General features: G+C 64.3%; 59 protein-coding genes (2 of these 59 cut by a window edge). 29 read left to right on the plus strand and 30 right to left on the minus strand.

The genetic code is table 11. The annotated features are described in order from the left end of the window. From radA to MAB_RS03025, 4 genes are all read right to left on the minus strand, one after another. A protein-coding gene (gene radA / locus MAB_RS03010) for a DNA repair protein RadA (RefSeq protein WP_005064995.1) crosses the window boundary here: on the minus strand, positions 1–503 show its 5' end (the start). Its footprint begins 919 nt before the window's first position; 503 of the gene's 1,422 nt are visible here — the first part of the coding sequence; its start codon is at positions 501–503; its stop codon lies beyond the left edge, outside the window. Positions 504–555: 52 nt separating this feature from the next. Next, complete coding sequence (locus MAB_RS03015) at positions 556–921, minus strand: MmpS family transport accessory protein (RefSeq protein ID WP_005085399.1); 366 nt, start codon at positions 919–921, stop codon at positions 556–558. An 82-nt stretch (positions 922–1,003) separates the two neighbouring features. Beyond that, complete coding sequence (locus MAB_RS03020; protein WP_005085401.1) at positions 1,004–1,459, minus strand: MmpS family transport accessory protein; 456 nt, start codon at positions 1,457–1,459, stop codon at positions 1,004–1,006. 76 nt (positions 1,460–1,535) lie between these two features. Then, positions 1,536–2,219, minus strand: coding sequence for a copper chaperone PCu(A)C domain-containing protein (locus MAB_RS03025; protein ID WP_005092184.1), 684 nt, complete (start codon positions 2,217–2,219; stop codon positions 1,536–1,538). Between the two features lie 379 nt (positions 2,220–2,598). Here MAB_RS03025 and MAB_RS03030 point away from each other — a divergent pair, with 379 nt between their 5' ends. From MAB_RS03030 to MAB_RS03055, 6 genes are all read left to right on the plus strand, one after another. Continuing rightward, positions 2,599–3,087: a CarD family transcriptional regulator gene (locus tag MAB_RS03030; protein ID WP_005064991.1), complete on the plus strand. Its 489-nt coding sequence runs from the start codon at positions 2,599–2,601 to the stop codon at positions 3,085–3,087. Then, on the plus strand, positions 3,077–3,754 hold the full coding sequence (gene ispD / locus MAB_RS03035; protein ID WP_074324290.1) for a 2-C-methyl-D-erythritol 4-phosphate cytidylyltransferase: 678 nt from the start codon (positions 3,077–3,079) through the stop codon (positions 3,752–3,754). Before MAB_RS03030 ends, ispD begins: the two co-directional genes overlap by 11 nt. Beyond that, entirely contained in the window at positions 3,751–4,227 is a 477-nt protein-coding gene (gene ispF, locus MAB_RS03040; protein WP_005064989.1) for a 2-C-methyl-D-erythritol 2,4-cyclodiphosphate synthase, read from the plus strand. Before ispD ends, ispF begins: the two co-directional genes overlap by 4 nt. A gap of 11 nt (positions 4,228–4,238) precedes the next feature. Then, positions 4,239–5,678 carry a cysteine--tRNA ligase gene (cysS, locus tag MAB_RS03045; RefSeq protein WP_005113149.1) on the plus strand — a complete coding sequence of 480 codons (1,440 nt, stop codon included), beginning with the start codon at positions 4,239–4,241 and terminating at the stop codon, positions 5,676–5,678. Further along, positions 5,668–6,615 (plus strand): 23S rRNA (guanosine(2251)-2'-O)-methyltransferase RlmB, encoded by a 948-nt coding sequence (gene rlmB, locus MAB_RS03050; protein ID WP_005065566.1) that lies wholly within the window; start codon positions 5,668–5,670, stop codon positions 6,613–6,615. The genes cysS and rlmB overlap by 11 nt, the downstream gene beginning before the upstream one ends. Before the next feature lie 84 nt (positions 6,616–6,699). Next, positions 6,700–7,698: a glycerophosphodiester phosphodiesterase family protein gene (locus MAB_RS03055; protein ID WP_005085410.1), complete on the plus strand. Its 999-nt coding sequence runs from the start codon at positions 6,700–6,702 to the stop codon at positions 7,696–7,698. Here the strand turns inward: MAB_RS03055 and MAB_RS03060 are convergent. The 6 genes from MAB_RS03060 to kstR all read right to left on the minus strand — a co-directional run bounded on the left by MAB_RS03060 (position 7,695) and on the right by kstR (position 14,337). Then, positions 7,695–8,411, minus strand: coding sequence for a LamB/YcsF family protein (locus MAB_RS03060; protein ID WP_005113150.1), 717 nt, complete (start codon positions 8,409–8,411; stop codon positions 7,695–7,697). The genes MAB_RS03055 and MAB_RS03060 overlap by 4 nt on opposite strands. Positions 8,412–8,429: 18 nt before the next feature. Beyond that, positions 8,430–9,260, minus strand: a complete 831-nt coding sequence (locus MAB_RS03065; RefSeq protein WP_005072717.1) for a metal ABC transporter permease — start codon at positions 9,258–9,260, stop codon at positions 8,430–8,432. Then, complete coding sequence (locus MAB_RS03070) at positions 9,253–10,038, minus strand: metal ABC transporter ATP-binding protein (RefSeq protein ID WP_005085416.1); 786 nt, start codon at positions 10,036–10,038, stop codon at positions 9,253–9,255. Before MAB_RS03070 ends, MAB_RS03065 begins: the two co-directional genes overlap by 8 nt. A 37-nt stretch (positions 10,039–10,075) precedes the next feature. Then, positions 10,076–10,954, minus strand: a complete 879-nt coding sequence (locus tag MAB_RS03075; protein ID WP_005114975.1) for a metal ABC transporter solute-binding protein, Zn/Mn family — start codon at positions 10,952–10,954, stop codon at positions 10,076–10,078. A 114-nt stretch (positions 10,955–11,068) separates the two neighbouring features. Next, complete coding sequence (gene otsB / locus MAB_RS03080; RefSeq protein WP_005085421.1) at positions 11,069–13,600, minus strand: trehalose-phosphatase; 2,532 nt, start codon at positions 13,598–13,600, stop codon at positions 11,069–11,071. A 59-nt stretch (positions 13,601–13,659) separates the two neighbouring features. Then, positions 13,660–14,337 (minus strand): cholesterol catabolism transcriptional regulator KstR, encoded by a 678-nt coding sequence (gene kstR, locus MAB_RS03085; RefSeq protein ID WP_005085423.1) that lies wholly within the window; start codon positions 14,335–14,337, stop codon positions 13,660–13,662. A gap of 207 nt (positions 14,338–14,544) precedes the next feature. Between kstR and MAB_RS03090 the strand changes: the two genes are divergently transcribed. After that, positions 14,545–16,692 (plus strand): acyl-CoA dehydrogenase family protein, encoded by a 2,148-nt coding sequence (locus MAB_RS03090; protein ID WP_005113153.1) that lies wholly within the window; start codon positions 14,545–14,547, stop codon positions 16,690–16,692. Here the strand turns inward: MAB_RS03090 and MAB_RS03095 are convergent. The 3 genes from MAB_RS03095 to MAB_RS03105 all read right to left on the minus strand — a co-directional run bounded on the left by MAB_RS03095 (position 16,672) and on the right by MAB_RS03105 (position 18,782). Continuing rightward, positions 16,672–16,971 carry a hypothetical protein gene (locus MAB_RS03095; RefSeq protein ID WP_005085429.1) on the minus strand — a complete coding sequence of 100 codons (300 nt, stop codon included), beginning with the start codon at positions 16,969–16,971 and terminating at the stop codon, positions 16,672–16,674. The genes MAB_RS03090 and MAB_RS03095 overlap by 21 nt on opposite strands. Positions 16,972–17,187: 216 nt before the next feature. Next, a complete protein-coding gene (locus MAB_RS03100; RefSeq protein ID WP_005092200.1) occupies positions 17,188–17,721 on the minus strand; it encodes a hypothetical protein in 534 nt (177 codons plus the stop codon). Positions 17,722–17,729: 8 nt separating this feature from the next. Continuing rightward, positions 17,730–18,782: a ferredoxin--NADP reductase gene (locus MAB_RS03105; RefSeq protein ID WP_005085433.1), complete on the minus strand. Its 1,053-nt coding sequence runs from the start codon at positions 18,780–18,782 to the stop codon at positions 17,730–17,732. Between the two features lie 277 nt (positions 18,783–19,059). On the opposite strand from MAB_RS03105, the gene hsaA reads away from it, so the two are divergent. From hsaA to fmdA, 4 genes are all read left to right on the plus strand, one after another. Beyond that, entirely contained in the window at positions 19,060–20,262 is a 1,203-nt protein-coding gene (hsaA, locus tag MAB_RS03110; RefSeq protein WP_005085436.1) for a 3-hydroxy-9,10-secoandrosta-1,3,5(10)-triene-9,17-dione monooxygenase oxygenase subunit, read from the plus strand. Positions 20,263–20,302: 40 nt separating this feature from the next. Then, on the plus strand, positions 20,303–21,205 hold the full coding sequence (gene hsaC, locus MAB_RS03115) for an iron-dependent extradiol dioxygenase HsaC (protein WP_005064791.1): 903 nt from the start codon (positions 20,303–20,305) through the stop codon (positions 21,203–21,205). Positions 21,206–21,219: 14 nt separating this feature from the next. After that, positions 21,220–21,801 (plus strand): 3-hydroxy-9,10-secoandrosta-1,3,5(10)-triene-9,17-dione monooxygenase reductase subunit, encoded by a 582-nt coding sequence (hsaB, locus tag MAB_RS03120; RefSeq protein WP_005085437.1) that lies wholly within the window; start codon positions 21,220–21,222, stop codon positions 21,799–21,801. 380 nt (positions 21,802–22,181) lie between these two features. Beyond that, positions 22,182–23,438 carry a formamidase gene (gene fmdA, locus MAB_RS03125; protein WP_005085441.1) on the plus strand — a complete coding sequence of 419 codons (1,257 nt, stop codon included), beginning with the start codon at positions 22,182–22,184 and terminating at the stop codon, positions 23,436–23,438. A 6-nt stretch (positions 23,439–23,444) separates the two neighbouring features. Here fmdA and MAB_RS03130 read toward each other — a convergent pair whose 3' ends face one another. Further along, positions 23,445–24,557 carry an agmatine deiminase family protein gene (locus MAB_RS03130; RefSeq protein WP_005091679.1) on the minus strand — a complete coding sequence of 371 codons (1,113 nt, stop codon included), beginning with the start codon at positions 24,555–24,557 and terminating at the stop codon, positions 23,445–23,447. Positions 24,558–24,700: 143 nt separating this feature from the next. On the opposite strand from MAB_RS03130, the gene aqpZ reads away from it, so the two are divergent. Then, entirely contained in the window at positions 24,701–25,459 is a 759-nt protein-coding gene (aqpZ, locus tag MAB_RS03135) for an aquaporin Z (protein WP_005091677.1), read from the plus strand. A gap of 16 nt (positions 25,460–25,475) precedes the next feature. Here the strand turns inward: aqpZ and MAB_RS03140 are convergent, their stop codons facing one another. After that, positions 25,476–26,747 carry a hypothetical protein gene (locus MAB_RS03140; RefSeq protein WP_005092207.1) on the minus strand — a complete coding sequence of 424 codons (1,272 nt, stop codon included), beginning with the start codon at positions 26,745–26,747 and terminating at the stop codon, positions 25,476–25,478. Positions 26,748–26,893: 146 nt separating this feature from the next. Here MAB_RS03140 and arr point away from each other — a divergent pair, with 146 nt between their 5' ends. After that, complete coding sequence (gene arr, locus MAB_RS03145) at positions 26,894–27,319, plus strand: NAD(+)--rifampin ADP-ribosyltransferase (RefSeq protein ID WP_005064798.1); 426 nt, start codon at positions 26,894–26,896, stop codon at positions 27,317–27,319. A gap of 14 nt (positions 27,320–27,333) precedes the next feature. Here arr and MAB_RS03150 read toward each other — a convergent pair whose 3' ends face one another. Genes MAB_RS03150 through MAB_RS03170 form a run of 5 tightly spaced genes read right to left on the minus strand, consistent with a single transcriptional unit; the run spans position 27,334 to position 32,395 of the window. Continuing rightward, the gene (locus tag MAB_RS03150; protein WP_005085450.1) at positions 27,334–27,708 is read right to left on the minus strand and encodes a DoxX family protein; all 375 of its coding nucleotides are present in this window, start codon (positions 27,706–27,708) and stop codon (positions 27,334–27,336) included. A 22-nt stretch (positions 27,709–27,730) separates the two neighbouring features. After that, on the minus strand, positions 27,731–28,684 hold the full coding sequence (ipdE2, locus tag MAB_RS03155) for an acyl-CoA dehydrogenase IpdE2 (protein ID WP_005113157.1): 954 nt from the start codon (positions 28,682–28,684) through the stop codon (positions 27,731–27,733). After that, positions 28,681–29,646, minus strand: coding sequence for an acyl-CoA dehydrogenase family protein (locus MAB_RS03160; RefSeq protein WP_005113158.1), 966 nt, complete (start codon positions 29,644–29,646; stop codon positions 28,681–28,683). Before MAB_RS03160 ends, ipdE2 begins: the two co-directional genes overlap by 4 nt. Further along, positions 29,643–30,803: an acyl-CoA dehydrogenase family protein gene (locus MAB_RS03165; RefSeq protein WP_005113160.1), complete on the minus strand. Its 1,161-nt coding sequence runs from the start codon at positions 30,801–30,803 to the stop codon at positions 29,643–29,645. Before MAB_RS03165 ends, MAB_RS03160 begins: the two co-directional genes overlap by 4 nt. Continuing rightward, a complete protein-coding gene (locus MAB_RS03170) occupies positions 30,803–32,395 on the minus strand; it encodes a FadD3 family acyl-CoA ligase (protein ID WP_005113161.1) in 1,593 nt (530 codons plus the stop codon). Before MAB_RS03170 ends, MAB_RS03165 begins: the two co-directional genes overlap by 1 nt. Before the next feature lie 108 nt (positions 32,396–32,503). Here MAB_RS03170 and ipdE1 point away from each other — a divergent pair, with 108 nt between their 5' ends. Genes ipdE1 through MAB_RS03195 form a run of 5 tightly spaced genes read left to right on the plus strand, consistent with a single transcriptional unit; the run spans position 32,504 to position 36,624 of the window. Beyond that, a complete protein-coding gene (gene ipdE1 / locus MAB_RS03175) occupies positions 32,504–33,646 on the plus strand; it encodes an acyl-CoA dehydrogenase IpdE1 (RefSeq protein WP_005113162.1) in 1,143 nt (380 codons plus the stop codon). Beyond that, positions 33,647–34,435 carry a (5R,7aS)-5-hydroxy-7a-methyl-1-oxo-2,3,5,6,7,7a-hexahydro-1H-indene-carboxyl-CoA reductase gene (gene ipdF / locus MAB_RS03180; RefSeq protein WP_005089068.1) on the plus strand — a complete coding sequence of 263 codons (789 nt, stop codon included), beginning with the start codon at positions 33,647–33,649 and terminating at the stop codon, positions 34,433–34,435. Between the two features lie 50 nt (positions 34,436–34,485). Continuing rightward, a complete protein-coding gene (locus tag MAB_RS03185) occupies positions 34,486–35,142 on the plus strand; it encodes a TetR/AcrR family transcriptional regulator (RefSeq protein WP_005064806.1) in 657 nt (218 codons plus the stop codon). Between the two features lie 11 nt (positions 35,143–35,153). Beyond that, positions 35,154–36,302, plus strand: a complete 1,149-nt coding sequence (gene fadA6 / locus MAB_RS03190; protein WP_005085465.1) for a steroid 3-ketoacyl-CoA thiolase FadA6 — start codon at positions 35,154–35,156, stop codon at positions 36,300–36,302. A 25-nt stretch (positions 36,303–36,327) separates the two neighbouring features. Continuing rightward, a complete protein-coding gene (locus MAB_RS03195; protein WP_005085467.1) occupies positions 36,328–36,624 on the plus strand; it encodes a hypothetical protein in 297 nt (98 codons plus the stop codon). Here MAB_RS03195 and MAB_RS03200 read toward each other — a convergent pair. The 5 genes from MAB_RS03200 to echA20 form a co-directional block, all read right to left on the minus strand. Next, a complete protein-coding gene (locus MAB_RS03200; RefSeq protein WP_005092222.1) occupies positions 36,621–36,953 on the minus strand; it encodes a hypothetical protein in 333 nt (110 codons plus the stop codon). The two genes, MAB_RS03195 and MAB_RS03200, sit on opposite strands and share 4 nt — an antisense overlap. A 119-nt stretch (positions 36,954–37,072) precedes the next feature. Continuing rightward, complete coding sequence (gene ipdC, locus MAB_RS03205; RefSeq protein ID WP_005113167.1) at positions 37,073–38,146, minus strand: (3aS,4S,5R,7aS)-5-hydroxy-7a-methyl-1-oxo-octahydro-1H-indene-4-carboxyl-CoA dehydrogenase; 1,074 nt, start codon at positions 38,144–38,146, stop codon at positions 37,073–37,075. Further along, the gene (locus tag MAB_RS03210; protein ID WP_005085471.1) at positions 38,143–38,892 is read right to left on the minus strand and encodes a CoA-transferase subunit beta; all 750 of its coding nucleotides are present in this window, start codon (positions 38,890–38,892) and stop codon (positions 38,143–38,145) included. The genes ipdC and MAB_RS03210 overlap by 4 nt, the downstream gene beginning before the upstream one ends. After that, a complete protein-coding gene (gene ipdA, locus MAB_RS03215; protein ID WP_005089071.1) occupies positions 38,889–39,770 on the minus strand; it encodes a cholesterol ring-cleaving hydrolase subunit IpdA in 882 nt (293 codons plus the stop codon). Before ipdA ends, MAB_RS03210 begins: the two co-directional genes overlap by 4 nt. A gap of 3 nt (positions 39,771–39,773) precedes the next feature. Continuing rightward, positions 39,774–40,532: a (7aS)-7a-methyl-1,5-dioxo-2,3,5,6,7,7a-hexahydro-1H-indene-carboxyl-CoA hydrolase gene (gene echA20 / locus MAB_RS03220; RefSeq protein WP_005085480.1), complete on the minus strand. Its 759-nt coding sequence runs from the start codon at positions 40,530–40,532 to the stop codon at positions 39,774–39,776. Positions 40,533–40,626: 94 nt separating this feature from the next. Between echA20 and MAB_RS03225 the strand changes: the two genes are divergently transcribed. After that, positions 40,627–41,409 carry an SDR family oxidoreductase gene (locus MAB_RS03225; protein ID WP_005072792.1) on the plus strand — a complete coding sequence of 261 codons (783 nt, stop codon included), beginning with the start codon at positions 40,627–40,629 and terminating at the stop codon, positions 41,407–41,409. 3 nt (positions 41,410–41,412) lie between these two features. Further along, on the plus strand, positions 41,413–42,324 hold the full coding sequence (locus MAB_RS03230; protein WP_005092227.1) for an SDR family oxidoreductase: 912 nt from the start codon (positions 41,413–41,415) through the stop codon (positions 42,322–42,324). 73 nt (positions 42,325–42,397) lie between these two features. On the opposite strand, the gene MAB_RS03235 is transcribed toward MAB_RS03230, so the two are convergent. Beyond that, the gene (locus tag MAB_RS03235) at positions 42,398–42,886 is read right to left on the minus strand and encodes a nitroreductase family deazaflavin-dependent oxidoreductase (protein WP_005065587.1); all 489 of its coding nucleotides are present in this window, start codon (positions 42,884–42,886) and stop codon (positions 42,398–42,400) included. Between the two features lie 17 nt (positions 42,887–42,903). Between MAB_RS03235 and MAB_RS03240 the strand changes: the two genes are divergently transcribed. Further along, positions 42,904–43,290, plus strand: coding sequence for a DUF8021 domain-containing protein (locus MAB_RS03240; protein ID WP_005113168.1), 387 nt, complete (start codon positions 42,904–42,906; stop codon positions 43,288–43,290). 115 nt (positions 43,291–43,405) lie between these two features. Then, on the plus strand, positions 43,406–44,659 hold the full coding sequence (locus MAB_RS03245; RefSeq protein ID WP_005113169.1) for a cytochrome P450: 1,254 nt from the start codon (positions 43,406–43,408) through the stop codon (positions 44,657–44,659). Between the two features lie 47 nt (positions 44,660–44,706). Here the strand turns inward: MAB_RS03245 and MAB_RS03250 are convergent, their stop codons facing one another. Continuing rightward, positions 44,707–45,867, minus strand: a complete 1,161-nt coding sequence (locus MAB_RS03250) for a steroid 3-ketoacyl-CoA thiolase (RefSeq protein WP_005085491.1) — start codon at positions 45,865–45,867, stop codon at positions 44,707–44,709. 217 nt (positions 45,868–46,084) lie between these two features. Here MAB_RS03250 and MAB_RS03255 point away from each other — a divergent pair, with 217 nt between their 5' ends. The 7 genes from MAB_RS03255 to MAB_RS03285 all read left to right on the plus strand — a co-directional run bounded on the left by MAB_RS03255 (position 46,085) and on the right by MAB_RS03285 (position 52,901). After that, complete coding sequence (locus MAB_RS03255) at positions 46,085–47,344, plus strand: cytochrome P450 (protein WP_005064821.1); 1,260 nt, start codon at positions 46,085–46,087, stop codon at positions 47,342–47,344. A 22-nt stretch (positions 47,345–47,366) separates the two neighbouring features. After that, entirely contained in the window at positions 47,367–48,428 is a 1,062-nt protein-coding gene (locus MAB_RS03260) for an acyl-CoA dehydrogenase family protein (protein WP_005085495.1), read from the plus strand. 9 nt (positions 48,429–48,437) lie between these two features. Then, positions 48,438–49,601, plus strand: coding sequence for an acyl-CoA dehydrogenase FadE29 (gene fadE29, locus MAB_RS03265; protein ID WP_005064823.1), 1,164 nt, complete (start codon positions 48,438–48,440; stop codon positions 49,599–49,601). Positions 49,602–49,603: 2 nt separating this feature from the next. Next, positions 49,604–50,548, plus strand: coding sequence for a bifunctional MaoC family dehydratase N-terminal/OB-fold nucleic acid binding domain-containing protein (locus MAB_RS03270; protein WP_005113170.1), 945 nt, complete (start codon positions 49,604–49,606; stop codon positions 50,546–50,548). Further along, positions 50,533–50,937 (plus strand): MaoC family dehydratase, encoded by a 405-nt coding sequence (locus tag MAB_RS03275; protein WP_005097738.1) that lies wholly within the window; start codon positions 50,533–50,535, stop codon positions 50,935–50,937. The genes MAB_RS03270 and MAB_RS03275 overlap by 16 nt, the downstream gene beginning before the upstream one ends. Then, entirely contained in the window at positions 50,934–52,097 is a 1,164-nt protein-coding gene (locus MAB_RS03280; RefSeq protein WP_005089076.1) for a lipid-transfer protein, read from the plus strand. Before MAB_RS03275 ends, MAB_RS03280 begins: the two co-directional genes overlap by 4 nt. 78 nt (positions 52,098–52,175) lie before the next feature. Next, positions 52,176–52,901 (plus strand): hypothetical protein, encoded by a 726-nt coding sequence (locus MAB_RS03285; protein WP_005113172.1) that lies wholly within the window; start codon positions 52,176–52,178, stop codon positions 52,899–52,901. A 59-nt stretch (positions 52,902–52,960) separates the two neighbouring features. Here MAB_RS03285 and MAB_RS03290 read toward each other — a convergent pair whose 3' ends face one another. The 3 genes from MAB_RS03290 to kstD all read right to left on the minus strand — a co-directional run. After that, positions 52,961–53,485 carry a hypothetical protein gene (locus tag MAB_RS03290; RefSeq protein WP_012296335.1) on the minus strand — a complete coding sequence of 175 codons (525 nt, stop codon included), beginning with the start codon at positions 53,483–53,485 and terminating at the stop codon, positions 52,961–52,963. Positions 53,486–53,593: 108 nt separating this feature from the next. Then, positions 53,594–54,451, minus strand: a complete 858-nt coding sequence (locus MAB_RS03295) for a MaoC/PaaZ C-terminal domain-containing protein (protein WP_005085500.1) — start codon at positions 54,449–54,451, stop codon at positions 53,594–53,596. Positions 54,452–54,460: 9 nt separating this feature from the next. After that, positions 54,461–56,040 carry the 3' portion of a 3-oxosteroid 1-dehydrogenase gene (gene kstD, locus MAB_RS03300; protein ID WP_005072821.1) on the minus strand. It continues 109 nt past the right edge of the window, so the window shows 1,580 of its 1,689 coding nt (coding positions 110–1,689); the start codon falls outside the window, past its right edge; the stop codon is at positions 54,461–54,463.

Raw genomic sequence — 56,040 nt, forward strand, 5'->3', positions numbered from 1 at the left:
AGTGTGGGTTTGACTGCCTCGATGTGTCCGAGCACGCTGTGCAGGTCCGATTCCGAAGCCAGGTAGACCTCGTCGTGCACGCAGCCGGTGCGTTCGGCCCGCAACCGGACCTGAGCCGCGGACTCCTCACCGCTGATGTACAGGGCTCGCCCGCCGGAGGCGGCCCATTGATGGACGACCTTCAACAGCAGGGTTGACTTCCCGACTCCCGGCTCGCCGGCGAGCAGATTGACCGAGCCGGGGATGAGGCCGCCACCGAGCACTCTGTCCAGCTCGGAGACGCCGGTGGGCTGATGCCGGGTGGTATCGGTCGCGATGCTGGTGATCGGCACCGCCGCCGAGGCTGGCGCTACCGCGCGAACCGCGCCCAGACCGCCGATGGAGGACAACACCGCGGTTTCGCTGACGCTGCCCCAGGTGCCGCAGTCGGGGCAGCGACCAACCCATTTGGCGGTGGTGTGCTGACATTCCGAACAGCGATATTGCGCGCGGGGTTTGGCCACACCGCGACGTTAGCCGTCGGGTGTGACAAGTCGAGTCAACCTACCGCCGTGTTCAGTCGGGAGGCAGCGGGACGATGCGGTCCTGGCAGTTCACGGTCTTCTCGCCGTCGTTGGACAGCACGGTTTGTCCGTCCACCAGAATCCGGCAGTAGATGTGTCCGGAACCCCAGATGGCCGTCACCTGCTTGACGGTGTCCTTGTATGGCCAGGCCACCGTCACCGACCACGGCAACTTAACGTCGTTGACGGCCTGGGGCGTCCCGGAGTAGTCGCCGTAACTGATGGTGCCGGCCTCGGGTGTCTTGCCTGCCGCCCACACCAGGTAGGTCACCTTGGGAGGTGCGGCCTGGGCGGTCGCGGGAAGGACCAGACTCATGACTGCGGTCGCCGCAGTTGCCGCCGCCAACGTTCGCTTCACGGTGTCCTCCCGGTTCTCGGCTTTGCGCCGGAAGTTATCACGCAGGGGTGGGCAAAGGGGCTGAATCGTCACACCGTGGGAGTCAGGGATTGCGGCTGCATGGGTCGCCGTCCACCTTGCTCAATATCCCGACCACCGAGCCGGAGTTGCCGCGCTGGCAATGTTCCCGGGGCACACCATCGGTGGCGTAGCTGCAGGTGGCCAGATCCACCCGGTCGTCCTCGTCGACCACCTGCCCGTCGATGAGAATCTGGCAGTAGATGCGCGGACCATCTCCGGTGTTGTACCCGGTGACGTTGATGAGTGGATGTTTGGTGTCATCGGTCCACGTGATGTCCTTGCCCCACGGCAACTGTGGGTTCATCGCGCCACGGCGGGCACCATCGGCATCGTTGTAGCCGATGGTTGCCGCGACCAACGGGCCGTATTCTGCCCAGACCCGGTACGTCACGGTGCGGGGCACCGCGTGGGCGACCGGGGCACTGAGCATCGCGCCGATCGTGGCCACCGCCACCACGCAGGTGAAGAGCCGTTTCATGGGCGCAAGCTAGCACGAAAAACGCGAGGGCCCGGGACGGCAGATCGCCGTTCCAGGCCCTCGCGATACGACTGTGCTAGTGCTCGCCACCCTCGTGGCCGCCGCCGTCGATGGTGTGCTGGCGGGGGGCGTTGGGCCCCGCGTCGATAGGCACCGCGACGGTGACCTCTCCGGCCTTCTCGAACGTGAACGTGAACCGGTAGGTCAGTCCGTCGGCCAGATCCTTGGTCAGTGTCAGCTGTGCCTTGCCGTGCTTGATCGCCGGATCAGAAGAGGCCTGCGGCTTGGCTTCTGGCGCCGGGGTCACGGCCGTGGTGATCTCCGTGCTGCCGGCTTCCGGAGCGGCGGTCTCAGGGGCCTTCGCCTCGGCGGGAGGCTCCTGGCCCTCGGCCGAGCCGACGAACAAACGCCCGGTGGCGGGGATGTCGCTGTCACCGCTCAGCGTGACCTTGCCGATCTCGTCGGGCGAGGTGATGGAGGTGAGCTTGTCGCTGATATCCGCGGATTCATTCGCGATGACCAGAACCAGCTCTGCCTTCTGTCCGGCACGCTGCTTGACCGGGTCGGAATTTCCGACGAGGTGAATGTTGCGCAGTGCCAGCTTGCCGAGGTTGGCACTGCCACCGTTGATCGCCGACGACTGGTTCGCGGTCTGCGAGATCTGGCCGGCACCGCAGCCGGTCAGAGCAGTCGCCAACACGGCGGCGCCGAGAAGTGTCGTAACGCGAGTGGTGCTGCGCCGGGACCGGGTGCGAAACACAGGCATCTCCCTGATTCGAAGCGGCTCCGGACGGGTCCGGAAACCACCTGCGGCCGATATGTCCTATAGACAGTAGTAGGTCCCTCGCCTCGACTAAAACAGTGGGGCACCCGGGACGAGCGGCGTGCCCGAAGACGCTCCGGATAAGGCCGCGTCCGGTGTCCCAGTCTGCCGTCGGGCAACCGATGTGACCTGGATTACCGCTCGTGGGGACTGGTTTATGGGCTCTCCGGCAGGGCTCGCGAGGGTTGCCGGATGCACGAAAAAGTCACCATGTCAACCCCGGGGGTTCACCTGGAGTGCCCCTGACCTGCACCGTTGGTGAGCACGTCGAGATACGCCGTGTTAGAATTGGGTATCGAAAGGGGCACGAAACAAGATGATATTTAAGGTCGGAGACACCGTTGTCTATCCACATCACGGTGCAGCGCTGATCGAAGCGATCGAGACCCGAACCATCAAAGGCGAGCAGAAAGAGTATCTCGTCCTGAAGGTTGCCCAAGGCGATTTGACGGTGCGTGTCCCTGCGGAAAATGCCGAATATGTCGGTGTCCGTGACGTGGTGGGACGCGAAGGTCTGGACACGGTGTTCCAGGTGCTGCGCGCGCCGCACACCGAAGAACCGACCAACTGGTCCCGTCGTTTCAAGGCCAATCAGGAGAAGCTGGCCTCCGGTGACGTGAAGAAGGTCGCCGAGGTTGTGCGCGACCTGTGGCGTCGCGAGCAGGAACGTGGTCTGTCCGCGGGCGAGAAGCGCATGCTGGCCAAGGCCCGTCAGATCCTGGTCGGCGAGCTCGCGCTTGCGGAGAACACCAACGCGGCCAAGGCCGACACCATCCTCGACGAGGTGCTCGCAGCTGCCTCGTAGGACCGCGGCGATCGTTCCGGCCGCCGGTCTCGGTGTGCGGCTGGGTGCAAATACCCCGAAGGCCTTCGTGAGTGTCGGCGGCCGGACCATGCTTCAGCGTTGTGTGGACGGCCTGCTCGCATCCGGGGCCGTGGACGAGGTAGTGGTCGTGGTCGGTGCCGATCAGCTCGAGAGGGCCGCTGCCCTGGTGGGCTCCGGGGCCACCGTTGTGCAGGGCGGTGCCGAGCGCACCGACTCGGTGCGGGCCGGTTTGGCCGCCGTGGATGCGGCCGACTGGATTCTGGTTCACGATGCCGCGCGTCCGTTGACCCCTCCGGACATGATCGCCCGCATCGTCGCAGAGCTGCGTACGGGCCGCGGCGCTGTCATTCCGGCGGTTGCCGTCGCGGACACCATCAAATCGATCGACGTTCACGGTGACGTGATCGGCACTCCCGACCGGGCGGGCCTGCGCGCCGTACAGACCCCACAGGGCTTCGCCGCCGACGTTCTCAGGCGTGCGTACGCGGCCGCAGGTGATATCGCCACAGATGATGCCGCACTGGTTGAGCAGATCGGTGAGAGGGTTCACGTGGTGGAAGGCGACCGGTTGGCCTTCAAAATCACCACGACACTCGACATGACATTGGCCGAGGCGATTCTCGGTGCTACGGAAGGCGTCCAATGAACGCATTGCCCCGGGTGGGCATCGGTACCGATGTGCACCCCATCGAGGAGGGCAAGCCCTGTTGGTTGCTGGGACTGCTCTTTTCCGATGAGAACGGATGCGAAGGACACTCCGACGGGGACGTTGCCGCGCATGCGCTCTGTGATGCCCTGCTGTCCGCGGCCGGGCTGGGCGACGTTGGTGCGGTGTTCGGTACCGGACGTCCCGAGTGGACGGGCGTCAGCGGTGCGAAGATGCTGAGTCACGTGCGGGACCTGCTGCACGACAATGGCTTCCAGATCGGTAATGCCGCGGTGCAAGTCATCGGCAATCGGCCGAAGGTGGGTCCGCGCCGGGCTGAGGCGCAGGAGCTGCTTTCCGGCCTGATCGGGGCACCGGTTTCGGTATCGGCAACCACCACCGACGGGCTGGGTCTGACCGGACGCGGCGAAGGGTTGGCCGCGGTGGCAACGGCGCTCGTCACAGCGCTGTAAGCTCGCTGGTCGTGACCGGTCACGTTCCGCTTCGGCTGTACGACACCCGTGTGGGTGCCGTGCGTGACTTCGTGCCGCTGCAGCCCGGGACCGTCTCCATCTACCTGTGCGGGGCAACCGTGCAGGGTCTGCCCCATATCGGACATGTGCGCAGCGGTGTGGCCTTCGATGTGTTGCGCCGCTGGCTCAGCGCCCGCGCTTATGACGTTTTGTTTGTCCGGAACGTCACCGACATCGACGACAAGATCCTGAACAAGGCGGCCGATGCCGGCCGGCCGTGGTGGGAATGGGCAGCGACATACGAGCGCGCCTTCGACGAGGCGTACGAGTCCCTCGGGGTGCTGCCGCCCTCGGTGTCCCCGCGCGCCACGGGGCATATCACCCAGATGATCGAGCTGATCGATCGGCTCATAGAAAGAGGACACGCCTACCGGGACCTCAGAGAGGGCGGCGGCGACGTCTACTTCGACGTGTTGAGCTATCCCGAATACGGGCAATTGTCCGGGCACAAGATCGACGATGTCCATCAGGGCGAGGGGGTTGCCACCGGAAAACGCGATCCGCGTGACTTCACCTTGTGGAAGGGCGCCAAGCCCGGTGAACCGTCGTGGCCCACGCCGTGGGGTCCGGGTCGTCCCGGGTGGCACCTGGAATGCTCAGCGATGGCGCGCACATATCTCGGACCTAGCTTCGATATCCACTGTGGTGGAATGGATTTGGTCTTCCCGCACCATGAGAACGAAATTGCGCAGAGCTGTGCGGCCGGGGACGGGTTCGCCCGTTACTGGATGCACAATGGCTGGGTCACCATGGGCGGTGAGAAGATGAGCAAGTCGCTGGGCAACGTGCTGTCCATTCCGGCTGTGCTGCAACGTGTTCGGGCAGTCGAACTACGCTACTACCTGGGTAGCGCGCACTACCGTTCGATGCTCGAGTACTCCGAGACCGCGCTCGCCGATGCGGTGAAGGCCTATTGCGGTATCGAAGACTTTCTGCATCGGGTACGGATCCGCGTCGGAGACGTGCCGGTGGGCACCTGGACGCCGGCGTTCGCCGCAGCCCTGGACGACGATCTCTCGGTGCCGATCGCGCTGGCCGAGGTGCATTCCACCCGGGCCGATGGAAACCGGGCGCTCGATGCCGGTGATCACGAGGGTGCGCTGTCGGCGGCGGCCAGCATTCGGGCCATGATGTCGATTCTCGGTTGCGATCCGCTTGATGAGCGCTGGGAGACCCGCGATGAGACCTCTGCCGCGCTGAACGCGGTCGACGTATTGGTGACAGCGGAGCTACAGCGGCGCGAAACGGCACGGACAGAAAAGAACTGGGCACTGGCCGACGAGATCAGAGATCGGCTCAAGCGCGCGGGTCTGGAGATCACCGACACGGCCGATGGCCCGCAATGGACCCTTACCAGTAGCGACGAAGAGCAGTACCATCATGGCAGGTAATTCGCAGCGCCGCGGCGCGGTACGTAAGCCCGGCACCAAAAAGGGCCCCACTGTCGGCTCGGGCGGCGTGCGCCGCCGCGGGCTGGAGGGCAAGGGGGCGACGCCTCCGGCGGAGCAGCGCACCAAACATCCCGCCGCCAAGCGTGCTGCCGTCCAAAGGAAAATCGCGGACGCCAAGCAGCGCCGGCTCAAGCAGGGCGATGAGGCCGAGATGGTGCTGGGCCGCAACCCGGTGCTGGAGTGCCTGCGTACCGGTGTCCCGGCGACGGCGCTGTATGTGGCCGTCGGCGCCGACAACGATGAGCGGCTGACCGAATCGGTGGCGCTGGCCGCCGACGCCGGCATCGCGATCCTGGAGGTGCCGCGTCCCGATCTGGACCGCATGAGCACCAACGGATTACATCAGGGCCTTGCGTTGCAGATCCCGCCGTACAAGTACGCGCATCCCGACGACCTGCTGGCGCGCGCTCGTGCGGAGGCACAGCCCGCGCTGTTGGTAGCGCTGGACAACATCTCGGACCCACGTAATCTCGGTGCCATCGTGCGTTCCGTGGCTGCCTTCGGTGGTCATGGCGTCGTCATCCCCCAGCGTCGCAGTGCGTCGGTCACCGCCGTTGCCTGGCGCACCAGTGCGGGTGCCGCGGCACGTCTTCCTGTCGCGCGTGCCACGAATCTGACCCGCACCCTGAAGGATTGGCAGGACAAGGGCATCACCATTGTCGGACTTGACGCCGGCGGCGACACCGAGCTCGACAACCTCGACGGCGTGGGCGATATCGCTGTCGTGGTGGGGTCGGAGGGCAAGGGGCTGTCGCAGCTGGTCCGCAAGACCTGCGACGCCGTGGTGTCGATTCCGATGGCAGGGCCCGTCGAATCGTTGAATGCGTCGGTGGCCGCAGGGGTAGTGCTCGCGGAGATCGCCCGCCAGCGCCGCTGAGCATCTTTTGCCGAAATGACATTCACGCAGGTGTCTCCTGGCGTTTCACCCACATAGATGTCATCTCGGGCACAATGTGCAGCCATGAAGCGCATAGCTGCCGTTCTTGCCGTGACCTTGGCCCTGGTCTCATGCGGCGACAAGGACACGAAATCCTTCGACCTGCAGGCGCACCGCGGCGGGCGGGGAGAGACCACCGAAGAGTCGTTGCGCGCCTTCGCCAAAGCCCTCGAGCTGGGGGTCAGCACTCTCGAACTCGACATCGTCATCTCCAAAGACGGCAAACCCATGGTCTGGCACGACCCGGTGATCGATCCCGCGAAATGCTCCGATACCGGGCCGGTGCGGCCCGGTGATCCGCAGTTCCCTTATGTAGGAAAGCTGGTGAAGGATTTGACGTCCGGGCAGCTGCATACCCTCGACTGCGGCAAGCTGCTCACCGACTTTCCACGGGCGGAGGTGGTCAAGAACGACAAGATCGCCCAGCTATCAGATGTTTTCGCCCTCGCAGACTCCTACCATGCGGATGTGCGGTTCAACATCGAGACCAAGGTAGAGGCCGCCGAACCGCAGAAATCCGCCGAACCGCAGCGGTTCGTCGACATCATCCTCGAAACGATCCGGGCAGCGGGCAAGCTCGACAAGGTGGAAATTCAGAGCTTCGATTGGCGCACCCTGCCGATGACCAAGCGGGCAGAGCCGGGCATTCCGCTCGTGGCGCTGTGGGACGAAACTACTTGGTACCCAGGCTCGCCCTGGCTGGGTGGGGTTGATCCCGCGATCGTGTCGGATCCGATTGACGGGGCGAAGCAAGTAGGCGCCACCATCTTGTCGCCGGGATATACCGTGCCGTATGGCGGCAAGGTGGGTGATCCCGGTTTCACGCTGGTTGCCGACAAGAAATTCATCGACAAGGCACACAGGTTGGGCCTGAAGGTCATTCCCTGGACCATCAACGACGCCGAGACCATGAAGGCGCAGATCGACGCCGGTGCGGACGGGATAATCAGCGACTATCCGACGACTCTGCGGAAGGTGATGGCCGAAAGCGACCTGCCACTGCCGCCGGCTTATCACCGCTAGACAAACGGGGCCACCTCGATTTCGCTGGCGGCCAGTGCGGCGCGAACCGTCCGCGCGATGGTGACCGCTCCGGGTGAATCACCGTGCACGCATATCGATTCGGCGGTGCGGCTGAGGGCGGGAATGCGCGCCGCCACGGCGTCCGGATCGTGCAGGACAGCACCCGATTCGCTCCGGGGCACCAGCGTGCCATCGTCGAGGTAGGCCCGGTCGGCGAATGCCTCGGTGACCACACGCAGGCCCAATGTGCGCGCACGATCCCCGAATACGCCGTGTGGCAGGGTCAGCACGGGGAGATCGGCGTTGAAGTCCCGCACGGCACGCGCCACCGCGTCCGCCTGCGCCTCGTGGTGAATGATCGTGTTGTAGAGCGCGCCATGGGGTTTGACGTAGCTCACGCGGGACCCGGCGGTGCGGGCGAGCGCGTCCAACGCACCGATTTGGTACACGACATCGGCGTACAGGTCTGCTGCCGCGATATCGATGAACCGGCGCCCGAATCCTGCGAGGTCGCGATAGCCCACCTGAGCGCCGATGCGGATATCGCGCGTGGCGGCGGCGTGGCAGGTGCGATGCAATGTCGCCGGATCGCCCGCATGGAATCCACAGGCGAGGTTGGCGCTGGTGACCACGTCGAGCATGGCGTCGTCGTCACCGAGGCGCCAGGCCCCAAAACCCTCACCGAGGTCTGCATTCAGGTCGATGCTCGCCATCCGGGAAGCCTAACGCCCTTACGCGTGTCGATACCGTCCGACGAGGCGGCAGAGTAGATAGATCGCGACGGCAATCATGGTGACGAAGACCGAGATAGGCACTCCGGGTGCCAGGGAAAGCATGATGCCGCCGATGGCGGCGATCTCTGCGAAGACGATCGACAGCGCAATGGCGCGCGCGGGAGATGACGTGATGCGCGCGGCGGCCGCGGCAGGCGTGATGAGCAGCGACATCACCAGCAGGGCGCCGACGATTTGTACACCTTGTGCCGCGGTGAGACCGACGAGTGCGGCGAAGACAATCCCCAACGCACGCACCGGGACTCCGCGGGCCTCGGCCACGTCCGGATCGACGGTGGCGAACAGCATCGGCCGGTAGGTGACGGCCAGCACCGCCCCCACCACCATGCTCACCACCACCAGCATCAGCAGGCCGCTGTACCCGACACCGACGATCTGCCCGGTCAGGAGCGCGAAGTTGGTACCGGTGCGGCCAGGATAGAGGTGGATGAACAGCACTGCTAGCCCCAGTCCGAAGGCCATCACCACGCCGATCGACGAATCACGATCCTTGGTCCGCTGTCCGAGGACGCCGAAAAGTATTGCCGCGACCACGCTCCCGAGCAGGGCGCCGGTGCCCACGTTGGCCCCCGCCAGCAGTGCGGCAGCAGCACCCGTCAGGGACAGCTCGCTGGATCCGTGGACGGCGAAGGACATCTGCCGCATCACCACAAAGGGGCCGATGAGCCCCGCCAGCAGTCCGAGGAGCGCGGCCGCCAAAATCGCCTGTTGCACGAAGTCGCGCCCGAGTAGATCGGCGGTAAGCGACAGATCGAAGAAGTTATTCATGGGCGTGCTCGGCACACTCTGCGGTGATCTGCCGGTCTTCGCCCACCACCACATACTGTCCGCGTATCTTCACCACATCGATCTGCGCCCGGTACAGCTCCGACAACGTCTCGGTCGTCATCACCTCGTCGACGGTGCCGATCTGAAAGCGTCCATCCACCAGGTACAGGATCCTGTCCACGTACGGCACGATCGGATTGATCTCGTGTGTCACGAACAGCACTGCCGTCTGCGCGTCGCATCGTCGCTTGTCGATCAGGGCACAGATCTGTTGTGCGCTTGCTGGGTCCAAGTTGAGCAGGGGCTCATCGCAAAGCAGCAGTGCAGGATCACCGGCCAATGCCTGCGCGATGCGCACCCGCTGCAGCTCGCCGCCGGACAGCGACGAGACGGCCTTGGTCGCCAGATGGCTTGCGTCCACCTGATTCAGCGCGAGGTCGACCGCCGCACGATAACGGGCCCGGCGAGCCGGGTTGAATGACGCCAATCCCCAGCGGTGCCCGTCGATTCCGAGTCCCACCAGATCCTCCGCGCGCAGGATAAGTGCGTTGTCGGCGAGTCGGTGCTGGGGTACGTATCCGAGGTCGCTGGTGACGGTCATGCTGCCGCGGGTGAGCGGCACCTGGCCCAAAAGCAGGCGTAGCAGCGAGGTTTTCCCGGAACCATTGGGTCCCAGTACGGCGATGAACTCACCGGGTTCCACCGTGAGATCCAAACCCTGCCAAAGGGTGCGTCCACCGCGATTCAGCGATGCGTCGCGCAGCGTCGCGGCACTCATGCGGTCATTATCCGCTACTGGTCTTCGCGCACGCGGCTCATCCCAGGGCCGCGGCGAGCTGTTCGGTGGTGCGTCGCTGCCAGGTGACGTAGTCGGTGCCTTCGGGCAGCGTTTCGGTGACCGTAACCACCGGAACGCCGTGTGATTCGGCGGCCTGCTTGATCCGGTTGGTGACCGATCCGGCCGTCTGCGGGTTGAACAGCAGCGCCGCAACTTGTTTGGTGCTGATCAGGTCCAGTGCGCTAGCGACGTCGGCGGGGGAGGGATCCTGCCCCTGTTCGGCTGCTTCGGCGAAGGCATGCGGTGTGCGGTCCACCAGCCCGCAACGAGAGACCAGGTGACTGGCCACGGGTTCGGTCGCCAGGATTGCCTTGCCGCGGTACTTGGTGGCGACGTCCTCTTGCAGGCTCGCGATGGAATCGAGCTGCTGTCCAAACGTTTTGGCGTTGGCGTGGTAGGAATCGGCGTTGCCCGGGTCGGCCTTGGCCAGATCATCGGCGACGTTATTAGCGACTTGCTGGGCGGTTCGCAGACTGTAGAACACATGCTCGTTCTTGTCGGCGGAGTCTGCGGGAAGAAGCTGGTATGCGTTGACCCGGGGCTCGCCGTCTTTGAGCAGTTTGTCGATGAATGGGTCGTATCCGTCACCGTTGTAGACCACCAGAGTGGCGTCCTGGACCTGGGCGGCTGCCGCGGGGGTCACCTCGAATGAATGCGGGTCGGTATCGGCGCCGCTGACCAGGGCGCTCACCTTGGCGTGATCTCCGGTAACGGCCTGGGCTACCGAGGCCCAGGCGTCGGTCGACGCCACCACGGTGAGCGCTCCGCTTCGCTCGTGGGACTGGCCACAACCGGAGAGTGCGAGCGTTCCAGCGGTTGCCACCGCCACGGCCAACCCAGCCACGCGAGCGGGCATCAGACACCTCCGGGAATCCCAGTAATGAAAACGATTTTCATTATGGGGCATGGAGTGGTATCTGTGCAAAACCGGCCAGAATTCGCTGAGCTGCATGCGGCCCGGCCGCTGCGGTCAGGACAGCAGGGCGGCGCAGCGCAGCAGCCCGATATGGCTGTAGGCCTGGGGGTGGTTACCCAGCGAGCGCTCGGCCACCGGGTCGTACTCCTCCGACAGCAGACCGGTGGGGCCGGTGGCCTTGACCAGCTGATCGAAGAGCAGCTCGGCCTGCGATCGCGCACCGATGAGCAGATAGGCCTCGACCAGCCAGGCCGCGCACAAATGGAATCCGCCTTCGCCTCCGGGTAGGCAGTCATCGCGGTGGTAGCGGTAGACCGTCGCACCACTGCGCAGTTCTGCCTCGGTGGCGATGACCGTCGCGGTGAATCGAGGATCGGTGGGGTCGATCAGCCCGGATAGGCCGATGTACAGGGTTGCGGCGTCCAGATCGGTGCCGTCGTAGGCGGCGGTGTAGGAGTTGACCGACTCGTTCCAGCCCTTCTCGATGACCTCGGCGGCGATTTCATCGCGCAGCGCCGCCCACGATGACGGGGCCGCACGCTCGAACTCCTCGGCCAACTTCACGGCACGGTCCACCGTTACCCAGCACATCACCTTGGAGTAGACGTGGTGGCGCGGATTCCCGCGGATTTCCCAGATGCCGTGATCGGGCTCGTACCATCGGCGTTCGACGGCAAGAACCATGTCGGACACCAGGTTCCAGTCGGCATCGGTCAGCGGATCGGAATGCCCGAGATGCTTGCGGGCGTGGCTCAGATCGTGGATCAGTTCCACCACGGGGCCGAATACATCCAGCTGCACTTGCGAATTGGCGGCGTTGCCGACACGAACCGGTCGCGAGCCCGCATACCCCGGCAGTGAGTCGATCACCGCCTCTGGAGGCAGCGCCGTGCCGGCCAGTGTGTAGAGCGGGTGCAGACGGTCGGGTCCTGGCAGATGCTCTAGTACCCTGTGTAGCCAACCCAGCAGGCCCTCTGCCTCGCTCAGGGATCCCAATGCGACCAGCGCCGACGCGGTCATCGACGCATCGCGCAGCCAGCAGTACCGGTAGTCCCAGTTACGGATTCCGCCGATGTCTTCCGGAAGTGAGGTGGTGGCCGCGGCCAGGATCGCGCCCGACTCGGCATGCACCAGGCCCCGCAACGTCAGTGCCGACCGCTTCATCAGGCCCGGCTTGCGTTCGGGCAGCGTCAGGGTCTGTGCCCAATCGCGCCAATATGACTCGGCCCGTTCCCGCAGCTCGGGCTCAGATGTGGGATTCTCACCGAGGTCTTCTGTGCCACAACGTAGCTCGAGAATGATGGGCCCGTTGGCGGGGCTGATGGTCGCGGTCGCGGTCTGGTCGTCGGCCCCGATCGTCCAGGTGACGCCGGGCGCTCGCAGCACAATCGGATCGTTGGTGCCCAGTACTCGCAGGCCGTCGGCCTCGGCCACCAGCTGTACCGGGGCCTGGCCGAATTCCGGACGCGGCGCGAAGGTCACCACCGCATCGGCCTCGCCGGTGACGACCCGAATGAGGTCGGTGCGTCCGGGAACCTCGTCATGGGCCAGGTAGTCGGTTACTTGCAGACTGGCCCAACGTGTTTCGACGGTCATTGTGCTGTCGATGTATTTCTGGCCCAGCGGTAGCGCGGATCGCGCGGGGCCAATCGTGAAGTGTCCTGCCTCGGGCCCGCCGAGTAGATGGGCGAACACCGCCGCAGAATCCGGTTCGGGGTGACACATCCAGGTGACATCGCCGGTGGGCGTCACCAGTGCGATGGTGCGCGAATTGGCGAGCATGGTGAGACGTTCGATGGGGGTGGCATGTCCGCCGAGCAGCCACGTGCGTCGCTCCTCGAGCAGGAAAGCCAGTGCTGTGCCCACCGATTCTGTGTCCGGGATGCGATAGCCGGCGAGTGTTTCGCCATCCCCCACCTTGACGCCCACATCGGGGCCGTGCAGCCGCTTGAAGGCCTTTTCGTCGGTGACGTCGTCGCCGAAGAACACCGCGGCGGTCGCACCCTCCTGATGGCGCAGGATGTCGAGGGCCTGGCCCTTATCCGTGGGGATGACGGCGAACTCGAGAACCTTCTTGCCCTCGGTGACCTGCGCGCCCCAGCCGTTTGCGACGGAGAGTGCCTGTCTCAAGGCGGCGTCGGCGTCCTCCTCGGATGCGTTGCGCACGTGGAGCGCGACACTGGCCGGTTTCAGTTCGATGGCCACCCCGGGATATTCGGCGGCGATGGCCGACAGCTTGGTGGCGATGGTCTTCAACAGCGCCTTGGCGTCGCCGTCGATGGCGTGCACGAAGCCGGCGTCGAACTCCGAGCCGTGACTGCCGACCAGATGCACCTCGGACGGCAGTCGCGACAGGGTCGCCAGATCGCGCAGCGCACGTCCGGAGATCAGCGCGGAGGTCGTCGACGGTAGCCCTGCCAAAGCGCGCAGGGCCGTGGTCGATTCGGGATGCGGGCGCGCATGGTCCGGGTTGTTGACCAGCGGGGCGATGGTTCCGTCATAGTCGGAGGCCACCAGCAGTCGGGGTGTACGGGCGACCTCGGAAAGAGCCCGGCGCAGCTCCACGGGCAGATCTTGGGCACTCACCACGGGTCCCGAGTCTACGTCCGCTACCTGCGCGGGGCAGTTTGGCCAAGCGCCGTGGTTTAGGTGATGCCGAGCAGCAAGCGGACGGTGCGATCCAGCCGGTGGCTCACGTCGGTTGCGGATGCTCGCCGCGTCAACCAGGCAATCATGTTGGAGGTCCAGACGTCTGAGATGACGCGAGCAATGTGGAATTGCGCGTCGGTCGGATCGTCCTCGCCGGCCATCGCTCGCGCGAAGATGCCGTCCATCAACCGGCCCACGTGATCAACCTCACCGGCGGCGGAAGCGTCGGCGAACACCAGGGCGCGTGTCATCGCCTCGGTGAGCAACGGATTGCGCTGCATGTTGCGGTTCAGCCGGGTGATGGCCGCGTGCAGCCGTTCGTACGGCGTGCCGCCGCTGACCGCGTTGCGATCGGATTTGGCGTCGATCTGTTCGAACTCGCGCTCCAGTGCCGACACCAGCAGGTGCACCTTGGAAGGGAAATACCGGTACAGGGTGCCGACGGCGACGTCGGCTCGTTCGGCGACGGTGCGCATCTGTACCGCTTCGTAGCCGCCCTTGGAGGCGATGGCCAAGGTGGCGTCCAGGATGCGCTTGCGACGCTCGCGTTGAGCGCTCGAACCGAGATCGTCGTCGGACAGTGCGGAGACGGCGGCTGGCTGGCTTGTCGCGTCGGTGTCGCCGTCACCTGACTGCGCGGCTTCCGATGCGCTAGATGTCCGAGGCGTTGCCATGCGTCTGTACTCCCTGCCGTCGATCTCGCGTATGCACGCGATGGTTTCAGCGCACGACTATACGGATGCCTATCGGCCGAATCAGGTCTCCCTGGCTCGTTGGTAGCGCTCTGTACAGCCTGAATGCGTTCCTACTACACTGAACCCAACCACGATATTAGAACACGTTCTAGTCTGATTTGTGCTGAAAAATAGCAGGAGGAAACTGTGTCGGTACCGTCCGGTCTTCGCGCGAGCGGCTCATCCGAAGTCCAGGAAGCCGCGCGGGATGCCGTCCGTCAGTGGGCCAGGAGTGCGGCGGTCATCGAGTCGGTCCGGAAGATGGAATCCGAGCCTGATGGATGGGGTCCCGCGTACGTAGGGCTGGCTGAACTGGGCATTTTCGGTGTCGCCGTACCGGAGGCCGCGGGCGGATCGGGTGCCGGATTCGACGACATGATCGCGATGGTCGACGAGGCCGCCGCGTCATTGGTGCCCGGCCCTGTTGCCACCAGCGCATTGGTGGCGGTGGTGCTCGCCGCCGATGGGCACGAGGAATTGGTCCCACCGCTGGCGGCCGGGGAGCGCACGGCGGGACTGGCGCTGACCGGGAACCTGGCCATTGCCGATGGGCTGGCTTCGGGCGTGTTGCCGGCCGTGTTGGGCGGTACGGCTGACGGGGTCTTGCTGGCCCCGGTGCCCGACGGCTGGGTGCTGGTGGACTGTGCCGAGGCGGGCGTCGCGGTCGAGGCCAAGAAGGCGACCGACTTCTCGCGTCCCTGGGTCACGGTCACACTGCATGGCGCGGCGGTGCGACCGGTGGGCCTGCCCGCCGCGGTGATCGCCGATCTGTCGGTGGTCACGCTCTCGGCCGAGGCGGTGGGTGTGGCGCGGTGGGCGCTGCAGACCGCTGTCGAGTACGCCAAGGTGCGCGAGCAGTTCGGTAAGCAGATCGGCAGTTTCCAGGCCATCAAGCACATGTGCGCGGAAATGTTGTGCCGTGTCGAACAGGCCGATGTCGCCGTCTGGGACGCCGCTGGTTGCGCGCAGGACGTCCTCGCGAACAAGGGTGATTCCCAACAGCTTTCGCTGGCCGCGGCCGTTGCGGCGGCGGTGGCTGTCGATGCCGCGGTGGCCAACACCAAGGACTGTATCCAGATTCTCGGTGGTATCGGGTTCACCTGGGAACACGACGCCCATCTGTATCTGCGGCGGGCATATGCCCTGCAGTCCTTCGTGGGCAAGCCGGCGGTATGGCGGCGCAAGGCCGCCGCATTGACCATCGGTGGTATCCGCCGGTCACTGACGATCGACCTCGGCGAGGTGGAGAGCCAGCGCGCGGAGGTCGCCGGGCAGGTCGCAGAAATCGCCTCGGCGCCAAAGGCTGAGCATCAGGTTCGGCTGGCCGAGGCGGGTTTCTTGGCGCCGCACTGGCCGGCGCCCTATGGGCTTGGCGCGGGCGCGGCGCAGCAGCTGCTCATCGATCAGGAGCTGCATGCCGCCGGCGTCAACCGTCCTGATCTGGTCATCGGCTGGTGGGCGGCTCCTACGATCCTTGAGCACGGAACACCGGAGCAGATAGCGCAATTCGTCGCACCCACGCTGCGCGGTGAGATCGAGTGGTGCCAGCTGTTCTCCGAGCCCGGCGCCGGTAGTGACCTTGCGGCTTTGCGTACCAAGGCAACCCGGGTCGATGGTGGCTGGAAGCTCGATGGGCAGAAGGTCTGGAACTCCAAGGCGCAGATAGCAGACTGGGCCATCTGTCTGGCCCGCACCAATCCCGATGTCCCCAAGCACAAGGGCATCACGTACTTCCTACTGGACATGAAGACGCCGGGGATCACCGTGCGGCCACTGCGCGAGATCACCGGCGAGGAGATGTTCAACGAGGTCTTCCTTGACGGTGTCATCGTTCCGGACGAGAACGTAGTCGGCTCTGTTGACGACGGCTGGCGCCTGGCCCGTACTACTTTGGCCAATGAGCGGGTGGCGATGGCCGGTGGCGGCACATTGGATGAGGCCATGGAGTCGCTGCTGGCGCTCATTGGCGATACCGAATTGGATGCGGCGCAATTGGATACGCTCGGTGCTTTCGTATGCTCGGCGCAGACGGGCGCGCTGCTGGATCTGCGCACCGCGCTACGCGCCATCGGCGGCCAGGACCCCGGCGCGGCCTCCAGTGTGCGCAAGCTCGTCGGTGTGAGACATCGCCAAGGGCTCTCCGAGCACATCTTGGATTACGTGGACACCCACGGTGCGGTGGAATCGCGTGAGATGTGGCTGTTCATGCGGGACCGGTGCTTGTCCATCGCCGGAGGCACCACCCAGATCCTGCTCAGCGTGGCGGGTGAGCGGCTACTCGGCTTGCCGCGCTAGCCGCGACCACTTGTCGGTTCGGGCGCGCATACGGTGTTGGGTGCTTCGCGGCAACGCCCCGGGACTGTAGAGTCCGCGCCCGCGCCGTCGGACGCGGTCGAGTTTGACGTCGGTGCGCAGGGTGTCCGAAACCGTCTTCGACGGCCGCCCGTCTAGGTCAAATCCAATGTCGGCCAACATGGTGACGAGCTCGGACACCGTGGTGAGCCCATGACGGTGGATATGCAGTACCAGCAGATAGCGTAGATCGGTGCGTAGCGAGCGTGTGCCGGCAGCCATGTAGGCACGATCTCAAAGAGCACCGACACAGGGCGCCGACGGATCTCGGTGGCCTGGGGGCCACATACTGTTGATGCCCGCCTCTATGCGACAACCTGGTATCCGACTTGTACCCGACTTGTATCCGACTACGTGCGAATCAACCCGCATCACAGCCATGGCGGGCCGATGGTTGTCGCATAGAGGCGGGCAGTCCCTACATGCACACCGAGGCGGCTAACTGAAACGTGCCACCGCGCAGGCGTCGGGCGAAATCACGTAACGGCCATCGAAATTGGCCTCGATCCGACTGCAGACGATGTAGTCGGCGTCGAGCTTGGGCTGTCCGGTGGCCCAGTCGGTGGGCTGCGTGGTCCCGGAGATCTGGAAGCGCTCGGGCGTACCACCGCCGATGTAGACGGTCGTCAGGGTCCAGGTACTGCCGCCGTTGTGCTCGACGGTGTTGGGGTTGTCGGCCCACTGCACCCAGAGGTAGTTCAGCCGGTCGGACGTGCGCAGCTCCGTAGTCTGCCTCGCCCACAGGTCGCCGGGAAAGCCCTCGATTCCGTTGGGGCCGCGCAGATTGACGGTGGCGGTGTAATAGCACTGTCGTTCGGCCTTACGGCAGTCCGCGGTCGCGTGGACCTCGAGCTGACGAGCGTCGTCCACAGGCGTGCTGACGTCGGCCGTTTTGACCTCCGCATGAGCCGTCGCGGGAGCGGTCAGGGTGGCGGCGGCGATCACGGCGACGGTGCAGATGACGCGGGCCAAGGGGTCTCTCACTCGTCGAAGGTTACGTTGACATCGTCGGTTTCCGGAACTGCCTGACACGCCAGGATGTAGCCATCGTCGATGTCGTTCTGGGACAACGCGTCGTTGACCAGCATGCGGACCTTGCCGTCCTTGAGGACGCAGGCGCAGGTCATGCAGTGGCCTTCACGGCAGGAGAACGGCGCGTCCAGGCCCTTGGCGAGTAACACGTCGAGTAGCACGGTGCTGCGTGGCCAACTGACCTCGTGGGTCTCCCCGTCCAGTTCCACGGTCGCGGTCGCCGGTGGTTCGTCGTCGTCCGAGGGCTCGGCGAGCACGACCTCTGCGAACGGGTCGCTTTCCAGGGAGCGGAAAACCTCGATATGCACGCGATCGTGCGGCATGCCATTGCCCTTGAGAGCGGCCTCCGAGGCATCCATGAATGGTCCGGGGCCGCAGATGAAGGCCTCATGTTCGGCGAAGGGTGCGGTCAGCGTGGCCAGTTGCTGCTGCGAGGGCAGCCCCTGCACCGATTCGAGCCAATGGATGACGGTCAGCCGATCCGGGTATTTGGCCGCCAGCTCGCGCAGTGCCGCCCCGAAGATCACCGACTGCTCATCGCGATTGGCGTAGATGAGCACGACCTTGCCGCTGCCCTGCGAGAGCGCGGACTTGCAGATCGCCATCATCGGGGTGACGCCGCTGCCGCCGGCCAGCAGCAGGAAGTCGTTGTCCAGCTGTTTGGGAACGAAAACCCCGGACGGTGCCAGCACATGCATGTGCATGCCGGCATGGGCGTTGTCGCAGATCCAGTTGGACCCGTAGCCGTCGGCGGTGCGTTTGACCGTGACGGCCAACCGATCGTCCAGATGCGGAGAGCTGGACAGCGAGTAACAGCGCGCCACCGATCCGGTGCGGTCGGAAGGAATGCGCAGCGTGAGGTACTGGCCGGGGGCGTACGCGAATTTATCGGCCGCCCCGTCGGGAATCTCGAAGACCAGCGACCGGGAGTCGGCGGTCTCTTCGATGACCTCGGCGATTCGAACCTCCAGGACGTGCTTCCCGAGCGGAACGTCCGTCACGTCATTTCCTCCGTCAGTCGTCGTCAGCGATTGGCTGAACTAGAACAGGTTACAGAATTGACCTTTGGCCCTACAACACCGTCGCCGCTTCGTTCCAGATGAGCCCGCCTTCCTGGGGTGGGAGAGGCGATGTCGACACAGATCGAAACGTGTTCTAGTCTCAGCAGTGAACGCGCGCTGCCACCGAGGGTGTGCAGCGAGTGTCGCGAACTACTAGCCCTAGTTTGTGCCGACTGATGCTAACGACAAGTGTCGGCGGAACGCGGAAGGATGAACAGTGACGACGACCGAACAGCGGGAGCATTCTGACGAGGTTCTCTCGGTGCTTTCTCAGATAGACGACCTGCTGCCGACCCTGCGCAAGCGTGCGCAGGAGACCGAGGACCTGCGGCGTCTGCCCGACGCCACGGTCGCCGAACTGCAGGAGATCGGCTTCTTCAAGCTGCTGCAGCCGTCGCAGTGGGGTGGATACGAGACCGCGCCGACCACCTTCTACGAGGCGGTCCGCCGCCTGGGGAGCGCGTGTGGCTCGACGGGCTGGGTTGCCTCGATCATCGGCGTGCACAACTGGCACTTAGCCCTGTTCGACCAGCAGGCGCAGGAGGAAGTGTGGGGAGACGACACCGATGTGCGGGTGTCCTCCTCGTATGCCCCGATGGGTGCCGGTGTGGTGACCGACGCGGGCGACGGCTACCTCGTGAACGGTTCATGGAACTGGTCCTCGGGCTGCGACCACGCCACCTGGGCGTTCCTTGGCGGTCCGGTCATCAAGGACGGTCGCCCCGTCGACTTCGGCAGCTTCCTGATCCCGCGCACCGAGTACCGCATCGATGACGTGTGGAACGTGGTCGGCCTGCGCGGCACCGGTAGCAACACCGTGGTGGTGAAGGACGTGTTCGTGCCGAAGCATCGTTTCCTGTCGTACAAGAAGATGAACGACCAGACCGCCGGTGGGTATCAGACCAACACCGCGCCGGTCTACAAGATGCCTTGGGGCACAATGCACCCCACTACCATCACCGCGCCGATCATGGGCATGGCCTACGGCGCGTACGACGCGCATGTCGAGGCGCAGGGCAAGCGGGTACGTGCCGCTTACGCCGGCGAGAAGGCCAAGGACGACCCGTTCACCAAGGTGCGGGTGGCCGAGGCGGCCAGTGACATCGACGCCGGGTGGCGTCAGCTGATCGGCAATGTGGGTGATGAATACGCGCTGATCGCGGCGGGCCAGGAGGTTCCCTTCGAGCTGCGTGCCGCGGCGCGACGCGACCAGGTACGTGCCACCGGCCGGGCGATCGCTTCGATCGACCTGCTCTTTGAGAACTCCGGCGCCACCGCATTGTCGAACGACGCTCCGGTGCAGCGTTTCTGGCGCGACGCCCACGCCGGCCGCGTGCACGCGGCCAATGACGCAGAGCGGGCTTACCAGATTTGGGGTAACCACGCCTTTGAGCTGCCCGCCACCGACACAATGGTTTAGGCCGGGTTTTAGGCCGGGTTTTAAGGAGAGCGGTACGACCATGAGCATCATCAAGGCACTCGGATACATGCGGATCCAGGCAACAGACGTTGCGGCCTGGCGAGAGTTCGGAACCAAGGTGCTTGGCATGATGGAGGGCACCGGCGACGACCCCGCGGCGCTCTACCTGCGGATGGATGATTTCGCGGCTCGCCTGGTGATCGTGCCGGGTGAGAGTGATCGGCTGCTGGCCTCCGGTTGGGAGGTCGCCGATGCGCCCGCACTACAGGCCGTGCGGGAACGTCTGGCCAAGGCCGGGGTTGAGTATGCCGAGGGCGACAAGGCGGAGGTCTCAGATCGCAAGGTCGAGGCCTTCATCCAATTCAGCGATCCGTCCGGGAATACGCTGGAGGTGTTCCACGGCGCCCAGTACATGGGACGGCGGTTTGTCAGCCCGTACGGCCACAAGTTCGTCACCGCCGAACAAGGACTTGGGCATGTGGTGCTCACGTGTACTGATGACGTTGCGGCACAAGAGTTTTACCAGGATGTACTCGGTTTCCAGCTGCGTGACTCGATGAAGCTGCCTCCTCAGCTGGTCGGCCGGCCGGCCGACGGTGATCCGGTGTGGCTGCGCTTCTACGGATGCAACCCGCGTCATCACGCGTTGGCGTTCATGCCGATGCCGAATCCCACCGGAATTGTGCACTTGATGGTCGAGGTGGAGAACTCCGATGATGTCGGGCTCTGCCTGGACCGCGCCAACCGGCGGAAGGTCAAGATGTCGGCAACGTTGGGCCGGCACATCAATGACAAGATGCTGTCCTTCTACATGAAGACTCCGGGTGGCTTCGACATGGAATTCGGCTGCGAAGGCATGGAAGTCGATGACGAGAGCTGGGTCGCGCGGGAGAGCGTCGGCGTCAGCTTGTGGGGTCACGACTTCAGCGTCGGTTTCAAGTAGAGGTTCGCGCCGATATGTCTACACCGGAGATTGATCCTCGTACCTTCCGGAATGTACTGGGGCAATTCTGCACCGGTATCACCATCATCACCACGACGCATGAGGACGTGCCGGTGGGGTTTGCCTGCCAGTCTTTCGCGGCGCTGTCACTGGAGCCGCCGCTGGTGCTGTTCTGCCCGACCAAGCAATCTCGATCCTGGGCGGCCATTGCGGCGTCCGGTAAGTTCTGTGTGAATGTTCTCGCCGAGGACCAGCGTGAGGTCTCGGCCCGATTCGGATCACGAGAGCCCGATAAGTTCGCCGGAATTAACTGGCGTCCATCAGGTCTCGGTTCACCGATCATCAATGGTTCGCTGGCGCATATCGATTGCGAAGTCGCAAACGTCCACGACGGCGGGGACCACTGGGTGGTCTTCGGATCCGTCAAGGAGCTCTCAGAACGCGCGGTGATTCCGTCGGCCGAATCTGCCGCGCGTCCGCTGTTGTTCTACCGCGGGCAGTACACCGGTATCGAGCCGGACAAGAACACGCCCGCGGATTGGCGCAACGATCTGGAAGCATTCCTCACCGCGACCACCGAGGACACCTGGTTGTAACCGCGCCGTCGCTTATTACCCTGTGGGCCTGGCCAATCCGGTGTAGCGTCACATATCCAGGTGCTACCTCGGTGAGGGCGGGTCATGGCGTTGTATCAGTACCGATGTACGAGCTGTGGCGATACCTCGTGCAACTTTCCGTTGGCTACCGCACCCGACGCCGTGCCCTGCCCCGGCTGCCCTGATTCAGCTCGCCGGGTTTTTGGCATCGCCGGAGTGGGCCGGGGCCCCTCGTCACGTATGGATCTACTCGACTCCACCCATCGCAGTGCCAGTGAGCCGCGCGTGGTTTCTGCGTTGCCTCGAGCGCGTCGGTCGGCCCCGGTGACGTCCAATCCCTTGCACCGCAAGTTGCCCCGCCCCTAACCGGAAGGAATGCCATGCCCGAGGTGTTGTTCCCGCTGGATTCGAACAAGAAGTTCACCGAGCAACAAATCATCGGGCACAACAGGTGGCACCCCGATATTCCGCCGGCCGCCGTCGTGAAGCCAGGGACTTCCTTCCGGGTGCACTGCCGCGAATGGTTCGACGGCGCGATCCACAATGACGACTCCGCTGACGACATTCGAGATGCCCCGCTAACCACTGTGCACGCCCTGTCCGGGCCGTTCTCGGTGGAAGGGGCGCAGCCGGGCGACCTGCTCATCGTCGATATTCTCGACGTGGGACCGATACCGCAGGAGGATTCCGGTCCGCTAGCCGGTCAGGGCTGGGGCTACACCGGGATCTTCCCGACGGTGAACGGCGGCGGTTTTCTCACCGAGCAGTTTCCCGACGCGTACAAGGCGATTTGGGACTTCTCGGGGCAGACGGCGACGTCGCGGCATGTCCCGGGTGTCCGATTCACGGGGATCGTGCATCCGGGTCTGATGGGCACGGCACCGTCCGCGGAATTGTTGGCGAGGTGGAATGCTCGCGAGGGCGCGTTGATCGCCACTGACCCTAACCGTGTTCCCGCGCTGGCACTTCCACCCGAACCCAGGGACGCGGTGCTGGGCGCGCTGAGCGGGGACTCTTTTGATCGGGCTGCGGCCGAGGCGGCCCGCACCGCGCCACCGCGGGAGAACGGCGGCAACCAGGACATCAAAAATCTGACCAAGGGCAGCAGGGTGTTCTACCCGGTGTTCGTGCCCGGCGGCAAGCTGTCGGTGGGCGATCTGCACTTCTCGCAGGGCGATGGCGAGATCACCTTCTGCGGCGCCATTGAGATGGGCGGCTTCATCGATCTGCATGTAGACGTGATCAAGGGTGGCATGGACACCTACGGGGTCTTCGAGAACGCCATCTTCATGCCGGGCAACACCGATCCGCAGTATTCTCAGTGGCTGGCGTTCTCGGGGACCTCCGTCACTCTGGACGATGAACAGCGTTATCTGGATTCGCATTTGGCGTATCAGCGCGCCTGCCTGCATGCCATCGACTATCTGACCAAGTTCGGTTACAGTCCCGAGCAGGCCTATCTGCTACTGGGCGCCGCGCCCATCGAGGGGCGATTGTCCGGTGTGGTGGATATTCCGAATTCCTGTGCCACTGTTTATATTCCGACTGCCATCTTTGATTTTCCGGTGACGCCGACGGCCTCCGGGCCGGTCCGGATCGATCCCGGCCCGGGCGCGCCTCGCTCGGTCGCGCGCTGAGGCCGGCTATCGGGGTTCCTGCTGTGTGGCGCAGTGGATGCCGCCTCCACCGGCCGCTATACCGTCGATATCGAGCTGAACCACCCTGCGGCCCGGGAAGAGTCGCTCCAGGGTGGACTTGGCCTTCGTATCTGCCTGCGGGTCGCCGAATTGGGGTGCGATGACGCCGCCATTGGCGAGGTAGAAGTTGATATATCCGGCAGCGAAATCCTCTGACTCGAACTCATCTCGCCCCTGCTCCGGGGCTTCGAGCACCTCCACGTGTAGGGGGCGCCCGGCCGCATCGGTGGCCGATGTGAGGATGTCGAGGTGCCGTCGTGTCACCTCATAGTCAAAGGAGTCGGGGTCGTTGTCCAGCCCGGCGACGACGACCCCCGGGCCGGCGAACCGTGCGTAGAAATCGGTGTGCCCGTCCGTGATATCCATGCCGGCTATGCCGGGCAGCCAGATGACCTTGTGCAGACCGAGCAAGCGCCGCAACTCGGCTTCCACCTCGCCCTTGGAGCGGCCTCGGTTGCGATTGTCGTTGAGCACGCAGCTTTCGGTGACGATTGCGGTGCCCCGGCCGTCGACTTCGATGGCCCCGCCCTCCAGGACGAGTTCGGTGTGGATGGTGGGGACTCCGGCCCGTTTGGCGACCTCGGCGGCAACCATGGCGTCGGACTTGTGTTCTTGTTTGCCGCCCCAGCCGTTGAAGTTGAAATCGACAGCGGCCCGGCCGCTTTCATTGTGGACATACACGGGTCCGCTGTCCCGTATCCACAGGTCGTTCAGTGCGACGGGTACCAGCTCGATGCCGGGCCCCGCCAATTGGCGGGCCAATTCGGTCTCTTCTGGTCGCACCAACATTGACACCGGCTCGAACTGTGCGATGGCTCGGGCGATGGCTCCGAGATTCTGTTGAACCTTTCGGTTGAGTCGTTTGCCCCAGATCTCTGCACTGGCGCCGAACGCCATCCAGGTGCGCAGATGGGGTTCGCCTTCATCCGGCATGCGCCATGAGGTGCTGTCGTTCACCACGTCAGTATCGACGTCACCGTCCGGTGGGTCGGCGCAGGCGGTCAGCATGACGGCACCCGCGGTCGCCGCACCGAGCTTGAACAGATGTCGTCTGTGCATCAACTCAGTGTCGACCAATTCGAGTTATTGAGCGAGACCAGAATTCGTGACACAACTGTTTCTGATAAGTGGCTGTGTGTTTGGGTCCAGCATTGGTAGTAATCAGGATCATGTGAGTTCTTACGAAACGAAGGGATCCGACGATGAGTAAGACGAGTACTAAATTGCTGGCCGAGTTATTCGGCACGTTCTGGCTGGTTTTTGGCGGCTGTGGCAGCGCGATTTTTGCGGCGAAGAATGTCGCGGATGCAGGAGAAGGAAACGCGGGTGCCATTCAATTGGGCATCGGCTTTCTCGGAGTGGCACTGGCGTTCGGGTTGACCGTGGTGACAATGGCTTACGCGGTTGGTCACATTTCGGGCGGGCATTTCAATCCGGCGGTCACACTGGGTGCGGTGGCCGGTGGGCGTCTGCCCGCCAAGGAGCTTCCCGGATACTGGGTGGCGCAGGTGCTCGGCGGGCTGCTCGCGGGCACCGCGTTGTGGTACATCGCGCGCGGTAAGCCGGGCTTTGAAGCGACCGGAAACATGGCGGCCAACGGCTACGGCGAGCACTCGCCCAATCACTACTCGTTGGCGGCGGTGTTGGTCACAGAGATCGTGCTCACGGCGGTGTTCATCATGGTCATTTTGGGTGCCACCGATGCGGGTGCGCCCAAGGGTTTCGGCCCGTTGGCAATCGGCTTGTGTCTCACACTGATTCACTTGATTTCGATTCCGATCAGCAATACGTCGGTGAACCCGGCGCGGTCGACCGCTGTCGCCTTCTTCAACGGTGGTGCGGCGCCAGGGCAGCTGTGGCTGTTTTGGGTGGCACCGCTGATCGGCGGTCTGATCGGCGGCCTGCTGTACCCGTTCTTGTTCGACAACAGCAGGTTGGTGGCCGAGGCGGCGCAGGACTGAACGCGCCCCGAACACGCTAGCCGTACCAGCGCCTAGCGTGTTCGGCGTGCGTCGGCAGGTAGGCGCCGGGACCGAAGTAGGTGTCGTAGAAGCCCAAGTCGATGTTTTGTGCCTGAAGGTACATCAGGGTATGCACGGTAGGGACAGTGCCGGGAATCTTTCCGAAGGTGTCGTAGATGTATGAGGCCTGCACCGTCACGATCTCCTGGACTGCCTCGGCGGGTAACGCGGCCGAGCGCACCTTACGCGAATCTGCCCAGGCGCCCGGAGTATCCGGATGGAACGGGCCGCCGGGGCCGTACTTGCGCTCGATGTATTTGGCGACACCGTCCGCGACCGTCGGCACGTGCGGCGGACTGAGGGTTTCGAAGTAGCCGGGAAGGCCCGTGGCATTGGGGAACGGCCATCGGTCGTCGTTGTCCGATCGGAATCCAATGCCGGGTGCGCGGGGGTCGCCGGACCCGCCCAGTACCGACAGCCGGTCAAGTCCGTCGAACATCCAACCGCCCAAGCCGAGTGCTTGCAGAAGGAGCACCCCGTTGTGAGTGGCGGTGGCCAGCTCGGCGCTGGCCTCGGTGAGTGTGTACTGCTCGACGAAGGACAGTGGAATCGGATCGTCGTAGTTGCGCAGTCCACCGAATTTCTCGGTGCCGGGAATGCTCTGCTTGTTGATGTCGTCATAGACGAGGTAGCCGTTCGCGGCGAAGAAGGACAGATTCGCGATCAAGTGCTCGGCCAGATCGGCTACCGGGAAGGCCAGCAGGCTGCCCGGGTGGTTGCCGATCCAGATGTTGTGGCCCTCCATATAGGGCTCTTCGCGTGGCAGCTCCAGACGTTTGTCCGAGATCTGGACGTACGAGTCGGCGGTGTGGGTGATCCACTGCTCGATTGTCGAAAACTCCTGTGGCGGCTCGTCACGGGTGGGCAGGAGGTAGATGCCGGTGTCGTCGGTGAAGAAGAGCTGGCTGGTATGAAATCCCGCGGCGGAGGGAAAGGTGCGACCGGTGGCACTGCCGGAGTAGTTCGGGAAGGCGGGAGCATAACCGGGGTGGTAGGTGATGCCGTAGTGCCACCCGGTTACTCCGCCGACCACCGAAAGTATCAGTGCGCGTTCAACTTCTGATATCGGGGTGATGGGCTCGCTGCTGGTGTAGGCGAGCGGGCCGGCGGGAATGCGGCCTCCGGCGGGGAAGCGCCGGGACCGGCGGCCGGTGAGCGCTGCCAATAATGGGAACCGGGTGACCTGAGCCAGGGCTTCGCGTTCTCGGTCGGATATGTGCAGCGGCATGGGTTTAACTCGACCACCGAGCGACTCTTCCAGTCAACCTTTTGGCTTGTCCCCTTTCAAAATATGTCATGGTGGGGGGCTTGCGGCAAGGCCCCCACCATGACGCACAATCCTGCGATCACCGATTTGTACTGATGGGAGCCGGTATGACGATGCCCAACTTTTTCGAGGCGCACGAATCGGGTGCGTACTTCCATGGCACCAAGGCCGACCTCGCGATAGGCGATCTGCTGACGCCGGGACATCTGTCGAATTACGAGGAGGGCCGCGTCATGAACCACATTTATGTGACGAAGACGCTAGTTGGCGCGGGCCTGGCGGCCATGATGGCCAAGGGTGAGGGCAGAGGCCATGTCTACATCGTGGAACCGGAAGGCACCCTGGAAGACGACCCCAACGTGACGGACAAGAAATTCCCCGGCAACCCCACGCACTCGTACCGTTCCCGGGAGCCGGTGCGCATCGTGGGCGAGGTACTGGACTGGGAGGGGCCCCCGCCCGAATTCATGGAAACCTTCCGGGCCGGGCTGGCCGACCTCAAGCGCAAGGGAAACGCGGTCATCTATGACTGACAGACGACCGGGGGCTATGCCGTACGGCGCACCTTCAGTGCTTCGGTGATCATCGGGATTTGCATCGGGAGCCGGGCAATGGCGCCGAGCTTCAGCGCCAGCGGCTTGTCCCACCACAGCCGCACCATGTTGATGTTGGCAGGGAAGACGGCAATGAACAGCAGTGCGGCCAGCGTGCCGCCGAGCCTGCGCGTCTTGGGTGCCAGCAGCAACGCGCCGGTGCCGAGCTCGGCAACACCGGAGGCGTAGGTATAGAGCCGGGGATCACCGGGGAGTCCTGCGGGGACGATGTCGTCGAACGGTTTCGGCGCGACGAAGTGCACCACGCCGACGCCGAGCAGCATCGCGGCCAGTCGGTAGGCGGGCCAGGGGCTAGCTTTGGTCTCCATGCCCGGAGTCTAGGCAGATGGATCAGAGTCCGGCAGCGGTCTCCAGATTTGGCAGCAGCTGGCGCGGCGTACCCAGCAGCAGTGCGCTGCCGTGAGCACGCTTGAAGTACAGGTGCGCGTCATGTTCCCAGGTGATGGCGATACCGCCGTGCAGTTGGATGGAATCGCCAGATACCGCCGAAAGTGCTTCGCTGGCTTTGATTCTCGCCACGGTCGCACCCTCCGGTGTCAGATCGTGGATGGCCTGATACACGGTGGCGCGTGCGGATTCGACCAGCACGTACAGGTCGGCCATCCGATGCTTGAGGGCCTGAAAGCTTCCGATGGCGCGTCCGAACTGGACCCGCGTCTTGGTGTACTCGACGGTGAGATCCAGTGCACGTGCTGCGGCCCCCACCTGTTCGGCAGCCAGCAACAGCCCGGCCTTGTCGATCAACCCCGGGGCAGTCCCCACGGGCTCGGCGGCGCCCACTGCGATCGAGGCCAGCCGACGGGTGGGGTCCAGGGTGGACAGCGCGAGTGCGGTGACCTGCCCCGCCCGACACACGGTCTCGCCCTGCACGGTGAGCACCACGTCGGCGATGTCTCCGTTGACGACATATCCGGGGTCGAAGGCGACCGCACCGATCGATTCACCGGCGGCCAGCGCCTCCAGCAGCTCGCCCTCGTATCCGGCTTCCAGAAGCGCCAGCTCTGCCCAGAGCGTGCCCATCAGTGGGCTGGGCACCAGCCCGCGGCCGAGTTCCTCGACCACGACAGCGGCATCCGCGAGTTCGCCCCCGGCTCCGCCCGATTCCTCCGGGATCAACAGTGCCGCGGCACCGACCTGTTCACACAGGACGGCCCACAGGTTCTCGTCGTACCCGCGTTCGGATTCGAACGCGGTGCGGACCGCTGCGGAGTCGGCCCGCTTGGTGACCAGAGACCGGACCGTGTCGCGCAGCATCTGCCGTTCGGTGTTTCCGGAAGGACTCACAGTGCCTCCAACACTCGTGCACGGTGCCATTCCGAGGTACCCCATGCCGAGGTCAGTGCCCGTACCTTGAGGATCCACAACGACAGGTCGTATTCGGCGGTAAAACCAATGGCGCCATGCGTCTGCAGGGCGGAGCGGGCAGCGAGGTATGCGGCCTTAGCCGCGGCGACCTTCGCGGCACTGGCATCGCGTGCGGCAGTGGGGGATTGGTCAGCGAGGGACAGTGCTGCGCCGTATACCAGGGGCCGGGCCAGCTCCAGTGCGATGTGCACATCGGCCAGCTTGTGCTTCACGGCCTGGTACGAGCCGATCGGACGGCCGAATTGAGAACGCTGTTTGGCGTACGCTACGGCACGGTCCAGCAGGGCTTGTCCGGCCCCGATCAGCTGCGCCGAAATGGCAAGCACACCAAAGTCGATGGCGCGACTGGTGTCGAGTGAGATACCGGCTTCCTTCGGTTGGACGTCGAAGACACGGCGGGTCGCATCAATCGATTCGTGCTGCGCGCCGGCCTGCGCCTCGCGGATGCCGATGTCGTCGGCGATGAGCACGAGCCCGGCGATGTCGGCGTCCAGGGCGCGGGGGGCGATCGGTGGCGCGGCGACCGTGGCGATCAATTCGCCGGAGGCAAGACGTGTGGACGGCTCCGCTCCGTCCTCGTGGCTGGACAGCAACACCGGGGCCACCGCGACCGACTCGACGACTGGGCCGGGCACGGCCCACTTGCCCAAGCCTTCAAGGGCAACAACCAGATCCACGGGATGTGCCCCGATGCCGTCGTACTTCTCGGATACCGCGAGGGCGGTGACGCCGAGTTCGGCGAGCGTGGACCACACCGCCAGGCCGGGGCCGTGATTACCCGCGGCCCAGGCACGCGCCGCGGCCGGAACATCGGCTACCGACAGCGCCGCGTCGATGCTGGCGGCGAAGTCGCGCTGTTGGGTGTCCAGATCGAATTTCACTTGGCACCTCCCGTGCGAGCGCTTGCGCTGCTTTCTCTGGGTAGGCCCAGGATGCGCTCGGCGATGATATTGCGCTGAATCTCGTTGGTGCCCGCATAAATCGGACCGCCGAGCGAGAACAGGTATCCGTCCGTCCAAGCATTCGTCAACTCGCCCTCGGCCCCGCGCAGGTCGATTGCGGTCTCGTGCAAGGCGACATCGAGCTCGGACCAGAACACCTTGGTGATCGAGGATTCGGCGCCAAGCTCCCCGCCACCGGCCAGCCGGGTCACGGTGCCAAATGTGTGCAGCCGGTATGCCTGCGCCGCGATCCAGGCGTCGGCAACGCGTTCGGATGCGAACTCGTTCTCCGGAACCGATTTCCACAGCTCGACCAGGCGGTCTGCGGTGGCCAGGAAGCGTCCGGGGCTGCGTAGCGACATGCCACGCTCGTTGCTCGAGGTGCTCATCGCCACGCGCCAGCCGTCATGCACCGCGCCGATGACGTCTTCATCGGGCACAAACACGTCGTCCAGGAAGATTTCCGCGAACCCGGGATCACCGTCGAGCTGCGGGATCGGGCGCACGGTGATGCCCTCCGCCTTCAGATCAAACATGAAATACGTCAGACCCTGATGGCGCTGCGCGTCCGGATCGGAACGGAACAAGCCGAATGCTCTGTCCGCGAAGGGCGCTCGTGAACTCCAGATCTTCTGGCCAGACAGACGCCAGCCCCCGTCCACCTTTCGAGCGGGGGAGCGCAGCGACGCCAGGTCGCTGCCGGACTCGGGCTCGGACCATGCCTGTGCCCAGATCTCTTCCCCGTTGGCCATCTTCGGAAGCACGCGATCCAGCTGGTCCTTGCTGCCGTGGGCGAACAGCGTCGGCCCCAACAAGAACATGCCGTTCTGGCTGATGCGCGCGGGCGCACCGGCCTTGAAGTATTCCTCTTCGAAGATCACCCACTGCAGCGGCGTGACATCTCGGCCGCCGTATTCCTTGGGCCAGGACACGGCGGAGAATCCCGCGTCGTACAGGGTGCGTTCCCATTGCCGGTGTGCCGCCGCACCTTCCGGTGAGTCATAGGACGGCAGCGGCGGATTGGGGACATTGGATACGAGGAACTCGCGGACCTCGGCCCGGAACGCCTCGGTCTCATCGTCAAGAAGTAGGTCCACTAACTGCTCTCCTTCTGTGCCCTGCGCTGTTCGCCATGCATGGCCCGCAGCGTGGGCTTGACCACCTTGCCGCCCAGGTTGCGGGGAAGCTCATCGAGGAAATCGACAAACCGCGGTTTCTTGAAATTCGCCACATGCTTTGCGCTGTATTCGATCACGGAGTCGGCGTTGAGCGTGGCACCCGGTTTGAGAACGATGTACGCCTTGCCGACCTCGCCGAGCCGTGCGTCGGGTACCCCGATGACGGCCACATCGGCCACACCGTCGAGGCGCATCAGCACCTGTTCGATCTCGGCGGGGTACACGTTGAATCCACCGCAGATGTACATGTCCTTGAGGCGGTCGGTGATGGTCAGGTTTCCGCGTGCGTCAAGCTTGCCGATGTCACCGGTGTGCAGCCAGCCGTCGTCGTCGATGGCCTCGGCGGTGGCCTTCGGATCGTCCAGGTAACCCTTCATCACGTTGGCGCTGCGCAGGAGCACTTCTCCCTCGTCACCGGGCTTTTCGGCTCCGTCGATGCGCAGTTCGTAACCGAGCATGGGCCGCCCGCAGGTGGTGGCGACGGTGACGGCGTCATCATCGGAGCGGCAGATGGTGGCGAAGCCCTGAGTCTCGGTGAGGCCGTACGCGGTGAGTACCAGATCGAAGTCCAACTCGGATTGCATGCGCTCGATCAACACCACCGGCACCACCGCCGCACCTGTCACGGAGTACCGCAGCGAGGTCAGGTCGTAGTTCTTGCGTGCGGGATGGTCGAGGAGCATCTGGAAGATGGTGGGTGCGCCGGGAAGCACGGTGATTTTGTGCTCTTGAACTGCGGCCATTGCCTTTTCGGGATCGAAGGTCAACTGTGGCATGAGCGCGGCGCCGGTCTGCAGACACGCGAGAATCCCGGCCTTGTAGCCGAAGTTGTGAAAGAACGGGTTGACGCACAGATAGCGATCGTTTTCGGTGAACTCGCCGTAGGTGGCCCAGGCCAGCGAGGCCGCCAGCGGTTGGCGGTGCATGCACAGCACGCCCTTGCTGCGACCGGTGGTACCGGAGGTGAAGAGGATGTCGCTGATGTCTTCGGAACTCACCGCGGCTTTGCGTGTGTCAATGTCCCCATCGCTGACGCCATCCCCGTGCGCGACGAACGCGTCCCAGCCGGATTCGTCGCCGTCCTCCACCGCGACTCTCACGATGTGTCGCAGGTCGGGCAGCGACGAGGTGTCGAGCTGCTCGATGCGGTCGGTGCCGAGGAACTTTCCGACAGACACCAACACCCGAGCGTGGCTGCGCTGCAGGATGTCGGTCGCCTCGTCCACGGTGTAGCGGGTGTTCATGGGGACGACGGCGGCCCCGGCGTATTGCCCACCCAGGCAGGCGATGGGCCAATGCCATGAGTTCGGCGACCAGATGGCGAGTCGTTGGCCGTGCTCGACACCGAGTGCGATCAACGCGGCGGCGAAGCGCCGGGCGCGGGCGCGCAGTTCGGAAAATGAGAGCCAGGAGCCGTCCGCGTAGAGGGCATCGCGCTCGCCGAAACGTGCGGCTGCCTGGTCCAACGCTGCCGGAATGGTGAGCCCGGGTGTCTGCTGCGCCGATTCCATACGCGTCCGACCCACCTTCCAATAACAAGCAAGTGCTTGGTAGGTTAGCCTACGGGAGTGGTTGAGTCGCAAGTATCACCGGCGCCAGCCGGAGAACCTATGTCGGAGATGTCCGATGATCAGGTACGCACCGAAATCCGGGAATGGCTGGCGGAGAACCTCGTCGGAGAGTTCGCCGAGCTGAAGGGGCTCGGCGGGCCCGGCAGCGAGCACGAGGCCTTCGAGGAGCGTCTTGCCTGGAATCGTCACCTGGCCGCGGCGGGCTGGACCTGCCTGGGCTGGCCGGTAGAGCACGGGGGCCGCGGGGCCACGGTGAGCCAACGCGTCATCTTCTACGAGGAGTACGCCCGTGCCGAGGCGCCGCACAAGGTCAACCACCTGGGTGAGGAGCTGCTCGGTCCGACGCTTATCGCCTACGGCACTCCCGAGCAACAGCAGCGCTTCCTGCCCGCCATCCGCGACGTCACGGAGCTGTGGTGCCAGGGATATTCCGAACCCGGCGCGGGCTCGGATCTGGCCAACGTGTCCACCTCTGCAGTGCTGGACGGGGGCGACTGGGTGATCAACGGGCAGAAGGTGTGGACCTCACTGGCACTGCAGTCGCAATGGTGCTTCGTGGTGGCGCGCACCGAGCCCGGCTCCTCGCGTCACAAGGGTTTGTCGTATCTGCTTGTGCCCCTTGACCAGCCGGGTGTCGAGATTCGGCCCATCATCCAGTTGACCGGCACCTCGGAGTTCAACGAGGTGTTCTTCGACAACGCGCGTACCTCCGCCGATTTGGTGGTCGGCGAGCCCGGCGACGGCTGGCGCGTCGCCATGGGTACGCTGACTTTTGAGCGTGGTGTCTCGACCCTTGGTAACCAGATCACCTATGCCCGTGAGCTTTCCAGGCTCGCCGAGCTTGCCAAGTCCAACGGCGCGGCAGACGATCCGGCCATTCGTGAACGCTTGGCGCAGGCCTACGTGGGTATGCGTACCATGCGCGCCTATGCGCTGGCCACCATGGACGAAGAACGGCCCGGCCAGGACAATGTGTCAAAGCTGTTGTGGGCCAACTGGCATCGTGACCTAGGTGAATTGGCGATGGAAATCATCGGCACGTCGACGCTGCTGACGAATGCGGGCGAGATGGACGAATGGCAGCGGTTGTTCCTGTTTTCTCGTGCTGACACCATCTACGGCGGATCCAATGAGATCCAGCGCAACATCATCTCCGAGCGGGTGCTCGGTCTACCCAGAGAGGCTCGCTAAATGAACCTGGCAGAGGCGCCGACAGAGATCGAGGGCCATGGCCTCCTGAAGGGCAAGGCCGTCGTCGTGACCGCAGCGGCCGGCACCGGAATCGGCTCGTCGACCGCGCGGCGGGCACTGGTCGAGGGTGCCGACGTGGTCGTCTCCGACTATCACGAGCGTCGCCTGACCGAGACGCGGGACGAACTCGCCGCGCTAGGGCTCGGCAAGGTCGCGGCGGTGGTGTGCGATGTCACCTCTACCGAGGCGGTCGACGCATTGATCACAGAATCCGTTGCGGCCCTGGGCCGTATCGATGTGCTGGTGAACAATGCGGGCCTTGGTGGAGAGACTCCGGTCGCCGATATGACCGACGACCAGTGGGACAGGGTGCTCGATGTGACCCTCACCTCGACTTTCCGGGCGACCCGTGCGGCCCTGCGCTATTTCCGCGAGGCGGGCCACGGCGGGGTGATCGTCAACAACGCGAGCGTGTTGGGCTGGCGCGCGCAATACGGACAGTCGCACTATGCCGCCGCCAAGGCCGGCGTCATGGCCCTGACTCGCTGCAGTGCCATCGAGGCCGTCGAGCACGGGGTGCGCGTCAACGCGGTCGCTCCGAGCATCGCTCGGCACAAGTTCCTCGACAAGGTGACTTCCTCGGACCTGCTGGACAAACTGTCCTCCGACGAGGCCTTCGGCCGCGCTGCCGAGCCGTGGGAGGTCGCGGCCACCATCGCCTTCCTGGCCAGCGACTATTCGAGCTACCTGACCGGCGAGGTCATCTCGGTATCCAGCCAGCGGGCGTGACATCGCGCACGCGTTCGACCAAACAAGCGCTTGGTTGATACAGTGAGGAGGTGGACAAGGTGTCAGAGGTGCGAGAGTCGGACGCACTGCGCGCGGGCGGCTCACCGCAGCCGTCTCGGCGCGATGAGCTGTTGAGCCTTGCCGCCGAGATGTTCGCCGAGCGCGGTCTGCGGGCGACCACCGTGCGGGATATCGCCGACGCCGCCGGCATTCTGTCGGGCAGCCTCTATCACCATTTCGACTCCAAGGAAGCGATCGTCGACGAGCTGCTGCGTGACTTTCTCGAGGGTTTGTTCGCGCGTTATCGCGAAATTGCCGCCGCGAATCTGAATCCTGTCGACACCCTCAAGGGCCTGTTCCTGGCGTCCTTCGACGCTATCGAGACCAAGCACGCGCAGGTCGCCATCTATCAGGCGGAGGCGCCCCGACTGCTCTCGCAAGAACGGTTCGCCTACCTCAACGAGCTCAACACCGAGCAGCGCCAGCTATGGCTGGAAGTGCTGCGTGACGGCATTGCGCAGGGTTACTTCCGCCCCGACCTGGATGTGGCGGTGGTGTACCGATTCATCCGCGACGCCACCTGGGTGTCGGTGCGGTGGTTCCGTCCCGGTGGCTCACGTACGGCGCAGGAAGTCGCCGAACAGTATCTTTCGATCGTTCTCGGCGGGATCACCGTCGGGTCATTCTCGAATAGCCCTGAAAAATAAGGAGATTCACCATGTCTGAGGCGTACATCATTGACGCTGTGCGTACCGCTGTCGGTAAGCGCAACGGCGCGCTGTCCAAGGTGCACCCGCTGGATCTGGGTGCGGCCACCTTCAAGGGGTTGTTCGACCGCGTGGACGTGGATCCCGACGCCATCGACGACGTGTACATGGGTGTGCTTGATGCCATCGGCGGGCAGGCCGGAAATGCCGGACGTCTGGCCTGGCTCGCGGGCGGATACCCGGAAGAGGTGCCGGGTGCCACCGTCGATCGGCAGTGTGGCTCGAGTCAGCAGGCCATTTCCTTTGCCGCCCAAGCTGTTATGTCCGGCACCGCGGACCTGATCGTGGCGGGTGGTTTTCAGAACATGAGCCAGATTCCGATCTCGGCCGCCATGCTCGTTGGCAAGGAATATGGATTCACCTCGCCCACGGCCGAGTCCGAGGGCTGGCTGCACCGCTACGGCGATCAGGAGATCTCCCAGTTCCGCGGTGCGGAAATGATCGCCGAGAAGTGGGACATCAGCCGTGAGGAGATGGAGCGTTTCGCGCTCTCCAGTCATGAGAAGGCCTTCGCCGCAATCCGTAACGGGCACTTCGACAACGAGATCATCCCGGTCGGCGACTTCCGCGTCGACGAGGGGCCGCGCGAATCCACCCTGGAGAAGCTGGCCAGCCTGAATCCCCTGGTCGAGGGCGGCCGTCTCACCGCGGCGTTGGCTTCGCAGATTTCCGATGGCGGCAGCGCCACGCTGGTCGCCTCGGAGCGGGCCGTCAAGGCGCACGGGCTTACGCCGAGGGCGCGGGTCCACCACATCAGTGCCCGGGGCGACGACCCGGTGTTCATGCTGACCGGACCGATCCCTGCCACCCGGTACGCGCTGGAGAAGACCGGTCTGACCATGGATGACATCGACGTCGTGGAGATCAACGAGGCATTTGCGCCCGTCGTGCTGGCCTGGGCCAAGGAGCTCGACGTCGACCTGAAGAAGGTCAACCCGAACGGCGGGGCGATGGCTTTGGGGCACCCGCTGGGTGCCACCGGGGCCAAGCTGTTCGCCACCATGCTCAACGAGTTGGAGCGCACCGGCGGCCGCTATGGCCTGCAGACGATGTGCGAAGGCGGTGGCACGGCCAACGTCACCATCATCGAACGCCTGTGATCGAGGCGGGCGTAGCCTGAGAGGCATGCGCGCAGGAATTCTGATCGGCACGGCCGTGGCGGCGTTAGGTGTCGTCGCAGGCGTCGCCCCGGCGCACGCCGAACCGTGCCCGCCGGAGATTTGTTACGTCCCGGCGATCCCTGGGGTGCCCAGCGGCGTGCTCAATATGCTGCCGCAATCGATGGGTGACCTGCCGCCGCAGCTCTCGCAGTATCCAGGCGGCTGGGGCGATCAGCGCTGGGGTGGCTGGAACCAGCGGGACAGTATCGATATCTACGACACCCCGGCGCCCGAGGTTCCCGCGCCTGCTCCGGGGGACTAGTTCTGGGCCCAGGTTCCGTAGGGCACATCGGGATCGGTACCGAGCGGGGTGTCCGGATCGGCGCCGCCGATATCGTTCGCATGATCGGGTACGTAGGGGTCGGTTCCGTACGGAACCCCGGGATCTGCCCCGCCGACGTTCTGATCTTGGCGCAACACATGGTGCCGGCCACGGTCGGTGGGTAGCTCCATGGCGCCCTGCGCGGGCGTGTGAAGACCATGGTTGGGGCCGGAGGGCTGGTCGGGATCGGCCGCGGCGATGGGGGAAAGAGCGATGGCGGCGGCACAACAACAGGCGACGGTCGGCACAGTGAACATTCGGTGAATCACACGTCCAGGATTCTCCCGGAGTCTGTGAATCACCTGGAGTTTTACTTCAGCCTTTCTGCCGAGCGTCGACTTCCGGGGCAATAGTCCGAGTGATCCGCGCCGAAACCCGACATTCGCCGTCAGAGGATGGTCGCGTTGGCGGCCTTGAGATGCGCGACGGCGTCCGTGACGATCGCATCGATCAGCTCGTGGCAGCTCGGCAGGTCATCGAGGATGCCCGCAACCTGACCTGAGGCCAGCACACCGGCATTCGTGTTGCCCTCGACGAGTCCTGCCTTCAACAGCATCGGCGTGTTCGCGGCCATGAGCACCTGTGACCAGGTGAGCTCCTTGCCGTGCCGCATCGCCAGGCCATCCTTGACCATGGATGCCCATGACATGCCCGTCATCTTCTTGAACTTGGCGGCGTTGCGCACCGCAGCGGTGAAACCACGTACCCGCGAACCACTTTCGAGCTTTTCGACGAGCTCGGTGCGCAGCACCCGGTGCGGCATGCCGTCGACACGGGTGGAAACCACGGTGCCGGCGAGATCGGAGGCCAGGTAGCGCTGTTTGACGCCGTCCGGGACGCTGCTGTCGGACGTCAGCAGGAAGCGGGTGCCCATGGCGACACCTGCGGCCCCGTACGACAACGCGGCTGCCAGGCCGCGTCCGTCGAAGAAGCCGCCGGCGGCGACGACGGGCATTCCGGTGTCCTTGACGGCATCGAGTACCGAGGGCAGTAGCAAGGTGGTGGCGACCGGGCCGGTGTGGCCCCCGCCCTCGCCGCCCTGCACGATCACCGCGTCGGCGCCCCAGGCGGCGACCTTCTTGGCGTGCTTGGCCGCTCCGATGGACGGAACCACCACCACGCCATTGTCTTTGAGCTTGGCGATCAGGTCCTGTTTGGGTGCCAACGCGAATGAGGCGACCTTGACCTTCTCGCGGATGAGCAAATCGATGCGCTCGGTGGCGTCACCGGCATCGGCCCGGATGTTCACCCCAAAGGGCTTGTCGGTCAGTGATTTGGTCTTGGCGACGGCCGCGATGAGCTCGTCCAGTGTCATCGTCGCCGAGGCCAGGATGCCCAGCCCGCCCGCGTTGGAGGTGGCGGCCACCAGGCGTGGTCCGGCGACCCAGCCCATACCCGTCTGCACGACGGGATGCTCGATACCGACCAGCTGGGTCAGTGCTGTCTTGAGCACCTGCGTCACTGCTTTACTTCCTTGTCCCGGAATGACTTCGGATCGATTACTTCCCGGATGAGCCGCAGCTCTTCCGCGGTGGGTAGCCGGGTCTCGCCGGCATCGGCCAACCCGTGTACCTCGAAGCTGGTGTTGGACGCGACGTCATCGGCCGTGACACCGGGGTGCAGGGTCAGGGCGCGCATCTGGTGCTCCGGGCCGTTGAAGTCGAAGACGCCCAGGTTCGAAACGACGCGGAACACGCCCAAGTACTTGTAGGCCGGGTTCGCCGGATCGACCTTGTCGTAGCCGACACCGGAGACCACGTCGACCGAGTTCCCGAACACGCGCGCCGTGTGGTTGCCCACCCAGTATGAGGTGGCGTGGTTGATCGTGTTGCCCGGGGCGCCGCGTACCCCGAACATCTGCCGGGTGGGGTGCTGCAAGGGGCCGAACGCCGAGAGGTTCTGATTGCCGTAGCGATCAATCTGGTTGGCGCCCATGACGACATGGCGACGGCCGGAGGCCACCACGTCGAATACCTTGCGGAACGGCATCCAGCCCTCGATCGGCGAGGCTGCGCCGATAGCCGGGGTATCCGCCATGAGCAAGGCCTCGCCGTCCGAGAGCACGAGGTCGGGGGAGAAGGTCAGGCGCGCCAGCCGGGCACCGACCGAAGACATCGTCGACATCGCGGAGGCCATGATTTCGCCTGCGTCCCTGAACAACTCGGCACACGCCACGGCGCATACCTCAGCGCGGGTTGCCTCACTCATGCCTGAGCCTCCTTGAAACGCTTGACGGCTGCCTGGTAGTCCTCTTCGGAACCGGATAGGTACGTGTCGACGAACTTCTGCCAGGTCTCCGGGTCACCGGCAGCCTCGGCGTAATGCCGCTGAAACTTCTCGTCACGGCCGTAGTCGGCTGCGCCGATGGTGAAGTGTGCGCCACCGGGCGCCTCAACGACCTTGTCGACCATCATTCGGTTCAGCAGAAGTGATTGCAGTGGGACGGCTTTGACCAGTTCCTCGGTGGAGACGACCCTTTCCACCGACAGATAGCGGCGCTCGGCGGCCAAGCAGTACAAGTCGTCGAAGTACGGGTCGACGCCCGTGTACGCGGCATTGCCGGTGGCGTCGCCCAGGTTCAGGTGCACGAAGGCGGCGTCCAGGTTCAGGGCGGGCATGGCCACCAGGGTTTCCGCCTGACCCGATGAGTCCGCGTACGGCGAGGTGACGGTCTTGAGTTCGTCACCCCAGAAATTCATGACGTCCGAACCGAGTCCGGCGCGAATGGGCAGGAACGGCAGTCGGGCGGCGGCGGCTTCCAGGCCGCACTTGACCATGCCCTCGTCCATCTCGCGGGACTCGATGGCACCGGTGGTGCGGGCCTTGGCGAACCAGGGATCGTAGAAGGGCGGCGAATCCAGCGACACGAAGCCGTAGTAGGCCTTTTTGACCTTGCCCGCCGAACACAGCAGACCCAGATCCGGTCCGCCATAGGTGACGACCGTCAAATCCGTGATGTCCGAACGCAGAATCGCGCGCACGAAGGCCATGGGCTTGCGGCGGGAACCCCAGCCGCCCAGGCCGATGGTCATCCCACTGCGCAGCTCGGCGACAACCTCGTCCAGGGTGGTGCGCTTGTCTCCCATGAGTTAGTTCCCCTTCGGCTTTCCGGTCTCGACGAACGCATCACGGTGTTCGTCGGCGACTCCGGCAAGGTTGAGTTCGAATGTGAAGCCCTGCTCCATGCGGTAACTCGACTCGACGTCCTGCGGATCGATGAAGTTGATGGCCTCCTTGGCGGCCCGGATCACCCGGGTGTCCTTGGCGGCGATATCACGCGCAACGCGTAGTGCTGCCTCGTCGAGTTCCGCGCGTGGCACGACCTCGTGGATGGACCCGTAGTGATGCAACGTCTTTGCGTCGATCTTGGCTGCCGTGTAGAACATTCGGCGCATCACATGCTGGGGGACAAGGCGTTGCAGATGGGTGGCAGTGCCCAGCGCGCCACGATCGACTTCCGGCACGCTGAACACGGCGTCATCGGCGGCGACGATCACATCGGCGTTGCCCACCAAGCCAATTCCGCCGCCGAGGCAGAAGCCGTTGACGGCGGCGATGACGGGCACCTTGCAGCGATACACCGCACTGAAGGCCTCGAAGCAGCCCCGATTGGTGTCGATCAGTGCGGTGAAGCCGTCGGTCGCCTGCATCTCCTTGATGTCGGCACCGGCGTTGAACCCGCGGCCCTCGGCCCGCAGGATCACCACGTGCGTGGACGGGTCGTTGCCCGCGGCCAGGATGGCGTCGGCCAGCTCAAACCATCCGCGCGACGGGATGGCGTTGACCTTCGGATAGTCGACGGTGACGGTGACGATGCCCGGTTCAACCGTCGCGGTGGTGATGCCCATGAGACTCCTCAAGGTACCGAAACAAGCACTTGCTTGGTACGCTACCATGGCTCGAAAGCGCAGGACAAACAGCAGGAACAGGGCAAGGAGTCACGTGCGAACCCCCTATGACCTCGGCCTTGAGGGTCGCGTCGTCCTCGTTACCGGCGGCGTCCGCGGGGTCGGTGCCGGAATCAGCCAGGTTTTCGCCGACCAGGGTGCGACGGTGGTGACTTGCGCGCGCCGGCCCGGTGACGCTCCTTACGAGTTCCACTCCTGCGATGTGCGCGACGAAGAGTCGGTGGACACGCTCATCGGCGCCATCGTCGCCGCGCATGGTCGCCTGGACGCCGTGGTGAACAACGCGGGGGGCGCACCCTTCGCGCTCGCTGCCGATGCGAGTCACAATTTCCATCGCAAGATCATCGAGTTGAACCTGCTCTCTGCCCTGCTGGTCTCTCAGCGTGCCAACGCGGTGATGCAGAAGCAGGACGGCGGCGGCACGATCGTCAACATCACCAGCGTCAGCGCGGGCCGTCCGTCGCCGGGTACCGCCGCCTACGGCGCTGCCAAGGCCGGGCTGGAGAGCCTGACCCGGAGTCTGGCCGTCGAATGGGCACCCAAGGTACGGGTGAATGCCCTCGCCGCGGGGATGATCCGTACCGAGCTCTCGGAGATGCACTACGGCGACGAAGACGGGATTGCTGCGGTGGGCGCTACCGTACCGCTCGGGCGCCTGGCCAACCCGGACGAGATCGGTTGGACCGCGGCATTCCTAGCATCACCACTGTCTTCGTATGTGACCGGTTCGGTCCTCACGGTTCACGGCGGAGGGGAGCGTCCGGCGTTCCTCGACGCGGCCAATGTCAACAGCAATGAGAACGGCGAAAAGGAATAGAACATGCCAGGTTTACTCGACGGTCGGGTCGTCATCATCACGGGCGCGGGCCGTGGCATCGGCCGGGCGCACGCACTGGCGTTCGCCGCAGAAGGGGCGCGGGTCGTCGTCAACGACATCGGTGTCGGCCTGGATGGGTCGGCGGGCATCAGTCCCGCCCAGGAGGTCGTCGAGGAGATCACGGCCGCCGGTGGCGAGGCCGTCACCAATGGGGACGATGTCGCCGACTGGAGCGGGGCCAAGAACCTCATCGACACCGCCGTCAATTCCTTTGGCCGCCTGGATGTCCTGGTCAACAATGCCGGATTCCTGCGCGACCGGATGCTTGCCAATATGAGTGAGGAGGAGTGGGACGCAGTGATCCGTGTGCATCTCAAGGGTCACTTCGCTCCGTTGCGGCACGCCGCCGCATACTGGCGCGACGAGTTCAAGGCCGGTAACGCGGTGGACGCCCGCATTATCAACACCAGCTCCGCCGCCGGTCTGCAGGGCAGTGTCGGACAAGGGAATTACGCCGCCGCCAAGGCTGGTATCGCCACCCTGACGCTGCAGGCCGCCGCCGAGATGGGTCGCTACGGCATCACCGTGAACGCCATCGCGCCGGCCGCGCGCACGCGAATGACCGAGGCTGTTTTCGCCGAGACCATGGCTAAGCCGGAGGATGGCGCGTTCGACGCGATGGCTCCCGAGAACGTCTCGCCGCTGGTGGTATGGCTGGGTAGCCCGGAGTCGCGTGAGGTCACCGGCAAGGTGTTCGAGGTCGAGGCCGGCATCATTCGCGTTGCCGAGGGCTGGGCGCATGGCCCCCAGGTGGACAAGGGAGCACGCTGGGACCCAAGCGAATTGGGCCCCGTGGTCACCGACCTGCTGGACAAGGCCCGCACGCCGGTTCCGGTCTACGGCTCGCAAGGCTAACCCTTTCCGCCGACACGCCGTGTTACGACGCATTTCGCGAGTGATCCGCGCAAGACGCGGCGTGTCGATGGGGCTAGGGCTCCAGGATGACGACCGGGATCTGGCGGGTCGTGTACGACTGGTATTTGTCGAAGTCCGCGTACAGCTCGACCAGCTTGGGCCAGTAGTAGGCACGTTCTGCGTCGGTCGCGGTGCGCGCCGTCATGGTGCGGATATCGCCCTTGATCTGAACGGTGACTTCAGAATTCGCCTTCAGGTTGAGATACCACGCCGGGTTGGAGGCGCGCCCGCCCTGCGACGCGACCAAAACCACCTTGTCGCCGTCGGGTAGGTAGAGCAGCGCGCTGAGACGCTGCTGCCCGGTCTTGCGGCCGGTCGTGGTGAGCAGCAATACCGGTATGCCCCACGGGAAAGCCGCGCCGACACGCCACTTTCCACCGAGACGGCCGTCGGTACGCTGATACAGCCAAACATTGACCGTGGTCATCCACTTGATGACCTTGCCGGCGAACTCGGAATTCAGTTGGGCGGGTGCGTTCGCGGATGATCCCGGTGCGGTCATGGCCCTATGCTACGAGTGTGTCAACACCCGGAGCCTCAGACGAAGCACGTATCGCCGCTGCGAATGCCTACATCGAAGCCCTCGTCACACACCAGGCGGACGCGGTGCCGTTCACCCCGGAATGTGTGCGGATCGAACAGGGCGTCAAGACTGGATTCTCCGGAGATCACTTGCGGCGCAGCCTAAACAACGGTCCGCAGTTCCGCCTTATCGCCGCCGCGTCCAATCGGCAGTTCCGGGTTGAGGGCGACGACGTCGTGGCGAGTTTCGTCATCGAGACCAAGGCCAAGGTCGCCGGCTGGCGCGTTGTCGCCAAAGTGGACGAGAAGTTCAGAATTCCGGCCGACGATCCCCGAATCCATCACATCCGGGCGATCTTCGTCCCGAAGCTGGCACGCGCCTAGAACACGTTCTAGATCTGCGGTTTTTCTGCCGCGCACCCTTGTCCTGGGGTCGATTTCTGTGCTTCACTGCGACTAGAGCCAGTAGTGAAATACATCACAGGCCGGGAGGTACAGCGTGGTACAGGCCCAACACCCCCATCTGCCGGACGGTATCGACTTCACCGATCCCGAGCTTTTCGTGCACGGCATCCCCGAGCGTGAGCTCGCCGAGCTGCGGCATACCGAGCCGATTTGGTGGAATCACACCGAACGCGGCGTTGCCGGATTCGATGATGACGGCTTCTGGGTGGTATCCAAACATAAAGATGTCAAAGAGGTTTCGCTGCGCTGCGAGGTCTTTTCCAGCGAGCAGAACACCGCCATACCGCGCTATCTGCCCACCACGCCGCGCGAACGGATCGATGCCACGCGGTTGATCATGCTCAATATGGATCCGCCCCGGCACAGCAGGTTGCGGCACATCATCAGTCGCGGATTCACGCCGCGAGCGATCAGTCGGCTACGCGACGACCTCAATGCGCGCGCACAGGGTATCGCCAGGGCGGCGGCGCAGCTGCGGCACGGTGACTTTGTAGAACAGGTGGCCTGCGAGCTTCCGTTGCAGGCCATCGCGGGTTTGATGGGCACGCCGCTGGACGAGCGCGAGCAGCTCTTTGACTGGTCCAACAGGCTCGTCGGATCCTCTGACGGTGAGGACGATAGCGCGGTCGCGAGTGCCGAGCTGCTGATGTATGCCATGGGGGTGGCGGCCCGCAAGACCGCCGAGCCGGGTGCCGACATCTGCACCGACCTGGTAAATGCCGATATCGATGGGCAGAAGTTGTCCGACGATGAGTTCGGTTTCTTTGTCATGCTTTTGGCGGTTGCCGGCAATGAGACAACCCGCAACTCGATCACTCATGGGATGCACGCTTTCACTCAGTTCCCGGAGCAATGGGAGCTGTACAAGAAGACGCGGCCCGAGACTGCCGCCGACGAGATCGTGCGCTGGGCCACGCCGGTGACCTCGTTTCAGCGGACGGCATTGGAGGACACCGAACTCGGCGGAGTGCGGATCAAGAAGGGGCAGCGCGTGGTGATGATGTACCGCAGCGCCAACTTCGACGAAGAGGTCTTCGAGAATCCGTTTACCTTCGACATCATGCGGGATCCCAACCCGCACGTGGGTTTTGGCGGAAATGGCGAGCACCATTGTGTGGGCGCGAACCTGGCGCGCATGACCATCAACCTCATGTTCAACGCCATCGCCGATCACATGCCGGACCTCGCGTCGGCAGGGGAACCGGATAGGTTGCGGTCCGGCTGGCTCAACGGCGTCAAACATTGGGAAGTGGACTTCTGCCCGGCAGGCTACGGACGGGCAAGCTGACGAAAGGGCCCCGGCGCCATGACGCCGGGGCCCTTTCGTCAGAGGTGCTAGACGCGCTCGATGATGGTTCCGGTGGACAGCGCGCCACCAGCGCACATGGTGATCAAAGCCGTTGACTTGTCGGTGCGCTCGAGTTCGTGCAGCGCCGTGGTGATCAGGCGGCTGCCGGTGCTGCCCACCGGGTGGCCCAGGGCGATGGCACCGCCGTTGACGTTCACGCGATCGAAGTCGGGCTTGTGCACGGCAGCCCATGACAGCACCACAGAAGCGAAGGCCTCGTTGATCTCGACGACGTCGATATCACCGATCTTCATGCCGGCGCGGTCCAGTACACGCTGTGTCGACTGCACCGGGCCATCCAGGTGGTAGTAGGGCTCAGCGCCCACCAGGGCCTGAGACACGATGCGGGCCCGCGGCCGCAATCCGAGGGCCTTGGCCTTGTCGCTGTCCATCAGCAGCACCGCCGCGGCGCCGTCGGAAATCTGCGAGGACGTACCTGCGGTGTGAATACCTTCGGCGATAACGGGTTTCAGGTTGCCCAGTGATTCCAGAGTGGTCTCGCGCAGACCCTGGTCGCGGTTGACGGTCTTGGTCTCGCCGGTGGGGTTGCCTTCCTTGTCCACCTGCGGGGCATCGAGCGGTGTGATCTCTCGGTCGAATCGCCCCTCGGCCCAGGCCTGGGCGGCGAGCGCCTGCGAACGCACCCCCAGCCCGTCGACGTCGGCGCGGGTGATGCCGCGGCGCTTGGCGATGCGCTCGGCGGCCTCGAACTGATTGGGCATGTCGATATCCCAGGAGTCGGGCCGCGGAATGCCGGTACCGCCGACGTTGGCGCCAAGGGGCACTCGGCTCATGGACTCGATACCGCAGGCGATGCCGGTATCGATCGCGCCGGAGTAGATCAGGCCGGCGATGAGATGGTTGGCCTGCTGCGCGCTACCGCACTGGCAGTCGATGGTGGTGGCGCCGGTGGCTTCGGGCAGCCCGGCATGCAGCCATGCCTGTCGTGTGATGTGCCCGCCCTGCTCGCCGAATTGGGTCACGCAGCCGCCGATGACCTGCTCGACCTCATTCGGATCCAGGCCGGCGCGTGCGATCACCGACCTTTGGATGCTGCCCAGCAGCTCGGCGGGATGCAGCCCCGCGAGCCATCCACCGCGTTTGCCGATGGCGCTGCGCGTCGCTTCGACGATGACCGGATTACCCATGGAGCTGCTCCTTTGCACTCTGAACGTTGGCTTCACGGTAGAACACGTTCCAGTCCGGAAGCAACGAGAACGCGTTCTCCCCCCGTGCACCACGTTTTGTCTGCGCTGATCGTGTGATTCAATGGGGCTAGAGAGTGTCGTAGCTCACTCGGCCCTCACTAGACGCTCTAACCAGATCGTCCCTGAAAGACGCCCCGAAAGGCCATAGGAGTTCAACGTGGTGCACCCCAGCCTTCCCGCCGGTTTCGACTTCACCGACCCGGAAATCTACGCAGAACGGCTTCCCGTCGAGGAGCTCAAGGAGCTTCGGAAGACGGCTCCCATTTGGTGGCAGGAACAGCCCGACGGAGTCGGCGGCTTCAACGATGGCGGCTACTGGGTCGTCACCAAACACAAGGACGTCAAGGAGGTGTCGCTGCGCAGCGATGTCTTCTCTAGCTGGGAAAACACCGCTATCCCGCGTTTTCAGGACGACATCACCCGCGAGGCCATCGAGCTGCAGCGATACGTCATGCTCAACATGGACGCCCCGCACCACACGCGGCTGCGCAAGATCATTTCCCGCGGCTTCACCCCGCGTGCCATTGGTCGTCTGCGCGACGAGCTCAACGAGCGTGCGCAGGAGATCGCCAAGGCTGCCGCGGCGAGTGGCACCGGCGACTTCGTCGAGCAGGTGTCGTGTGAGTTGCCGCTGCAAGCCATTGCTGGTCTGCTTGGTGTGCCGATCGAGGACCGCGGCAAGCTCTTTAACTGGTCCAACGAAATGACCTCGTACGACGATCCGGAATACGCCGATATCGACCCGGCGGCCTCCTCGATGGAGATCCTGGCCTATTCGATGGAGATGGCCAAGCAGAAGGCCGAGAACCCGGGCGAGGACATCGTGACGACGCTGATCAACGCCGAGGTGGAAGGGGAGGGCAAGCTCTCCGACGACGAGTTCGGCTTCTTCGTGATCATGCTCGCGGTGGCAGGCAACGAGACCTCCCGCAACTCGATCACCCAGGGCATGATGGCCTTCACCCAGTTCCCGGAGCAGTGGGAGCTGTACAAGAAGGAGCGCCCAGAGACGGCGGCCGACGAGATCGTGCGCTGGGCCACGCCCGTGACGTCGTTCCAGCGGACCGCGCTGGAGGACACCGAACTCGACGGCGTGAAGATCAAGAAGGGTCAGCGCGTCGTCATGATGTATCGCTCGGCGAATTTCGACGAGGATGTGTTCGAAGATCCCTTTAGCTTCAACATCATGCGTAACCCGAACCCGCACATGGGCTTTGGCGGCAGTGGTGCGCACTACTGCATCGGTGCAAACCTGGCTCGGTTGACCATCAACCTGATGTTCAACGCCATCGCCGACCACATGCCGAACTTGGCACCGGCGGGTGACCCGAAGCGGTTGCAGTCCGGTTGGCTCAACGGCATCAAGCACTGGCAGGTCGATTTCACCGGCGCCAGTGGCTGCCCGGTTCTGCAGTAGTTTTCAAAGGGAAACGAGCATAATGGATTTCGCTTTCGCGGAGGAGCAGCAGGCCGTCTCCGATGTGGTCGAAGCAGTGCTTGCCGATCGCGAGTTCGTCGGTGTGGTACCCGAGATCGGATACGACGAAGCCGCCTGGCGGGCCCTAGCCGCCAATGGCGTCCTGAGTCTGGCTCTGCCTGAACGGCTGGGCGGTGATGGTCTGGGCCTGGCTGAGGTGTCGGTAGCGCTCCGGGTGCTTGGCAAGCACGGCGCCCTCACTCCGGCGCTGGCCACGCTCGGATTTGGCGTGGTTCCGCTGGTGGAGCTGGCCTCCGGCGAGCAGCAGGATCGCTACCTTGCCGGTGTCGGCGACGGTGCGATTCTCACGGCGGCCCTCGATGAGCCGGGCCGCGCGGTGCCGTCGGCACCTGCGGTTTCCGCGGTGCGGGACGGGTCCTCGCTGGTGTTGAACGGACGCAAGATTGGCGTTCTTCATGCCGCCGAGGCACATTGGATACTTGTCACCACCGACAATGGCGTCGTTGTGGTGGCACCCAACACCCCGGGCGTGACGATCACCCGGACACCGACGGCAAGCAAGGCCGCAGAGTACGCGGTGACCTTCTCTGATGTGTCGGTGCCCGCCGCGGATCAGTTGAGCGGGTCGGTGCAGAGGCTGAACGAGCTTGCGCTCGCGGCCATCGGCTCCTACGCCGACGGGTTGGTGTCCGGTGCATTGCGTCTGACGGCCGACCACGTGTCGAATCGGGTGCAGTTCGGTAAGCCACTGGCCACCTTCCAAGCCGTGTCACAGCAGCTGGCGGATGTCTATGTGGTCTCGAGGACCTTGAATCTCGGTGTCACATCTGCTGTTTGGCGCCTATGTGAGGGGTTGGACGCCACCGAGGATCTGGACATTGTGTCCTTCTGGATGGCGGCCGAGGCGCAGCGGGTGATGCAGATCTGCCACCACTTGCATGGTGGTCTCGGTGTGGACATCACATACCCGATGAATCGTTACTACTCGACGATCAAGGATCTGAGCCGTCTGGTCGGCGGGTCCTCCGAGCGCCTAGACGTCCTTGCCGCGGCGCAGGGTTAGGAGCCAGCGATGCTAATTGACCTCACGCCGGAACAGGCGAAGCTACAAAATGATCTGCGGCACTACTTCTCGAATCTGGTGACCGCCGAAGAGACCCGCGAGATGATGATCGACCGGCATGGTTCGTCCTATGAGGCCGTGGTGCGCCGCATGGGACAGGACGGCTGGTTGGGAGTCGGTTGGCCCAAGGAATACGGTGGTCACGGATTCGGCCCGCTGGAACAGCAGATCTTCATGAACGAGGTCATGCGTGCCGATGTGCCGATGCCACTGGTGACACTGCAGACCGTTGGTCCGACCCTGCAGAAGTACGGTACCGAGGAGCAGAAAAAGAAGTTTCTGCCGGGAATCCTCGCCGGTGAAATCCATTTCGCCATCGGGTACACCGAACCGGAGGCCGGAACCGACCTCGCATCCTTGCGCACCACGGCGGTGCGCGACGGCGATCACTACGTCGTCAATGGGCAGAAGATCTTCACCACCGGTGCGCATCAGGCGCAGTACATCTGGCTGGCCTGCCGCACCGACCCGAGCGCCCCTAAACACAAGGGCATCTCGATTCTCATCGTCGACACCAAGGATCCGGGCTATTCGTGGACCCCGATCATCACCAATGACGGCGCGCACCACACCAATGCCACCTATTACACCGATGTGCGGGTTCCGGTGGAAATGCTGGTGGGCGAGGAAAACGCGGGCTGGAAGCTCATCACGACCCAGCTGAACCATGAGCGGGTCTCGCTCGGCCCGTCCGGGCGGATCGCGGGCATGTACGACCGCGTGTACGAGTGGGCGTCCAAGCCGGGGCCGGACGGTGTGGCGCCGTTGTCGCATGAGGATGTGCGCCGGGTGCTGGGCGAGATGAAGGCCGTGTGGCGGCTCAACGAGTTGCTCAACTGGCAGGTCGCGTCATCGGGCGACGACATCAGCATGGCCGATGCCGCTGCGACGAAGATCCTTGCCACTGAATGGATTCAGAAACTCGGACGACTGAGCGAGGGTGTGGTCGGGCGCTATGGCGATCCCGCTGACGCGAATACCGCGGAGACTCTCGAATGGCTTGATGCACAGACCAAACGCCACCTGGTGATCACCTTCGGTGGCGGCGTGAACGAGGTGATGCGCGAGATGGTGTCGACGGCAGGATTGGGCACGCCGAGGGTTCCGCGATGAGCGTGGTGGACATCCAGGAGGGTTTCGCCAAGATCAAGGCCGACGGCCCGAGCGCGCCCCGCCTGGCACGGGATCCGGTGAACCAGGCGATGATCAACAACTGGGTCGAGGCGATGGGCGACCGCAACCCGATCTATGTCGACGAGGAGGCCGCGAAAGCAGCTGGTCATCCCGGAATCGTCGCGCCTCCCGCCATGGCGCAAGTGTGGACCATGGCCGGGCTGTACGGAGAGCGCTCGGGCGATGACCCGCTGGGACGGGTGATGGCACTTCTCGATTCCGCGGGCTACGAGTCGGTGGTCGCCACGAACTACGAGCAGATCTATCACCGTTATCTGGAGTTGGGTGAGCAGGTCACTACCACCAATGAGGTGACCGAGGTCTTCGGGCCCAAGCAGACGGCGCTGGGCGAGAGCTGGTTCATCAATATCCACGCCGAGTGGCATGTGGGCGACGAGCTCGTCAACGAGATGAACTGGCGCATCATGAAGTTCCGGCCAGGTGCCAAGAAGGCGGCGGACGTTCCCCAAGATCTGGACCCGTCGAAACTCATGCGGCCGTCCTGGTCGCGGGACAGCGCCTACTTCTGGGAGGGTGTGGCGGCTCACGAGCTGCGGCTGCAGAAGCGCCCGGACGGTTCGTTGCAGCATCCGCCGGTGCCCGCGGTCTGGCAGGACAAAGAGGCTCCGATCGAGTATCAGGTGGCCAGCGGCCGGGGCACCGTGTACAGCTACGTGGTGCATCACGCGCCCCAGGTACCGGGTCGCACACTGCCTTTCGTAATCGCGCTGGTGGAACTTGACGAGGGTGTGCGGATGCTGGGCGAGCTTCGAGGGGTGTCGCCCGACGATGTCCAGATCGGATTGCCGGTGCGGGCGACATATCTGGACTTTCCGGCCGAGGGCGAGGACCCTGCATGGACGCTGTACGCATGGGAGGCGGCGTGACCACTGTTGGAGAGAAGCTGCCCGAGCTGAAACTCGAAGGCACGCCCACGTTCATCGTGTCGACAGCGTTGGCGACGCGCGATTTTCAGGACGTCCATCACGACCGGGACCTGGCGCAGGCCAAGGGATCCAAGGACATCTTCATCAACATCCTGTCCGATACGGGCCTGGTGGAGAGGTTCGTGACCGACTGGGCGGGCCCCGCCGCTCGCGTGAAATCGATTTCACTGCGCTTGGGGGTGCCGTGGTATGCCTACGACACCACGGTGTTCACCGGTGAGGTGGCCGCTGTCGAAGACGGTGTGGTGGAAGTGGATGTGGTGGGCAACAACAGCCTTGGCGCACATGTGACCGCCAAAGTGAAGCTGACGATCGGAGCCGAACAGTGACCGGGCTATCTGGCCGGAGCGCGATAGCCGGTATCGGGGCTACCGACTTTTCGAAGAAGTCGGGTCGATCCGAGCTCCGGCTGGCAGCCGAGGCGGTGCTCGACGCCCTCGATGACGCGGGGCTGTCTCCGTCGGACGTCGATGGCTTGGTGACTTTCACGATGGACTCCAACCTCGAGACCGCTGTGGCACGGGCGACGGGCATCGGAGAGCTGAAGTTCTTCAGCCAGATCGGCTATGGCGGCGGTGCCGCGGCCGCGACCGTGCAGCAGGCCGCCCTGGCGGTCGCGGCGGGGGTCGCCGAAGTTGTTGTCGCGTACCGTGCTTTCAACGAGCGCTCGGAATTCCGGTTCGGTCAGGTGATGACCGGTCTGAGCTCGACCGCAGACTCTCGCGGCGTCGAGTACAGCTGGTCGTATCCTCACGGGCTGAGCACGCCGGCAGCGTCCGTCGCGATGATCGCTCGGCGATACATGCACGAATATGGTGCCACGAGTGCGGATTTCGGTGCGGTATCGGTGGCCGACCGTAAGCATGCGGCCACCAACCCCAAGGCGTTCTTCTACGGCAAGCCGATCACCATTGAGGATCACCAGAATTCGCGGATGATCGCCGACCCGGTGCGACTGCTGGACTGCTGCCAGGAGAGCGACGGCGGGGTGGCGATTGTGGTGACCACGCCGGAGCGGGCCAAGGATCTCAAGAACCGGCCGGTGATCATTGAGGCCGCCGCGCAGGGGTCCGGCGAGGACCAGTTCACCATGTACTCGTACTACCGCGACGAGCTCGGACTACCCGAGATGGGTCTGGTCGGTCGGCAGCTGTGGGACCAATCTGGGTTGACCCCCAACGATATTCAGACTGCCATCCTGTATGACCACTTCACGCCGTACACGCTGTTGCAACTCGAAGAGCTCGGTTTCTGCGGTAAGGGTGAGGCCAAGGATTTCATCGCCAACGGCGCGATAGAGCTGGGCGGCAAGCTGCCCATCAACACCCACGGTGGTCAGCTCGGTGAGGCCTACATCCACGGCATGAACGGTATTGCCGAAGGTGTGCGCCAGCTGCGTGGCACGTCGGTCAACCAAGTGCCGAACGTCGAGCACGTCCTCGTCACCGCCGGCACCGGTGTGCCGACCTCCGGTCTGATCCTGGGATAACGCGCGCGTCTATCGCGCCGAACGTAACCGCACGCGCGTATCTCGGGCGATTTCTGTGTATGCGGTTACAGTCGCCGGGTGAGCTACTCGGAGAGGTATCGCAATGGCGAGACGGTCGAGGTGTGGCGTGATCTGTGGCAGTTGGGGTCTCGTGTTCGTGAACCTCGATATCTGGAAGATGCCACAGAGGTTGCGCACACGATGGCAATACGCGCGCGACGGAATATCGAGTTGATAGCGGATCGGCTCGTTGACAGCGGGTTTGTTGCTCACACCAACGGCAATGAGCGGAAGTCGCGAGTTCCGTTCATACCTGCTGGTGAAGATTCGCGAGTGTTCGTCGCGCAGCTAACAGAGAAACTCGGGCCTATTCCGCTCACTGTGGCGTCTTGGATCGAGTTTGTGGGGGACGTATGGCTGGTGGGTAGCCACCCACGTTGGCTGGGCATCCACCAGTCTGACCCTCTGGTAGTCGAGTTCGAGGGCGCGTATTCGGGCGGCCACTCGGTGGCTTACTCATACTACGAGGGCGAGCACGAGGAGTGGTTGAAGAGCGGGATTGGTTCGTTTCAAATGGATTTCGCCCCAGATCGGCTACACAAGGCCAACATTAGTGGCGATGAGCCGTATGGGATCTTCGTACCTGACGCCTACGCAGATGGCACTGTCAACATGGGCGGCCGGCACATGAGCTTCGTTTCCTATCTCAACTGGGTCTTCAAAGCCGGCGGGTTCCCCTTAGGGGACGGGGCAGATGCGCGGGCGCTTCGTGAGTGGTTAGGCGCTGGCATCCGGGAGCTATAAGGCTGCATTGCTGTTGGTGGGTGTCTGTATGGGTGGAAACCGATTATCTGTAGTGAGCGTTATCCGGGCAGCGTGACGGCCGGTCCGGTCGGCGCGTGTGGGGTGCCGTACGCCGTCTGTGCGGGGCCGGGCAGATCTGAACCGGCCGCGACCTGTGTCAGTGAGCATCGGTTGTCGCCATAGGCGGCGGGGGCGTTCGGGCGGGTGTCGTGGGGGATTTCGTCGGGCTTGCCCGCCACGACGAAGTACTCGGTGCCGATGTCGTAGCTGCGACCACAGGTCGGGCCGAAGTTTTCGACCTTGACGGTGGTGGTCGGCCCGACGTCGCCCTTGTAGACCTCTCGGACAGCGAACTGGTAGATCGTCCTGCCGGTCTCCGGATCACTGATCAGCTGGGTGTCGGTGGGTGTGCCCACAAAGATGGCTTGCGCGTGTCCCAGCCACTCTTTGATCGATGCCGAGTCCTTTCGGACATCCACGCAGGAGCAAGCGCATGCGACATTTGGCGCGACCGCGGTAGAGGCGGCGATACCGCCCGTGGTCAGCGTAATAGCGGCCACCATCAGGCCGGTCCAGCGAGTCATGGGCAAATTATGCACCGCCGACGCCGCCAGCGTAACCGCACCCACAGATTTCCGGCAGAAAACGTGCGTGTAGTTACTGTCGGGCGTGGGATGGCAACGGGAACGAGGTCAGGAGTGGGTGAGCTCCACATCGGCGAGCGCGGGGGCATCTTCCCGGTCAGCAACCACCGCGGAGATCAGCAGCTTGCCGTCTTCCTTCCAGATGCGGGTCTTCAGGGTCTCGCCTGGAAACACCACTCCGGCGAACTTCGCGGCATACGACGTCACGCGCGAGACGTCCCCGTCCAGCGCCGCGTCGACCGCTGCCTTGCACACCACGCCGTAGCTGCACAGCCCATGCAGGATGGGGCGGGGGAACCCGGCCGCTGCCGCGAAGGCCGGATCGGAGTGCAACGGATTACGGTCACCACACAGCCGATACAGCAGCGCCTGCTGCGGCAGGATGTGCGTGGACACCTCGAGGTCGGCGTCGCGTTCGGGAACGCCGCCGTGGGAAGAAGGACCGCGCTCGCCGCCGAAGCCACCTTCACCGCGGGCGAAGATCGAACGACGGATGGTCCAGAGGGGGCCCTGATCATCGGATGTCGTCGTCTCCGTGACGATGACGGCAGCCTTGCCCTTATCCCAGATTTCCACGACCTTGCCCTCGGAGCGGGCGGTGCCTGACGGTGGGAGCGGCCGGTGCGCAGTCACCTGTTCGGTGCCGTGCAGGATCTTGGCCAGGTCGATCTCGATCCCCGGAAAGGACACCTTGGGCGGCTCCACCGCGTGGAAGCCCGAGGCGACGGTCGCGAAGGTGGGCAGTACCTGCGGGGTCTTGTCCTGCAGGTAGCGCAGCTCGGTCTCGCTCACCGGATCGGCACCGGCACCGATCGCCAGGTGATACAGCTGCACATCGGACGCAGTCCACGAAAATTCGGCCGGTTCGGTAGCCGCGCCCAGCGCGATATCGACATTGATAGGCATATTCGGACCCTACTTCCCGGCGATATCGAGCGCGGCGAGGTAGCCCCACGTCATCGCCGGGCCGATGGTGGCGCCGGGACCGGCGTAGGTGTGGCCCATCACCGGGGTGCTGACATTGCCTGCGGCATAAAGGCCTTCGATGACGCTGTTGTCGTCGCGCAGCACACGCCCCTTGACGTCGGTACGCACGCCGCCCTTGGTGCCCAGGTCTCCCGGCACCATCTTGGCCGCATAGAACGGAGCCTTGGTCAGCGCGCCGAGGTTGGGGTTCGGCTTGTTGGTGGGGTCACCGTAGTAGCGGTCGTACGCGCTCTTGCCGCGGCCGAAGTCCTCGTCGACACCGCTGCGGGCGAAGCCGTTGAATCGCTCGATGGTGGCGCGTAATTCCTCGACGGGGAGATTCGCCTTCTTCGCCAATTCCTCAATGGTGTCGGCCTTGACGATGACGCCCGATTCGATCCACTTACTTGGAATCTTCTGCCCCGGCTGCAATCCGGCGAAGATATAACGGTTGCGGTACTCCTGGTCGAAGACGAGCCACGCAGGCAGGTTCTCGCCCGGGCCGGGCCCCTGGCCGTACTGGCCGCCGTACATCCGGTGAGTGGCCTCGACGTAGGGCAGCGACTCGTTCATGAAGCGCTTGCCCGACGAGTTGACGATGATCGATCCGGGGGAGTTGCGCTCGGACAGCGCGAACCATGGCCGGCCGACCAACGGAACCGTGGGGCCCCACCACGAGTCCTCCATGAACTCCAGTGCGGCTCCGAGCTTTTCGGCGGCCAGGATGCCATCACCGGTGTTGGCCTTGGCGCCCACGGTCCACTCGGTGGTGATGGGCGCACGCTGGTACTTCACGCGCATCTGCTCGTTGTGCTCGAAACCGCCGGAGGCGAGAATGACGCCGCGACGCCCCCGGATGAGGGTCGGTTCGGAGGCTTCGGGAGCCCCGGTCTCGCGCACGTAGACGCCCCTGACGGTCCCGTCCTCGATATAGAGGTCGGTGAGGGCGGTATTGAGCTTGACCGGCACTCCGGCGTCGCGCAGGCCGATACGCAGTGCGGCCGAGAGCGCCCGCCCCATGCCGACCAGTTTCTTACCGGTGCCCTGGGCCCAGAAGGTACGCACCCCCACCCGCAGGCTGCGCAGCACTCCGCGCGGGTGGCGCTTGAGCTGATTGAGCCGGACGTAATCCTGCTGGCGCACCACGACGTTCAAGGGAACCTTGCCGTACGGCGGCTCCAAGTTGGGCAGCTCGTCGCCGAGCTTCTTCGCGTCGAAGGGCTTTGGCTCCACCGAGCGACCGGCGGCACGTCCGCCCGGGGCTTCGGGGTAGTAGTCGGAGTAGTTGGGCACCCAGTCGAGCTTCAGCGGGGAGTTCGCGAGAACGAATGAGAGCATCTCCGGCCCGCGATCGAGGTAGGTATCGATCTTCTCGCGCGGAACGACGTCGCCGATGATGCTGTAGAGGTACTCGCGGGCGGCCTCGGGAGTATCGGTCTGGCGAGCTTTCTTGAGGACCTCATTGTTGGGGATCCAGACGCCACCGCCGGAGCGGGCCGTCGATCCACCGAAGTGGGGGGCCTTTTCGA

This window comes from Mycobacteroides abscessus ATCC 19977 (genome assembly GCF_000069185.1).
GTDB lineage: Bacteria > Actinomycetota > Actinomycetes > Mycobacteriales > Mycobacteriaceae > Mycobacterium > Mycobacterium abscessus.

Excerpts from the sequence above, each read along its gene's own strand:
- MAB_RS03020 (WP_005085401.1), bottom strand. The coding sequence starts at position 1,459 with ATGAAACGGCTCTTCACCTGCGTGGTGGCGGTGGCCACGATCGGCGCG.
- MAB_RS03030 (WP_005064991.1), top strand. The coding sequence starts at position 2,599 with ATGATATTTAAGGTCGGAGACACCGTTGTCTATCCACATCACGGTGCA.
- ispF (WP_005064989.1), top strand. The coding sequence starts at position 3,751 with ATGAACGCATTGCCCCGGGTGGGCATCGGTACCGATGTGCACCCCATC.
- rlmB (WP_005065566.1), top strand. The coding sequence starts at position 5,668 with ATGGCAGGTAATTCGCAGCGCCGCGGCGCGGTACGTAAGCCCGGCACC.
- MAB_RS03055 (WP_005085410.1), top strand. The coding sequence starts at position 6,700 with ATGAAGCGCATAGCTGCCGTTCTTGCCGTGACCTTGGCCCTGGTCTCA.
- MAB_RS03060 (WP_005113150.1), bottom strand. The coding sequence starts at position 8,411 with ATGGCGAGCATCGACCTGAATGCAGACCTCGGTGAGGGTTTTGGGGCC.
- MAB_RS03065 (WP_005072717.1), bottom strand. The coding sequence starts at position 9,260 with ATGAATAACTTCTTCGATCTGTCGCTTACCGCCGATCTACTCGGGCGC.
- MAB_RS03070 (WP_005085416.1), bottom strand. The coding sequence starts at position 10,038 with ATGAGTGCCGCGACGCTGCGCGACGCATCGCTGAATCGCGGTGGACGC.
- MAB_RS03075 (WP_005114975.1), bottom strand. The coding sequence starts at position 10,954 with ATGCCCGCTCGCGTGGCTGGGTTGGCCGTGGCGGTGGCAACCGCTGGA.
- kstR (WP_005085423.1), bottom strand. The coding sequence starts at position 14,337 with ATGGCAACGCCTCGGACATCTAGCGCATCGGAAGCCGCGCAGTCAGGT.
- MAB_RS03095 (WP_005085429.1), bottom strand. The coding sequence starts at position 16,971 with ATGGCTGCCGGCACACGCTCGCTACGCACCGATCTACGCTATCTGCTG.
- hsaC (WP_005064791.1), top strand. The coding sequence starts at position 20,303 with ATGAGCATCATCAAGGCACTCGGATACATGCGGATCCAGGCAACAGAC.
- hsaB (WP_005085437.1), top strand. The coding sequence starts at position 21,220 with ATGTCTACACCGGAGATTGATCCTCGTACCTTCCGGAATGTACTGGGG.
- fmdA (WP_005085441.1), top strand. The coding sequence starts at position 22,182 with ATGCCCGAGGTGTTGTTCCCGCTGGATTCGAACAAGAAGTTCACCGAG.
- MAB_RS03130 (WP_005091679.1), bottom strand. The coding sequence starts at position 24,557 with ATGCACAGACGACATCTGTTCAAGCTCGGTGCGGCGACCGCGGGTGCC.
- aqpZ (WP_005091677.1), top strand. The coding sequence starts at position 24,701 with ATGAGTAAGACGAGTACTAAATTGCTGGCCGAGTTATTCGGCACGTTC.
- MAB_RS03140 (WP_005092207.1), bottom strand. The coding sequence starts at position 26,747 with ATGCCGCTGCACATATCCGACCGAGAACGCGAAGCCCTGGCTCAGGTC.
- arr (WP_005064798.1), top strand. The coding sequence starts at position 26,894 with ATGACGATGCCCAACTTTTTCGAGGCGCACGAATCGGGTGCGTACTTC.
- MAB_RS03150 (WP_005085450.1), bottom strand. The coding sequence starts at position 27,708 with ATGGAGACCAAAGCTAGCCCCTGGCCCGCCTACCGACTGGCCGCGATG.
- MAB_RS03170 (WP_005113161.1), bottom strand. The coding sequence starts at position 32,395 with ATGGAATCGGCGCAGCAGACACCCGGGCTCACCATTCCGGCAGCGTTG.
- ipdE1 (WP_005113162.1), top strand. The coding sequence starts at position 32,504 with ATGTCCGATGATCAGGTACGCACCGAAATCCGGGAATGGCTGGCGGAG.
- ipdF (WP_005089068.1), top strand. The coding sequence starts at position 33,647 with ATGAACCTGGCAGAGGCGCCGACAGAGATCGAGGGCCATGGCCTCCTG.
- fadA6 (WP_005085465.1), top strand. The coding sequence starts at position 35,154 with ATGTCTGAGGCGTACATCATTGACGCTGTGCGTACCGCTGTCGGTAAG.
- MAB_RS03195 (WP_005085467.1), top strand. The coding sequence starts at position 36,328 with ATGCGCGCAGGAATTCTGATCGGCACGGCCGTGGCGGCGTTAGGTGTC.
- MAB_RS03210 (WP_005085471.1), bottom strand. The coding sequence starts at position 38,892 with ATGAGTGAGGCAACCCGCGCTGAGGTATGCGCCGTGGCGTGTGCCGAG.
- ipdA (WP_005089071.1), bottom strand. The coding sequence starts at position 39,770 with ATGGGAGACAAGCGCACCACCCTGGACGAGGTTGTCGCCGAGCTGCGC.
- echA20 (WP_005085480.1), bottom strand. The coding sequence starts at position 40,532 with ATGGGCATCACCACCGCGACGGTTGAACCGGGCATCGTCACCGTCACC.
- MAB_RS03230 (WP_005092227.1), top strand. The coding sequence starts at position 41,413 with ATGCCAGGTTTACTCGACGGTCGGGTCGTCATCATCACGGGCGCGGGC.
- MAB_RS03235 (WP_005065587.1), bottom strand. The coding sequence starts at position 42,886 with ATGACCGCACCGGGATCATCCGCGAACGCACCCGCCCAACTGAATTCC.
- MAB_RS03250 (WP_005085491.1), bottom strand. The coding sequence starts at position 45,867 with ATGGGTAATCCGGTCATCGTCGAAGCGACGCGCAGCGCCATCGGCAAA.
- MAB_RS03260 (WP_005085495.1), top strand. The coding sequence starts at position 47,367 with ATGGATTTCGCTTTCGCGGAGGAGCAGCAGGCCGTCTCCGATGTGGTC.
- fadE29 (WP_005064823.1), top strand. The coding sequence starts at position 48,438 with ATGCTAATTGACCTCACGCCGGAACAGGCGAAGCTACAAAATGATCTG.
- MAB_RS03275 (WP_005097738.1), top strand. The coding sequence starts at position 50,533 with ATGGGAGGCGGCGTGACCACTGTTGGAGAGAAGCTGCCCGAGCTGAAA.
- MAB_RS03290 (WP_012296335.1), bottom strand. The coding sequence starts at position 53,485 with ATGACTCGCTGGACCGGCCTGATGGTGGCCGCTATTACGCTGACCACG.
- MAB_RS03295 (WP_005085500.1), bottom strand. The coding sequence starts at position 54,451 with ATGCCTATCAATGTCGATATCGCGCTGGGCGCGGCTACCGAACCGGCC.